General features: G+C 72.0%; 45 protein-coding genes and 1 pseudogene (2 of these 46 cut by a window edge). 10 read left to right on the top strand and 36 right to left on the bottom strand.

Features of this window, described 5'->3' with window-relative positions; all coding sequences use genetic code 11:
• Positions 1-93: pseudogene (locus AB0G74_RS09505) on the top strand (NAD(P)-dependent oxidoreductase); it begins 790 nt to the left of the window's first position.
• Positions 94-142: 49 nt separating this feature from the next.
• On the opposite strand, the gene AB0G74_RS09500 reads toward AB0G74_RS09505, so the two are convergent.
• Together AB0G74_RS09500 and AB0G74_RS09495 are read right to left on the bottom strand one after the other, a co-directional pair.
• A complete protein-coding gene (locus AB0G74_RS09500) occupies positions 143-727 on the bottom strand; it encodes a GNAT family N-acetyltransferase (RefSeq protein ID WP_361142507.1) in 585 nt (194 codons plus the stop codon).
• Between the two features lie 238 nt (positions 728-965).
• Entirely contained in the window at positions 966-1,415 is a 450-nt protein-coding gene (locus AB0G74_RS09495; RefSeq protein ID WP_361142504.1) for a hypothetical protein, read from the bottom strand.
• Positions 1,416-1,599: 184 nt separating this feature from the next.
• Here AB0G74_RS09495 and AB0G74_RS09490 point away from each other — a divergent pair, with 184 nt between their 5' ends.
• Both AB0G74_RS09490 and AB0G74_RS09485 read left to right on the top strand, forming a co-directional pair.
• Positions 1,600-2,124, top strand: coding sequence for an SRPBCC family protein (locus AB0G74_RS09490; RefSeq protein WP_361142502.1), 525 nt, complete (start codon positions 1,600-1,602; stop codon positions 2,122-2,124).
• Positions 2,125-2,218: 94 nt separating this feature from the next.
• Positions 2,219-2,533 (top strand): metalloregulator ArsR/SmtB family transcription factor, encoded by a 315-nt coding sequence (locus AB0G74_RS09485; RefSeq protein WP_361142579.1) that lies wholly within the window; start codon positions 2,219-2,221, stop codon positions 2,531-2,533.
• Between the two features lie 151 nt (positions 2,534-2,684).
• Here AB0G74_RS09485 and pruA read toward each other — a convergent pair whose 3' ends face one another.
• A complete protein-coding gene (pruA, locus tag AB0G74_RS09480) occupies positions 2,685-4,325 on the bottom strand; it encodes an L-glutamate gamma-semialdehyde dehydrogenase (RefSeq protein WP_361142499.1) in 1,641 nt (546 codons plus the stop codon).
• A gap of 48 nt (positions 4,326-4,373) precedes the next feature.
• On the bottom strand, positions 4,374-5,300 hold the full coding sequence (locus tag AB0G74_RS09475) for a proline dehydrogenase family protein (protein ID WP_361142496.1): 927 nt from the start codon (positions 5,298-5,300) through the stop codon (positions 4,374-4,376).
• Positions 5,301-5,490: 190 nt separating this feature from the next.
• On the opposite strand from AB0G74_RS09475, the gene AB0G74_RS09470 reads away from it, so the two are divergent.
• Positions 5,491-6,798 (top strand): helix-turn-helix domain-containing protein, encoded by a 1,308-nt coding sequence (locus tag AB0G74_RS09470; protein ID WP_361142493.1) that lies wholly within the window; start codon positions 5,491-5,493, stop codon positions 6,796-6,798.
• 316 nt (positions 6,799-7,114) lie between these two features.
• Here the strand turns inward: AB0G74_RS09470 and AB0G74_RS09465 are convergent, their stop codons facing one another.
• Positions 7,115-7,687 carry a TetR/AcrR family transcriptional regulator gene (locus tag AB0G74_RS09465; RefSeq protein ID WP_361142490.1) on the bottom strand — a complete coding sequence of 191 codons (573 nt, stop codon included), beginning with the start codon at positions 7,685-7,687 and terminating at the stop codon, positions 7,115-7,117.
• A 138-nt stretch (positions 7,688-7,825) separates the two neighbouring features.
• Between AB0G74_RS09465 and AB0G74_RS09460 the strand changes: the two genes are divergently transcribed.
• On the top strand, positions 7,826-9,403 hold the full coding sequence (locus AB0G74_RS09460) for an MFS transporter (protein WP_361142487.1): 1,578 nt from the start codon (positions 7,826-7,828) through the stop codon (positions 9,401-9,403).
• A gap of 123 nt (positions 9,404-9,526) precedes the next feature.
• Here AB0G74_RS09460 and serA read toward each other — a convergent pair whose 3' ends face one another.
• From serA to AB0G74_RS09430, 6 genes are all read right to left on the bottom strand, one after another.
• Complete coding sequence (gene serA / locus AB0G74_RS09455) at positions 9,527-11,131, bottom strand: phosphoglycerate dehydrogenase (protein ID WP_361142484.1); 1,605 nt, start codon at positions 11,129-11,131, stop codon at positions 9,527-9,529.
• Positions 11,132-11,417: 286 nt separating this feature from the next.
• Positions 11,418-12,419: a ketol-acid reductoisomerase gene (gene ilvC / locus AB0G74_RS09450; protein ID WP_361142481.1), complete on the bottom strand. Its 1,002-nt coding sequence runs from the start codon at positions 12,417-12,419 to the stop codon at positions 11,418-11,420.
• Between the two features lie 131 nt (positions 12,420-12,550).
• Positions 12,551-13,078 (bottom strand): acetolactate synthase small subunit, encoded by a 528-nt coding sequence (ilvN, locus tag AB0G74_RS09445; protein ID WP_358825067.1) that lies wholly within the window; start codon positions 13,076-13,078, stop codon positions 12,551-12,553.
• 29 nt (positions 13,079-13,107) lie between these two features.
• The gene (locus tag AB0G74_RS09440; protein ID WP_361142477.1) at positions 13,108-14,967 is read right to left on the bottom strand and encodes an acetolactate synthase large subunit; all 1,860 of its coding nucleotides are present in this window, start codon (positions 14,965-14,967) and stop codon (positions 13,108-13,110) included.
• Positions 14,968-15,255: 288 nt separating this feature from the next.
• On the bottom strand, positions 15,256-18,189 hold the full coding sequence (locus AB0G74_RS09435; protein WP_361142474.1) for an EAL domain-containing protein: 2,934 nt from the start codon (positions 18,187-18,189) through the stop codon (positions 15,256-15,258).
• A 318-nt stretch (positions 18,190-18,507) separates the two neighbouring features.
• On the bottom strand, positions 18,508-19,455 hold the full coding sequence (locus AB0G74_RS09430) for a 2-hydroxyacid dehydrogenase (protein WP_361142471.1): 948 nt from the start codon (positions 19,453-19,455) through the stop codon (positions 18,508-18,510).
• Between the two features lie 132 nt (positions 19,456-19,587).
• Between AB0G74_RS09430 and AB0G74_RS09425 the strand changes: the two genes are divergently transcribed.
• Positions 19,588-20,616 (top strand): aldo/keto reductase, encoded by a 1,029-nt coding sequence (locus tag AB0G74_RS09425; protein WP_361142468.1) that lies wholly within the window; start codon positions 19,588-19,590, stop codon positions 20,614-20,616.
• A 210-nt stretch (positions 20,617-20,826) separates the two neighbouring features.
• Entirely contained in the window at positions 20,827-21,987 is a 1,161-nt protein-coding gene (locus tag AB0G74_RS09420) for a PQQ-dependent sugar dehydrogenase (RefSeq protein WP_361142465.1), read from the top strand.
• A 234-nt stretch (positions 21,988-22,221) separates the two neighbouring features.
• On the opposite strand, the gene AB0G74_RS09415 is transcribed toward AB0G74_RS09420, so the two are convergent.
• From AB0G74_RS09415 to AB0G74_RS09395, 5 genes are all read right to left on the bottom strand, one after another.
• Positions 22,222-25,284: an AAA family ATPase gene (locus AB0G74_RS09415; protein ID WP_361142463.1), complete on the bottom strand. Its 3,063-nt coding sequence runs from the start codon at positions 25,282-25,284 to the stop codon at positions 22,222-22,224.
• Positions 25,285-25,376: 92 nt separating this feature from the next.
• The gene (locus AB0G74_RS09410) at positions 25,377-25,559 is read right to left on the bottom strand and encodes a hypothetical protein (RefSeq protein ID WP_361142460.1); all 183 of its coding nucleotides are present in this window, start codon (positions 25,557-25,559) and stop codon (positions 25,377-25,379) included.
• 299 nt (positions 25,560-25,858) lie between these two features.
• Complete coding sequence (locus AB0G74_RS09405) at positions 25,859-26,653, bottom strand: GNAT family N-acetyltransferase (protein WP_361142458.1); 795 nt, start codon at positions 26,651-26,653, stop codon at positions 25,859-25,861.
• Positions 26,654-26,754: 101 nt separating this feature from the next.
• Positions 26,755-27,363 (bottom strand): GNAT family protein, encoded by a 609-nt coding sequence (locus AB0G74_RS09400; RefSeq protein WP_361142456.1) that lies wholly within the window; start codon positions 27,361-27,363, stop codon positions 26,755-26,757.
• Between the two features lie 2 nt (positions 27,364-27,365).
• Positions 27,366-29,675 (bottom strand): MMPL family transporter, encoded by a 2,310-nt coding sequence (locus tag AB0G74_RS09395; protein WP_361142452.1) that lies wholly within the window; start codon positions 29,673-29,675, stop codon positions 27,366-27,368.
• 388 nt (positions 29,676-30,063) lie between these two features.
• Here AB0G74_RS09395 and AB0G74_RS09390 point away from each other — a divergent pair, with 388 nt between their 5' ends.
• Positions 30,064-30,963, top strand: a complete 900-nt coding sequence (locus AB0G74_RS09390; protein ID WP_361142449.1) for a hypothetical protein — start codon at positions 30,064-30,066, stop codon at positions 30,961-30,963.
• Between the two features lie 247 nt (positions 30,964-31,210).
• Here AB0G74_RS09390 and gatB read toward each other — a convergent pair whose 3' ends face one another.
• From gatB to AB0G74_RS09345, 9 genes are all read right to left on the bottom strand, one after another.
• On the bottom strand, positions 31,211-32,722 hold the full coding sequence (gene gatB / locus AB0G74_RS09385) for an Asp-tRNA(Asn)/Glu-tRNA(Gln) amidotransferase subunit GatB (protein WP_361142446.1): 1,512 nt from the start codon (positions 32,720-32,722) through the stop codon (positions 31,211-31,213).
• 16 nt (positions 32,723-32,738) lie between these two features.
• The gene (locus AB0G74_RS09380; protein WP_361142443.1) at positions 32,739-32,978 is read right to left on the bottom strand and encodes a hypothetical protein; all 240 of its coding nucleotides are present in this window, start codon (positions 32,976-32,978) and stop codon (positions 32,739-32,741) included.
• A complete protein-coding gene (gene gatA / locus AB0G74_RS09375; protein WP_361142440.1) occupies positions 32,975-34,468 on the bottom strand; it encodes an Asp-tRNA(Asn)/Glu-tRNA(Gln) amidotransferase subunit GatA in 1,494 nt (497 codons plus the stop codon). The genes AB0G74_RS09380 and gatA overlap by 4 nt, the downstream gene beginning before the upstream one ends.
• A gap of 8 nt (positions 34,469-34,476) precedes the next feature.
• Positions 34,477-34,773, bottom strand: a complete 297-nt coding sequence (gene gatC, locus AB0G74_RS09370; protein WP_361142437.1) for an Asp-tRNA(Asn)/Glu-tRNA(Gln) amidotransferase subunit GatC — start codon at positions 34,771-34,773, stop codon at positions 34,477-34,479.
• Positions 34,774-34,977: 204 nt separating this feature from the next.
• Complete coding sequence (locus AB0G74_RS09365) at positions 34,978-37,218, bottom strand: bifunctional diguanylate cyclase/phosphodiesterase (RefSeq protein WP_361142434.1); 2,241 nt, start codon at positions 37,216-37,218, stop codon at positions 34,978-34,980.
• A 343-nt stretch (positions 37,219-37,561) separates the two neighbouring features.
• On the bottom strand, positions 37,562-39,745 hold the full coding sequence (ligA, locus tag AB0G74_RS09360; protein ID WP_361142576.1) for an NAD-dependent DNA ligase LigA: 2,184 nt from the start codon (positions 39,743-39,745) through the stop codon (positions 37,562-37,564).
• A gap of 173 nt (positions 39,746-39,918) precedes the next feature.
• Positions 39,919-40,917: a methionine synthase gene (locus AB0G74_RS09355; protein ID WP_361142431.1), complete on the bottom strand. Its 999-nt coding sequence runs from the start codon at positions 40,915-40,917 to the stop codon at positions 39,919-39,921.
• 72 nt (positions 40,918-40,989) lie between these two features.
• Positions 40,990-41,679 carry an SDR family oxidoreductase gene (locus tag AB0G74_RS09350; RefSeq protein WP_361142428.1) on the bottom strand — a complete coding sequence of 230 codons (690 nt, stop codon included), beginning with the start codon at positions 41,677-41,679 and terminating at the stop codon, positions 40,990-40,992.
• Positions 41,680-41,759: 80 nt separating this feature from the next.
• Positions 41,760-42,296: a TIGR00730 family Rossman fold protein gene (locus AB0G74_RS09345; RefSeq protein ID WP_361142426.1), complete on the bottom strand. Its 537-nt coding sequence runs from the start codon at positions 42,294-42,296 to the stop codon at positions 41,760-41,762.
• Positions 42,297-42,430: 134 nt separating this feature from the next.
• Here AB0G74_RS09345 and AB0G74_RS09340 point away from each other — a divergent pair, with 134 nt between their 5' ends.
• Positions 42,431-43,228 carry an alpha/beta fold hydrolase gene (locus AB0G74_RS09340; RefSeq protein ID WP_361142424.1) on the top strand — a complete coding sequence of 266 codons (798 nt, stop codon included), beginning with the start codon at positions 42,431-42,433 and terminating at the stop codon, positions 43,226-43,228.
• Positions 43,229-43,371: 143 nt separating this feature from the next.
• On the opposite strand, the gene mnmA is transcribed toward AB0G74_RS09340, so the two are convergent.
• Entirely contained in the window at positions 43,372-44,496 is a 1,125-nt protein-coding gene (mnmA, locus tag AB0G74_RS09335) for a tRNA 2-thiouridine(34) synthase MnmA (protein ID WP_361142421.1), read from the bottom strand.
• 186 nt (positions 44,497-44,682) lie between these two features.
• On the opposite strand from mnmA, the gene AB0G74_RS09330 reads away from it, so the two are divergent.
• Positions 44,683-45,366, top strand: coding sequence for an N-acetylmuramoyl-L-alanine amidase (locus tag AB0G74_RS09330; protein WP_361142418.1), 684 nt, complete (start codon positions 44,683-44,685; stop codon positions 45,364-45,366).
• A 115-nt stretch (positions 45,367-45,481) separates the two neighbouring features.
• Here the strand turns inward: AB0G74_RS09330 and AB0G74_RS09325 are convergent, their stop codons facing one another.
• The 10 genes from AB0G74_RS09325 to AB0G74_RS09280 form a co-directional block, all read right to left on the bottom strand.
• Positions 45,482-46,645, bottom strand: a complete 1,164-nt coding sequence (locus AB0G74_RS09325) for a cysteine desulfurase family protein (protein ID WP_361142416.1) — start codon at positions 46,643-46,645, stop codon at positions 45,482-45,484.
• A gap of 414 nt (positions 46,646-47,059) precedes the next feature.
• Positions 47,060-47,905: a thioesterase family protein gene (locus tag AB0G74_RS09320; RefSeq protein WP_361142413.1), complete on the bottom strand. Its 846-nt coding sequence runs from the start codon at positions 47,903-47,905 to the stop codon at positions 47,060-47,062.
• Positions 47,906-48,026: 121 nt separating this feature from the next.
• Entirely contained in the window at positions 48,027-48,686 is a 660-nt protein-coding gene (locus AB0G74_RS09315; RefSeq protein WP_361142410.1) for a trimeric intracellular cation channel family protein, read from the bottom strand.
• 50 nt (positions 48,687-48,736) lie between these two features.
• On the bottom strand, positions 48,737-49,969 hold the full coding sequence (locus AB0G74_RS09310; protein ID WP_361142408.1) for a dipeptide ABC transporter ATP-binding protein: 1,233 nt from the start codon (positions 49,967-49,969) through the stop codon (positions 48,737-48,739).
• Positions 49,966-51,081, bottom strand: a complete 1,116-nt coding sequence (locus AB0G74_RS09305) for an ABC transporter ATP-binding protein (RefSeq protein ID WP_361142405.1) — start codon at positions 51,079-51,081, stop codon at positions 49,966-49,968. The genes AB0G74_RS09310 and AB0G74_RS09305 overlap by 4 nt, the downstream gene beginning before the upstream one ends.
• Positions 51,078-52,076, bottom strand: coding sequence for an ABC transporter permease (locus AB0G74_RS09300; RefSeq protein ID WP_358826244.1), 999 nt, complete (start codon positions 52,074-52,076; stop codon positions 51,078-51,080). Before AB0G74_RS09300 ends, AB0G74_RS09305 begins: the two co-directional genes overlap by 4 nt.
• A 169-nt stretch (positions 52,077-52,245) precedes the next feature.
• The gene (locus tag AB0G74_RS09295; RefSeq protein ID WP_361142401.1) at positions 52,246-54,015 is read right to left on the bottom strand and encodes an ABC transporter substrate-binding protein; all 1,770 of its coding nucleotides are present in this window, start codon (positions 54,013-54,015) and stop codon (positions 52,246-52,248) included.
• Between the two features lie 125 nt (positions 54,016-54,140).
• Positions 54,141-55,145 (bottom strand): ABC transporter permease, encoded by a 1,005-nt coding sequence (locus AB0G74_RS09290; protein ID WP_361142398.1) that lies wholly within the window; start codon positions 55,143-55,145, stop codon positions 54,141-54,143.
• Positions 55,146-55,706: 561 nt separating this feature from the next.
• Positions 55,707-56,498: an enhanced serine sensitivity protein SseB C-terminal domain-containing protein gene (locus tag AB0G74_RS09285; RefSeq protein WP_361142396.1), complete on the bottom strand. Its 792-nt coding sequence runs from the start codon at positions 56,496-56,498 to the stop codon at positions 55,707-55,709.
• A 436-nt stretch (positions 56,499-56,934) separates the two neighbouring features.
• Positions 56,935-57,671, bottom strand: partial view of an enhanced serine sensitivity protein SseB gene (locus tag AB0G74_RS09280; protein WP_361142393.1) — the 3' portion only. 103 nt of this gene lie beyond the right edge of the window; 737 of the gene's 840 nt are visible here — the last part of the coding sequence; its start codon lies beyond the right edge, outside the window; the stop codon is at positions 56,935-56,937.

Here is a 57,671-nt window from a genome sequence, read left to right as displayed (position 1 = left end):
GGGGTGGTGTCGACCGCCCGGATCCGTGACGAGCTGGGCTTCCGGCCGATCTATCCGTCGGTGTGGACGGCGCTGGACGCGGGGGCGCTCTGAGGGACGGCCGGCCGGAGACCGGAGGGGCGGCCGGGCCGGGCGGGACGGTTCACAGCACGTCGCCGTCCCGCCAGTCGAAGGCGAGGGCGTCCTCGGGGGCCGGGACGCCGCCCCAGACGTAGGTGGTGCCCTCCTCGTCGGCGAGCCGGACGAGCCCGTCGGGCGAGACGCCCTCGATCCGGCCGGTCCACGGCCACCAGCCGCGGGCGCGGTAGAGCGCGGCCCCCTCCTCGGAGGCCGAGAGGGCGCCGAAGTCGTAGGCGCGGGCCACGATCTGTTCGAGGGCGGCCATCACCCGGCCGCCCAGTCCCTGCCGGCGCCGGTCGGCCCGGACGGCGAGGGCCTCCACATAGCCGATCCGGAGCCAGCGGCCGCCGTGCAGTACCCGGCGCATGATCACGGAACCGTGGGCGATCAGCCGTCCGTCGGCGTCGTGGATGACGGCGTGCATCCCGCCGAGGCCGTGTTCGAGGTCCTCGTCGGAGAAGTCCCCCTCGAACGCCTCGTCCATCAGGGCGCGGATCGCGGCCAGTTCGGCGGGGGTGAGCTGGAAGGTGTGGAGCACGGAGAGCGGCTCGGCAAGGGCGGGCGCCGCCGGGTCGGCGGCGGACAGGGCGTCAGGCGTGATCGGCATGGCAGCAGCCTGACAAGAAACCCGCGGTCCGGCCGCGATTTTCCGCTCCGGCCGCGCGCCGTCCGGCTCGATCCCGCCCCTCCGGAGCGGCCCGGCGCCCCGGGTACGCCCCGGAGCGCCCTGGCCTCGCGGGGCGCGTCCGTCGCCCGGGAAGTACCGGACCAGCGGGCCCGTGGCCGGGACGGGCCAGGCCCTCATGCCCGTGGCCGGGACGAACCGGATCCTCGGGCCGTACGGCTCAGCCGACGACCGGGACGCACCAGCCGGGGCAGCGGAGCCCGATGGCCTGGACATAGCCGCCGGAGCGTCCCAGACCGTGGTCCACCCGGGCCGCGCCCGGCAGATACGGCACCACCTCGGCCCTCGGCCGTCCGAAGAGGTCGACGCCCTGATGCACCACCGGGACCAGGGCGGGCCCGGTGGGCTCCCCGCCCGTCGCGTCCGTGCCCCGGGCGAGCTGGACATAGCCGACTCCCCCGGCGCGCGGCCCGTCCGCCGCGCCCCAGACGCTGAGGGTCAGCCCCAGATACTCGCCGGTGAAGGCCCACGCGGTCCCGGCGACGGCGCCGATCCGGACTTCGCAGAGCATCGAGACGGCCCACTGCGCCGCGTAGCCGCTCATGCCGAACCGCAGGGTGCCCGCGTGATGCGGGAGCACCAGTCCGGTTCCGGGCAGGAGGACGAACACCCTCCAAGTCAACCACCGCCCCCCGCCCGGTTCCTGGGATTACGGCACGTTGTCCGGTACTCCACAGCCGGGCCGGATCGCGGCACCGCATCCCGACACGCGCAATCGATTGGTTGCGCCACTCTCTAGAAAGTGCAACCATGAGGTAGCACGTCAGTGAGACTGTTCGACAGGAGGCATCGCCATGACCGAGACGTCCGCCACCGGCCCCGAGCGGGACCGGATCGAGAAGGAGATCGTGATCGACGCGTCGCCGGAGCGCGTCTGGACGGTGCTCACCGAGCCCGTGCACGTAGGGAAGTGGTTCGGGCAGGGCGATCCGGCGCCGGTGGATCTGCGGCCGGGCGGGACGATGCTCCTGGACCACGGGGAGTACGGGCGGTTCCCGACCACCATCGTGACCGTCGAGCCGCCGCGCCGGTTCGCCTACCGCTGGGCCTCGGCCTATCCGGACGAGCCCGCCACCGAGAAGAACTCGACCCTGGTGGAGTTCACCCTCGCCCCGGCCGGGGACGGCACACTGCTCCGGGTCGTGGAGACCGGGTTCGCGGGTCTCTCGATCCCGGCGGAGCGGCTGGAAACGGCGTCGTACGAGAGCCATGACGGCGGCTGGGCGGGCCAGGTCGTCAACATCAAGAATTACGCGGAGACCGGGAGCACCGAGGGTGTGACCGGGGGCGAGTGCCCGGACGCCGGGACGGACGGGTGAGAATCACCGTATGACTGGAGGCAGCGGCAGCCCGGCCGGTCCCGGATCCCGCCCGGCCGGGACCACGACCGGGACCACGGAGACGGCGGACGCCATGTCCGAGGTGCTGTCGGCGCTGGCGGACCCCACCCGCCGCCGGATCCTCGACGGTCTGGCCGACCACGGCAGCGCCACGGCCACCGTCCTGGCGGCCGAACTCCCGGTCAGCAGGCAGGCGATCGTCAAGCATCTGGGGATCCTGTCCCGGGCCGGTCTGGTCGGCGGGCGGCGGGCCGGGCGGGAGACCCGGTACACGGTGCTGCCCGCCCGGCTGGAGGAGGCGGCCCGCTGGATGGCCCGGGTCGCCTCGGACTGGGACTCCCGGCTGACCACGATCAAGCGCCTCGCGGAGTCCCCCCGTACGGACTGACCGGCCCGGCCCCGCGCGTACGACTCCGTACGCCCGGGGCCGCCCGGGGCCGTACGCCCCGGGAATGGAAACCGCCCCCGTTCCGGCGTGGGGGCCGGAGCGGGGGCGGTGTCTGCGGGGCTTCCCGGGGCCCGGTCGGGCCCGTACGGGATCAGCCCATGTGCGGGTAGCCGTACTCGGTCGGCGGTACCAGCGTCTCCTTGATGGCGCGGGTCAGCGTCCAGCGCATCAGGTTCTGCGGGGCGCCCGCCTTGTCGTTGGTGCCGGAGGCGCGCCCGCCGCCGAAGGGCTGCTGGCCGACGACGGCACCGGTCGACTTGTCGTTGATGTAGAAGTTGCCCGCGGCGTACCGCAGCTTCTCCATCGTGTGCGCGGCGGCGGCGCGGTCGTTGGCGATGACCGAGCCCGTCAGGGCGTACGCGGACACCGACTCCATCTGGTCCAGCATGGCGTCGTAGCCCTCGGCCGACTCGTCGTCGTAGACGTAGACCGCGAGGATCGGGCCGAAGTACTCGTCCGTGAAGACCTCGTTGCCCGGGTCGGTGCAGCGGATGACCGTCGGGCGGACGAAGTAGCCGACCGAGTCGTCGTAAGTACCACCGGCGATGATCTCGCAGGTCGGGTCGGCGGCGGCGCGGTCGATCGCGGCCTTGTTCTTGGCGAAGGCGCGGTCGTCGATCACGGCGCCGATGAAGTGCGACAGCTCGGTGACGTCGCCCATGGCGATCCCGTCGACCTCGGCCGCGAACTCCTCCTTGAAGCCGGAGTCCCAGATCGAGGCGGGGATGTACGCCCGGGAGGTGGCCGAGCACTTCTGGCCCTGGAACTCGAAGGAACCGCGGGTCAGCGCCGTCTTCAGGATCGCGCGGTCGGCGCTCGGGTGGGCGACGACGAAGTCCTTGCCGCCGGTCTCGCCGACGATCCGCGGGTAGGAGCGGTACTTCTCGATGTTGTTGCCGACCGTCTTCCACAGGTGCTGGAAGGTGCGGGTCGAGCCGGTGAAGTGGATCCCGGCGAGGTCGGGGTGGTTCAGCGCGACCTCGGAGACGGCGATGCCGTCACCGGTGACCAGGTTGATGACGCCCTTGGGCAGCCCGGCCTCCTCCAGCAGCCGCATCAGCAGCACGGCGGCGTGGGTCTGGGTCGGGGACGGCTTCCAGACCACCACATTGCCCATCAGGGCGGGGGCGGTGGGCAGGTTGCCCGCGATGGCGGTGAAGTTGAAGGGCGTGATCGCGTAGACGAAGCCCTCCAGCGGCCGGTGGTCCAGCCGGTTCCAGACGCCCGGCGAGTTCGCCGGGGGCTGCTCGGCCAGCAGGTCGCGGGCGTAGGCGACATTGAACCGCCAGAAGTCGACCAGCTCGCACGGCGTGTCGATCTCGGCCTGCTGGGCGGTCTTGGACTGGCCCAGCATGGTGGAGGCGGCCAGCGTCTCGCGCCACGGTCCGGCCAGCAGCTCGGCGGCCCGCAGGATGATCGCGGCACGGTCGTCGAAGGACATCGCGCGCCAGGCCGGGGCGGCGGCCAGGGCCGCGTCGACGGCGTCCCGGGCGTCCTGCTCGGTGGCCCCGGCGAAGGTGCCGATGACGGCCCGGTGGTTGTGCGGCTGGACGACGTCGACCCGCTCGCCGCCGCCCATCCGGCGCTCGCCGCCGATAGTCATCGGCAGCTCGATCGGGTTCTCGGCCAGCTCCTTGAGCTTCGCCTCCAGGCGGGCGCGCTCGGGGCTGCCGGGCGCGTAGGAGTGGACCGGCTCGTTGACCGGCGCGGGGACCTGGGTGACAGCGTCCATGGGTGCCGACTCTCCTTCGTTCGTGGCGTGCGTGGTTCGGGGGCTCGGTCAGCCGCGGGTGGCGAGGGAGCGGAGGAAGAACGCCAGGTTGGCGGGGCGCTCGGCGAGCCGGCGCATGAAGTAGCCGTACCAGTCGGTGCCGTAGGCGATGTACACCCGCATCCGGTGGCCCTCGGCGGCCAGTCGCGCCTGCTCGGCCTCGCGGATGCCGTACAGCATCTGGAACTCGTAGTCGTCGAGCTTGCGGCCCGCCCGGCGGGCCAGCTCCTGGGTGATGGAGATGATGCGCGGGTCGTGGGACCCGATCATCGGGTACCCCTCGCCCTCCATCAGGATCCGCAGGCAGCGGATGTACGCCTTGTCGACCTCGGCCTTGTCCTGGTAGGCGACGGTCGCGGGCTCCTTGTAGGCGCCCTTGACCAGCCGGACCCGGGAACCGGCCTCGGCGAGCATCCGGCAGTCGTCCTCGGTGCGGAAGAGGTACGACTGGACGACGGCGCCGGTCCGGGGGAAGCGCTCGCGCAGATCGGCGTGGATCGCCAGGGTGGAGTCGACCGTGGTGTGGTCCTCCATGTCCAGGGTGACCGTGGTGCCGATCTCGGTGGCCGCCTCGACGACCGGGGTGACGTTCCGCAGGGCCAGGTCGTGGCCGCCGGGCAGCGCCTGGCCGAAGGACGACAGCTTCACCGACATCTCGGCGCGCTCGCCGAGGCCGAGCGGCTTCAGCGCCTCGATCAGTTCCAGATAGGCGTCCCGGGCGCGCAGCGCCTCCGCCGGGTCGGTGATGTCCTCACCGAGGACGTCGAGGGTGACCTCCAGGCCCCTGGCGGCCGTTTCGACGACGACGGGGACCGTCTCGTCGACGTTCTCGCCTGCGATGAAGCGATTGACCACCGGCTTGGTGACCGGAGCGGCCGAGATGACACGGCGCATCTTGTCGCTGCGCGACGCGGCGAGAATCACGGGACCCAGCACGGGGACCTCCACGGATGATGTACGAGCAGGCCGCCCGGATCGCGGGGAAGTCGATCCGGAACGGCACGAGGAACCACCGTGAAATCTAAGGATCGCTCCGATCCTCGGCCATCGACAGCTGTCACGCATCCGTGGCCGGGATCTCAGACATTTGTCTGAAGGCCGGGCCGCGGCGTGCCAGAATGTCCGGGTGAAGGGCGATTACCAGGACCTCGTCGACGAGATCTCGGCACTGCTGGCGGCCCCGGCGACGCTGGAGAACCGCGACTTCGGCCTGATCGCCTTCGGCGCCCAGGACGACGACAGCGCCTTCGACGAGACCCAGCTCGACCCGGTCCGTACCCGCTCGATCCTGACCCGCCGCTCCACCCCCGCGGTCCGGGCCTGGTTCGAGGGGTTCGGGATCACCCGGGCGACCGGACCGGTCCGGATCCCGGCCGCCCCGGACGCGGGGGTCTACCGGGACCGGATCTGCCTGCCCGTACGCCATCGGGGTGTGGTCCTCGGCTACGTCTGGCTGCTGGACAGCACCCCCGGCCCGACCGACGAGCAGCTGGCGGCGGCGATGGAGGTGGCCGCCCGGATCGGCACCCTGCTGGCGGACGAGGAGCGGGCCGATACGGATGTGGCCCGGGAGCTGCGGGCGGCGCTGACGGCGGAACGCGGCTGGCAGTACGACATGGCGGTGGCGGCGCTCCGGACGGCCCTGGGCGGAGTGGGCCGGTCCGCGGACGGGCCGCACGCGGTGGTCTGTGTGGCGCCCTGGCCGTCGCCGGACGCGCCGTCGGCCCGGTCGCTGCCGTCGGTCGCCGCCCTCTGCACCCTGACCGTGCCGTGGGCCCCGTCGCCGGTGTCCCGTACGGCCCCCGGCGACGGCGACGAGACCGGCGAGGGGCCGTCGTCCCGGGTCCTCGCGGCGCTGGTACGGCTCCGCTCCGGCGATGCCACGGGACCGGCGCTGGCCGTCGCGGAGCAGCTGACGGGCGGCGCGGGTACGGGCCCGGGTACGGACCCGGCCCGGGGCCCGGGGCCCTCCGGGGCGCCCGGCGGCTCCCGCGGGCGTACTCCCCCGGCCGCCGCGCCCGCCCCGGCGGCAGGGGTCGCGGCCCCGCGCAGCGGGCTGACCGGGCTGGGCGCCGCCTGGTACGAGGCGACCTCGGCGGCCCGCGCGGCCCTCGCCCGGCCCGGGGCCCCGAAGATCACCGAGTGGCGGGAGATCGGCCCGTACCGGATGCTCACGGCGCTCGCGGACGGCCCGGCGGCCGACGACCCGGCGGTCCGGCCGCTGCTCGCCCCGGCCCACCGGGAGCTGGCCAGGACCGCCGAGGTCTTCCTCGACCACGCGGGCCAGGCGAGCCGGACGGCCGCCGCGCTCGGGATCCACCGGCAGACCCTCTACTACCGGCTGTCCCGGGTGGAGCAGCTCACCGGTCTCGACCTGGCGGACGGCGAGGACCGGCTGCTGCTGCACATGGCGCTGAAGACGGCCCGGCTGTAGCCGCGGCGGCCGGTGAGCCCGTAGGGCGTGTTTCGAAAGTAGCGCCGTCCGCCCGAAGGGCGGGGCCCGCGGCGTCCGGTGCGTGCAATCGCGATGGCGGTGGGGGTCCCCCCGGCGAAGCCAGGGGGCGGTCGCCCTCGTACTGGACGTACTTGGGCGATCCCGGCAACGCTGGGGGCACCCCCGTGCCCGAAGGGCTACGGGGGAGAGTGTGCGTGCCGGGCGTCGCGGGCCAGGCGGGACTTTCGCAACACGCCCTAGGCGTACGTCCGCCGGTACGTCTCCGAGCGGGGCCGTACGCCGCCGGGCGCGGCGGCTACGTCCCGATACCCGCCAGCGCCTTCAGGCCCTCCGCCAGATCGTCCGCCGTGGGGGCCGTGTCCGGGTCCACCAGCCACTGGGTCATCACACCCGCCACCAGCGCCTGGGCGAGGAGTCCGGCGCCCCGGGCGCGGTCGGGGTCGCCCTTGGCGTCGATCCCGCCGAAGAGCTGGGCCAGCTCGTCCCGGCCGCGTACCTGCCAGCCGCGTACCGCCTCGGCCAGCTTCTCGTCCTCGTCGAGCCGGGCCACCACCTCGATCTGGAGCTTCCACAGCGCGCGATGGGCGGGGAACCCGGCGACGACCCGCTCCCAGACCGCTTCGAACCGCTCGGGTCCGGTCCCGGGCAGTCCGGCCGCGTCGGCGGGCCGGTCCACCGAGTCGCCCCAGGCTTCCATCAGTGCGAGGAACGCGGCCTGCAACAGCGCTTCCTTGGAGCCGTAGTGGTAGCCGATGGAGGCGAGATTCGTCCCGGACGCGGCGACGACGTCGCGTGCGGTGGTCCGCGCGTACCCCTTCTCCAGCAGGCAGCGCTTGGCACCTTCGAGCAGATCCTCACGATGTCCCATGCCCGGCAGGGTACCGCCGCCCGAACGGCCCGCAGGACCCCGCTGGGACAACCGTCCCAGACGTTCGTCCCATACGGACGTACAGAATCTATACGAGCGTCATAGACATATGTTTAAGACGCTTGTATGGTCCCCTCCATGCCGAACTCACCCGCCGCCGCGGGGGAGCCACGGGCTGGCCGACGCGAATGGACCGCCTTCGTCGTCCTGCTCCTCCCCCTGCTCCTGGTCTCGATGGACGTCTCCGTCCTCTACTTCGCGATCCCCGCGATCAACCGCGAACTGGACCCCGACGGCGCCCAGCAGCTGTGGATCCTGGACAGCTACGCCTTCGCCCTCGCCGGACTGCTGCTCACCATGGGGTCGCTCGGCGACCGGATCGGCCGCCGCAGACTGCTGATGGCCGGGGCCGCCGCGTTCGGCGCCGCCTCCGTACTGGCCGCCTACGCCGACACCGCCGAGACCCTGATCGCGGCCCGGGTCCTGCTCGGCATCGGCGGCGCCACCCTGATGCCGAGCACCATGGCCCTGGTCCGCACCCTCTTCCGGGACGCCCGGCAGCGGACCCTCGCGATCGGTATCTGGTCCAGCACCCTGGCCACCGGCGTGGCGCTCGGCTCCGTCCTGGGCGGGGTGCTGCTGGAGCGCTTCTGGTGGGGCTCCGTCTTCCTGGTGAACGTCCCGGCGATGGCGCTGCTGCTGGTCCTCGCGCCCGTACTCGTACCGGAGTCGAAGGACCCCGCGCCCGGCCCCTTCGATCTGCCGAGCGTGCTGCTGTCGGCGGGCTCGGTCCTCCCGGCCGTCTACGGGCTCAAGGAGATCGCCGCCGAAGGACCCGAACCGGCCGCCGTGCTCTGCCTGTTCGCCGGTACGGCCGTCGGCGCGCTCTTCGTCCACCGGCAGCGCACCCGCCGGGACGCCATGATCAGCCGGGACCTCTTCGTAGACCGGATCTTCGGACGGAGCGCCGCCCTGCTGCTGACCGGGGTCTTCGCCCTGATGGGAACGGCCTACTTCACCACCCAGTATCTGCAGTCGGTGCTCGGCCTGGGCCCTTTGGAGGCGGCGCTGTGGAGCGTCGTACCGGCGGTGCCCGTCGGCGCCGCCGCCCCTGCCGCCGGGGCGCTCGCCCGGCACCTCCCCCGGCGGGCCGTCGTCTGCGGCGCCTTCCTGCTCGCGGCGTCCGGCTTCGCCGCCCTCTCCCTCGCCGGTACGGACCAACTGGCCCTGGTCCTGGTCAGTACCTCGGTCACCGGGTCCGGCCTGGTCTCCGTACTGGCGCTGATGAACGACCGGGCGCTGTCGGCCGCGCCGCCGGACAAGGCGGGGGCCGCGGCGTCGCTGCTGGAGACCGCGACCGAGTTCGGCGGCGCCCTCGGGATGGCCGTTCTCGGTTCGATCGGTACGGCGGCCTATCGCGCCGGTGTCGAGGGGACCGCCCCTGACGGGCTGCCCCCGGGAGCGGCGGAGACCGCCCGGGAGACCCTCGGCGGCGCGGTGGCCGTCGCCGGGCGGCTCCCCGCCGAACTGGGCGGACCGCTGCTGACCGCCGCCCGGGACGCCTTCGTGGACGGGATGCGGCTGGCGGCCCTGAGCACGGCCGGGCTGATGGTCTGCGCCGCCGTACTCGCCGTGGTGCTGCTGGGCCGGGAGCGGACTCCCCGGCACGAGAGCCCGGGCCCGGACGCCGTACCCGAACCGGCCGCCCGCCCCTGAACCCCGATCGTGAGAACGCGTCCGGGCCCGGCTCGTTTCAGGCGAGCCGGGCCCGGAGGTGGAAAGACCGCTGCCGACCTGACCGGGTCGAGGGGATCGACCCGGCCGGCGGGATCAGCCGGATCAGTCGGACAGGTCGACCGAACGGGCCGAGGCCGCGCCGATCTCCTCCGCGATCTCGGTGACCACGGGCTGCGGCACCGAACCGTCGACGGTGAGTACGACCAGCGCCTCGCCGCCCTCCTCGGCCCGCGAGACCTGCATCCCGGCGATGTTCAGCCCGGCCTCGCCCAGGATCCGGCCGACCGTACCGACCACACCGGGCCGGTCCTCGTACCGCAGGACCAGCATGTGGTCGGCGAGGGCCAGATCCACGTCGTGGTCGCCGATACCGACGATCTTCTGGACGTTCTTCGGACCGGCCAGCGTGCCGGAGACCGCGATCTCCTCGCCGCCGCCGAGCGTGCCGCGCACGGTGACCACATTGCGGTGGTCCGGCGACTCCGAGCTGGTCGTCAGCCGGACCTCGACCCCCCGCTCCTGGGCGAACAGCGGGGCGTTGACATACGACACGGTCTCGTCGACGACGTCCTCGAAGACACCCTTGAGCGCGGAGAGTTCCAGCACCTTGACATCGTGCTGGGTGATCTCGCCGTACACCTCGACATCGAGCCGGACCGCGACCTCGCCCGCCAGGGCGGTGAAGATCCGGCCGAGCCGCTCGGCCAGCGGCAGCCCCGGCTTGACGTCCTCGGCGATCACGCCGCCCTGGACGTTGACCGCGTCCGGCACCAGCTCACCGGCGAGCGCCAGCCGGACCGAACGGGCCACCGCGATCCCGGCCTTCTCCTGCGCCTCGTCCGTGGAGGCGCCCAGATGCGGGGTACAGACCACCTGGTCGAACTGGAACAGCGGGGAGTCCGTGCACGGCTCCTTGGCGTAGACGTCGAGGCCCGCGCCCGCGACCCGGCCCTCCTTGAGCGCCGAGGCCAGCGCCTCCTCGTCGACGATCCCGCCACGCGCGGCGTTGACGATCCGGACGGTCGGCTTCACCTTGTGCAGCGCCTCGTCGCCGATGAGCCCCAGGGTCTCCGGGGTCTTCGGCAGATGGACGGTGATGAAGTCGGCGACCTCCAGCAGCTCGTCCAGGGAGAGCAGCTTCACCCCCATCTGCGCGGCACGGGCCGGCTGCACATAGGGGTCGTACGCCACGATCTTCATCCCGAACGCGGACATCCGCTGGGCGACCAGGACACCGATCCGGCCGAGGCCGACGACGCCCAGGGTCTTCTCGGCCAGCTCGACACCGGTGTACTTGGAGCGCTTCCACTCGCCGTTCTTCAGCGCCGTGTTGGCCTGCGGGATATTGCGGGCGGTGGCGATCAGCAGACCGCAGGCCAGCTCGGCGGCGGTGACGATGTTCGAGGTGGGCGCGTTGACCACCATCACACCGGCCTTGGTGGCGGCGGAGACGTCGACATTGTCCAGACCGACCCCGGCGCGGGCGACCACCCTCAGCTTCTTCGCGGCGGCGATGGCCTCGGCGTCCACCTTGGTCGCCGAACGGACCAGGATCGCGTCCACATCGGCGATCGCGGGCAGCAGGGCCGCGCGGTCCGCGCCGTTGCAGTGCCGGATCTCGAAGTCCGGACCGAGCGCGTCCACGGTGGCGGGAGACAGCTCTTCGGCGATGAGTACGACAGGTTTACGGGCAAGCTCAGCGCTCACGTGAGTCCTCACAAGTCCAAGGGGTCCCGGCGGTGCCCGAAGGGCCCCGCGGGAGTCGGCCGTCCCGACGGCCGCAGGCGGTGGAGGGGCTAGCCGCGTGGAAGACGCACGACGTTGTGGGCCTGACGCGTGTTGTTGAGAAGTGTAGTGCCGCCCCGGGGGGAGTCATGCGCCTTCGCGGCAGGATCACCCGTCCGAGGCCGCCGAACCGGCGGGTACCGGTGACGACGGAGGGCCGGAGCCCCCGGGATGTCCTCCCGGGCGCCTCCGGCCCTCCGCCCGCGGCTCACGCCTCGTCGTTGTCGACCCAGCTCATGAGCTTCCGCAGCTCCTTGCCCGTGGTCTCCAGCAGGTGGTTCTCGTCCTGCGTCTTGTACTCCTGGTACTTCTTCAGACCGCCGTGGTACTCGTCCATCCAGTTCTTGGCGAAGGTGCCGTCCTGGATCTCGGTGAGGACCTTCTTCATCTCCGCCTTGGTCTGGTCGGTGATGATCCGCGGGCCGGTGACGTAGTCGCCCCACTCGGCGGTCTCGGAGACCGACCAGCGCATCTTCTCCAGGCCGCCCTCGTACATCAGGTCGACGATCAGCTTCAGCTCGTGGAGGCACTCGAAGTAGGCGATCTCCGGCTGGTAACCGGCCTCGACCAGGGTCTCGAAGCCCGCCTTGACCAGGGCCGCCGTACCGCCGCAGAGCACCGCCTGCTCACCGAAGAGGTCGGTCTCGGTCTCCTCGGTGAAGGTGGTCTTGATGACCCCGGCCCGGGTGCCGCCGATGCCCTTGGCGTACGAGAGCGCCAGCTCGAACGCCTTGCCGGAGGCGTCCTGCTCGACCGCGGCGATACACGGGACGCCGCGGCCCTCCTCGTACTGGCGGCGGACCAGGTGGCCCGGGCCCTTCGGGGCGACCATGGCGACGTCGACCCCGGCCGGGGGCTTGATGAAGCCGAAGCGGATGTTCAGGCCGTGGCCGAAGAAGAGGGCGTCGCCGTCCTTCAGGTTCGAGGCGATGGACTCCTCGTAGACCTGGGCCTGGATCGGGTCCGGCACCAGGATCATGATGACGTCGGCCTCGGCGGCGGCCTCGGCGGGCGTCACCACGCGCAGGCCCTGCTCCTCGGCCTTGGCCTTGGACTTGGAGCCCTCGTGCAGACCGACACGGACGTCGACACCGGAGTCCCGGAGCGACAGCGCGTGGGCGTGGCCCTGGCTGCCGTAGCCGATGACCGCGACCTTGCGGTTCTGGATGATGGAGAGGTCGGCATCGTCGTCGTAGAACAGCTCGGCCACTGGGATATCTCCTTGAGTGCTGATGGTGCGTCCCACCGTACGGCGGGGAGGGGAAGGGCTGACGGGGGGTCTCGCGATACGGGCGCGGAACCGGGGTGGTACGGGCCGGGGGCGGGGCCCCCGGCCGGGGATCAGGCCGAGCGGTCCAGGGCCCGCAGGGACCGGTCCGTGATGGACCGGGCGCCGCGCCCTATGGCGATCGTGCCGGACTGGACCAGCTCCTTGATGCCGAAGGGCTCCAGCATCCGGAGCATCGCCTCCAGCTTGTCGCTGGACCCGGTGGCCTCGATGGTCACGGCCTCGGGTGCGACGTCCACGGTCTTGGCGCGGAAGAGCTGGACGATCTCGACGATCTGGGACCGGGTCTCGTTGTCCGCCCGGACCTTCACCAGGACCAGTTCGCGCTGGATCGCGGCGCTGGGTTCCAGCTCGACGATCTTCAGCACATTGACCAGCTTGTTGAGCTGCTTGGTGACCTGCTCCAGCGGAAGCTCGTCGACATTGACCACGATGGTGATCCGGGAGATGTCGGGGTGCTCGGTGACACCGACGGCGAGCGAGTCGATGTTGAAGCCGCGGCGGGAGAACAGGGCGGCGATCCGGGCGAGGATGCCCGGGGTGTTCTCCACCAGGACGGAGAGCGTGTGCTTGGTTGACATGGGTGGGTCTTCCGTCTCTCTCTGCTCGCTCAGTCGTCTTCGCCGTCGCCGAAGTCGGGGCGGACCCCGCGGGCGGCCATGACTTCGTCGTTGGAGGTGCCGGCCGCGACCATCGGCCAGACCATGGCGTCCTCGTGGACGATGAAGTCGACCACGACCGGCCGGTCGTTGATGGAGTTGGCCTCGGCGATCACCCGGTCCAGGTCCTCGGGGGACTCGCAGCGCAGGGCGTAACAGCCCATGGCCTCGGAGAGCTTGACGAAGTCCGGGACGCGGGTACCGGCGCTCGGCGCGTCACCGGCGGCGTCGGGGCCGGAGTGCAGCACGGTGTTGGAGTAGCGCTGGTTGTAGAAGAGGGTCTGCCACTGCCGGACCATGCCGAGGGCGCCGTTGTTGATGATGGCGACCTTGATCGGGATGTTGTTCAGGGCGCAGGTGGTCAGTTCCTGATTGGTCATCTGGAAGCAGCCGTCGCCGTCGATGGCCCAGACCGTACGGTCGGGGGCCCCGGCCTTGGCGCCCATGGCGGCCGGGACGGCGTAGCCCATGGTTCCGGCGCCGCCGGAGTTGAGCCAGGTCGCGGGCTGCTCGTACTGGATGAAGTGGGCGGCCCACATCTGGTGCTGGCCGACTCCGGCCGCGTAGATGGTGTCCGCCGGGGCCAGCCGGCCGATCCGCTCGATCACCTGCTGCGGGGCGAGGCTGCCGTTACCGGGCTGCTCGTAGCCCAGGGGGTAGGTGTCCCGCCAGCGGTTGAGGTCCTTCCACCAGGCGGAGTAGTCGCCGCGGCGGCCCTCGCTGTGCTCGGCCTGCACCGCCTGGACCAGATCGGCGATGACCTCGCGGGCGTCGCCGACGATCGGGACGTCGGCGGTCCGGTTCTTGCCGATCTCGGCCGGGTCGATGTCCGCGTGGACGATCTTGGCGTACGGGGCGAAGCTGTCCAGCTTGCCGGTGACCCGGTCGTCGAAGCGGGCGCCGAGGGCGACGATCAGATCCGCCTTCTGGAGCGCGGTGACGGCGGTGACCGAGCCGTGCATGCCCGGCATGCCGACATGGAGCTGATGGCTGTCGGGGAAGGAGCCGAGGGCCATCAGGGTGGTCGTGACCGGCGCCCCGGTCAGCTCGGCGAGGACCTTCAGCTCGGCGGTGGCACGGGCCTTGATGACCCCGCCGCCGACATAGAGCACCGGCCGCTTGGCCTCGGTGATCAGCCGGGCGGCCTCCCGGATCTGCTTGGCGTGCGGCTTGGTCACCGGGCGGTAGCCGGGCAGGTCCTGGGTGGGCGGCCAGCTGAAGGTGGTCCGGGCCTGGAGGGCGTCCTTGGCGATGTCGACCAGGACGGGTCCCGGGCGGCCGGTGGCGGCGATGTGGAACGCCTCGGCGATCGTCCGCGGGATGTCCTCGGCCTTGGTGACCAGGAAGTTGTGCTTGGTGATCGGCATGGTGATGCCGACGATGTCCGCCTCCTGGAAGGCGTCCGTACCGATGGCGTGGGAGGCCACCTGACCGGTGATCGCGACCAGCGGCACCGAGTCCATATGCGCGTCCGCGATCGGGGTGACCAGATTGGTCGCCCCCGGGCCCGAGGTGGCCATGCAGACCCCGACCTTGCCGGTGGCCTGGGCGTATCCGGTGGCCGCGTGGCCAGCGCCCTGCTCGTGGCGGACCAGGACGTGGCGCACCTTGGTGGAGTCCATCATCGGGTCGTAGGCCGGGAGGATGGCCCCGCCGGGGATGCCGAACACGGTGTCGGCGCCGACTTCCTCGAGCGAGCGGATGAGGGACTGCGCACCTGTGACGTGCTCGACCGCGACGGTCGGCGCTCCGCCCGTACGGGCGCGCGGCTGGGGATGATGGGCCCCGGTGGCCTGCTCGGTCATCGGCATTCTCTTCTCGAAGCAGAGGGTTCGCGGAGGGGGACTGCGGGTGCTGCTGATACTGCGGAAGGCTAGGGAGTCTTCCAGGGAGTTCGAGCGGTTTTCTGCCGCTTGGCTCCGGTTCGCCGCCCGGTGCCGGTGCAACAAAAAACCCCTCGTGCCGTGAGGCAAGCGAGGGGAGCGCGTCGGGAGGAGTCTGCGGGATCCTGGTGGGAAACCCGCTCAGCCGACGCGCTGTCCAAGTACGAGAATTCGGGTGCGCATGGCATTGACCCTCCCCCCGACGCGCTGTCACTGTCAAGCCGGTGGGACGCGCGTCTCATTATGTGAGCCGTTGCGCAGCCGGAACGAGCCACCGGCCGCGCCCCCCGTCAGGGCGGGCAGAGCGATCTCCCCCGTCACCGGATAGTCGTCCCTGACCAGGGCGCGGCGCAGCCGGTACTCGTCCAGGGCGCCCGCGAAGGCGGCCCCCTGGCCATGGGTGCAGCCCATCGCCCGCAGGGCGAGCACCTGCTCGGGCAGGTCCACCCCCTCGGCTACGGACTCCATACCGAGGTCGCCCGCGATCGCCAGCAGCCCGCTGGTGATCTTGTACTGCCGGGAGGACTCCACGATCCCGTCGACCAGCCCCCGGTCCAGCTTCAGTACGTCCAGCGGAAGCCGCCGGAGCGCGCCCATGGCGGCATAGCCGCCGCCGAAGCCGTCCAGGGCGATCCGGACGCCGATTCTGCGCAGCGCCATCAGCCGCTGCTCCAGCTCGTCCAGGGACGCCCGGGTGTCCTGATGGATCCGGGGGTCGTGGTCGGACAGCTCGATGGTGAGCGCCCCCGAGGACAGTCCGTGCCGGGCCAGCAGCCGCTCGACGCTGCCGGGTGGCAGGGACCGGTCCAGCAGCCTGCGGGTGGAGACCCGTACCGTCACCGGGACGTGGTGGCCGCGTCTGCCGCGCTCGGCGGCCTGCGCCACGGCCTCGTCCAGCAGCCAGCGGCCCAGTTCGTCCGCCCGGTCGCCGTCGCCGGAGACCCGCAGGAACTCGGCGGGGGTGAAGAGGATGCCATGGGCGGAGCGCCAGCGGGCCTGGGCGGAGACCGCGTCGATCCGGCCGCTGGCGAGATTGACCACGGGCTGGTGGAGCAGGGCGAACTCGCCCTCGTGGAGCGCCGTACGCAGCCGGGCGGCGAGTTCCGTCCGGCGGACCACCTCGGCCTGCATCTGAGGGGCGTACAGCTCGACCCGGTCCTTGCCCGCGGCCTTGGCCCGGTACATGGCGAGGTCGGCGTTGCGCATCAGCCCGGAGGGACTGATCCCGGGCTCGGCGAAGGCGACGCCGATGGAGGCGGCGACCCGGACGTCCTGGCCGTCGATCCGGTACGGCTGGGAGAGGGTGAGCCGCAGCCGGTCGGCGATCTCCACCACCTGGGCCTCGCGGGACGCCCGGTCGCGGGTGCCGTCGCCGAGGATGAGGGCGGCGAACTCGTCGCCCCCCAGCCGGGCCGCGGTGTCGCCGGACCGGACGGACTCGGCGAGCCGTCCGGCCGCGGCGATCAGCAGTTCGTCACCCGCCTGGTGGCCGAGCCGGTCGTTGACGCCCTTGAAGCCGTCGAGATCGATGAAGAGCACGGCCGTACCGATGTCGGGGGCCCGCCGACCGCCGATGGCCCGGTGGACCCGCTCGGTGAAGAGGGCCCGGTTGGGCAGATCGGTCAGCGGATCGTGTTCGGCGCTGTGCTGGAGCTGGGCCTGGAGTCTGACCCGTTCGGTGACGTCCCGGCTGTTGAAGATCAGCCCGCCCTGATGGCGGTTGACGACGGACTCCACATTGAGCCACTCGCCGTCGCCGGAGCGGAACCGGCACTCGATCCGGGTGGTGGGCTCGTCCGCCGGGGAGGCGGCCAGGAATCGCCGCACCTCGTGGACGACCCGCCCCAGGTCCTGCGGATGGACGAGACAGGCCAGTTCGGAGCCGGTCAGCTCCTCGGCGTCCCGGCCGTAGACACCGGACGCGGCGGGACTGACGTACCGCAGTATCCCGGACGGCGCGGCGATCATGATCACATCGCTGGACCCCTGGACGAGGGAGCGGAAGTGGTTCTCCTTCTCCGCCAGTTCGTCGGTGAGAGCCATGTTGTCCTGGAGCATGATCCCCTGCCGGACGACCAGGGCCAGGACGACCGTACAGGCGGTGAGGACCACGAACAGGTCGACCCGGCGGCCCTCCACCACGTGGAAGAGGATCCCCAGCGTGCAGACGGCGGCGGCCAGATAGGGCGTGAGCGCCGGGAGGGAGCCCGCGACCGGCCGTCCGGGCTGTCGCGGCGGGCGGACGGGCTCGGGGGGTCTGCGGGCGCCCCAGGGGGCGTAGGCCAGCAGCAGCGAACCGGCGAACCAGCCCGCGTCCAGCAGCTGGCCCGAGCTGTAGTTCTCCCGCAGCAGCGGGGAGGTGAAGAGCGCGTCCGAGACCACCGTGAGCGCGAGCGCCGCGACGGCCGTGTTCACCGCGGAGCGATGCCCGCCGAACCGTCGCAGGTGCAGCGCCAGCACCATGCTGACCAGCACGATGTCCAGCATCGGATAGGCCAGTGAGAGCGCCGCGGGCGCCACGCTGCGGCCCTGGGCGTTGGCCGTGTGGGCGAGCGCCAGACTCCAGGAGAGGGTCAGCAGGGAGCCGCCGATCAGCCAGGAGTCGAGGGCCAGACAGACCCACCCGGCCCGGCTCACCGGCCGCTTCGCCAGCACCAGGAGCCCGACGATCGCGGGCGGCGCGAAGCAGAGGAAGAACACATCGGCGACGGACGGGCTCGGCACGGGCTCGTCCAGCACCACCTCGTACCAGCCCCAGACGGCATTGCCGATCGCCGCCATCAGGGACGAGAGCGCGAACAGCAGCCAGGCCGGACGGAGCCGGGCCGGCATCCGGCGCGCGTAGCAGAGACAGGAGACCGCGGCGATCAGCGCCGCCGCGCTCAGTCCGAAGTCGCCCATGATCAGGGCGAGTTCGCGCGAACCCCAGCCGAGCGTGGCGCCGACGGCATAACCCGAGCAGACGACGGCCAGCAGCAGCGGGGTGAGGATTCCACCACCCGGCGACGGCGCGGTCCGGCGCGCCTTGACGGCGGTCACCGGACCGCTCCCCTGATGATTGATCCCGGAGGGTGCGAACAACGCGCCCGGACATTCCACCCGGGCCGTCGGTGGCGCCCCCGCCGCGCAGGATCCGTGGTCCGTAGCCATTGGCCGTACATCGCCCGTCGCCCCCCTCGAAATCCGATCGGCAGTCGGGCCGTCACACTGCACCACCCCATGCGGGTGCGGCCCCCAAGTCGGGACTTTACACCAGCACCGTCACTCAGGGACATAGCACCTCTACACACAGTGACGGCATGAGGGCGTCGCGGCGCGCCCGGCGATCGGATGACTTCGCAGCGTTTCCGGCTGTGACGTCAAGCGCGGTGGGTACGGAAGGGGTGTGGGTGGCGGGTTCTCACCGGTCGGGGCGTTCCGGGCACCGGGGGCGTACCGAAGTGTCCGGGGTGGTGAACGGGGAGTGCGTCAGGTGGTGAGGATGACGTTGGCAAGGGGTTCGCCCGCCGCGAACCGGGTCAGCTGGGCCGCCAGCAGCCGCCGGGCCCGGGGCAGATACGCCGAGGTGGAGCCGCCGACATGGGGGCTGATCAGCACCCCGGGGGCCCGCCACAGCGGATGTCCGGGCGGCAGCGGCTCGGGATCGGTGACATCGAGCGCCGCCGTCAGCCGTCCGCTCGTCAGTTCGGCGAGCAGCGCGCCGGTGTCGACCACCGGGCCCCGGGCGACGTTCACCAGCAGCGCCCCGTCCTTCATCCGGGCCAGGAACGCCGCGTCCACCAGCCCCTTCGTCGTTTCGGTCAACGGCGTCGCCAGGACCACCACATCGGCTTCGGGGAGCAGTTCGGGGACTTCGGTGAATGGACGCACCGGACCGCGCGCGGTGGCGCGGGGGGAGCGCGCGATGCGCAGTACCCGCGCACACTCAAAGGGGGCGAGCCGGTCCTCGATCGCCGCGCCGATCGATCCGTAGCCGATGATCAGCACGGTCTTGTCGGCGAGCGCCGGATAGAAGCCCGCGTGCCACTCCTCGGTGTCCTGGCCCCGGACGAAGCGGGGGATCCCGCGCAGGGAGGCGAGGATCAGCGCCAGTGTCAGCTCGGCGGTCGACGCCTCGTGGACCCCCTTGGCGTTGCAGAGGCGTACACCGGAGGGCAGGGTTCCGAGCCCGGGTTCGACATGGTCGGTGCCTGCGGTGAGTGTTTGTACGACCCGTACGGAGATCATCGCGGGCAACGGACGGACCGCGATCTCCGTCCCCTTGAGGTAGGGCACGGTGTAGAAGACGCAGTCGGCCGGGTCGGCCGGGAAGTCCGGCCCGCCGTCCCAGTAGCGGTAGACGAGGCCCGACTCGGCGGCCGGGGGCAGCCCGTCGATCTCGTCGGCCGGTATGGGCAGCCACACATCAGCAGTCATGGTCACGAGGTTAGAACGTGCCGGTGGCGGGCGCGCGCGGCCGGGTGGCACGGCGGGCGGGGACGACGCCGCGGAGTTGGTTAGTTTGGTGGCGTCCGGCGGCGGACGCGGGGAAGCGGAGGGCAGGGGCGGGTGGAGCGCAGGACGATCGGCGCGGCGGCGTTGCGGGTGGGCGCGGTGGGGCTGGGGTGTATGCCGATGAGCTGGGGTTACACCGCGTCGCAGCGGCGCGGGGACCGGTCGCAGCGGACGGTGCACACGGCACTGGACGCGGGCACCACCCTGCTGGACACCGCTGATATGTACGGGCCCTTCACCAATGAGCTGCTGATCGGCCGGGTGCTGCGGGAGCGGCGCGCGGACGCCTTCGTATCGACCAAGGTCGGACTGCTGGTGGGCGACGGGCATGTGGTGGCCAACGGCCGCCCCGGCTATGTCCGCCGGGCCTGTGACGCGTCGCTGCGGCGGCTCCAGACCGATGTGATCGACCTCTACCAGCTGCACCGGGCCGACCCCGAGGTGCCGGTGGAGGAGACCTGGGGCGCGATGGCCGACCTGGTCACGGCGGGAAAGGTACGGGCGCTCGGGGTGTGCGCGGTGGGGGCGGCCACGGGCGTCCGGGCGTTCCGGCGCGGCGGGGCCGCGCCCGGGGATCCGTATGACGGAACGATCCGGCGGCTGGAGGGGCTCCAGCAGGTCTTCCCGGTCAGCGCCGTCCAGGCGGAACTCTCGGTCTGGTCGCCGCAGGCGCTGGTCCGGCTGGTGCCCTGGTGCGAGGCGCGCGGGGTGGGCTTTCTGGCCGCGATGCCGCTGGGCAGCGGCTTTCTCACCGGCACTTTGACACCGGGCGGGGGGTTCGAGCCGGACGATCCGCGGGCCCGCCACCCCCGGTTCACGGCGGAGATGATGGCGGCGAACCAGCCGCTGGTGGCGGGGCTGCGCCGGATCGCGGCCCGGCACGGCCCGGCGACGACCCCGGCGCAGGTGGCGCTGGCGTGGGTACTGGCCCAGGGCCGCCATGTGGTCCCCGTACCCGGTGCGAAGCGGGAGGAGTGGGCGCTGGAGAACGCGGCGGCGGCGGAGATACGGCTCACCGCGCGCGACGAGTCGGAGATCGAGGCGCTGCCCCCGGCCCGGGACTCCTGGGACGCCTGGGACTGACGGACGCCGGGGCTGCGGGTTCGGGTCCGGGTTCGGGTTCGGGCATACGAGCGGCGGGCGGGCGGCCCGGCGGACGGATCGGGCAGGGCGGGGCGCGCTCCGGCCGTCCGCCGGTGAACTCCGGCCCGGCGAGCGGGAACCCGAACGGCCCGGGCGGTGTATGAAAGGTAGTCACGCGCTCCTCGGGAGCCGGTCGAAGGGATGAGAATCGTGCGACGAGCTGGTGTGAGGGCCCTGCTGGCCGCGGCCGTGCTGACGGCGGGCACCGCGTGCTCGTCGTCCGGTGGCGGAATGGGTCTCGGGGACCGCACGGCGTCCCCGGGCGCCTCCGCCTCGGCGGGCTCCGGCGCGAGCCCGTCCCCGACGGGCCCCCCGGCCAAGGGGTCGGCGACCGTGACCGCGACGGTCGCGAAGGGGCTCAAGTCGCCCTGGGGCGCGGTCGCCCTGCCGGACGGCGATCTGCTGGTCGGTTCGCGCGACGAGGGGACGGTCTCCCGGGTCGACACGGAGACGGGGAAGGTCACGGAGATCGGCTCGGTGCCGGGGGTCGCCCCCAGCGGCGAGGGCGGACTGCTGGGCCTCGCGCTCTCGCCGTCCTTCGCCTCGGACCGCCAGGTGTACGCGTACTTCACCACCGAGTCCGACAATCGCGTGGCCCGGCTGCGGTACGACGAACGCCGCCCGGCAGGCCAGCAGCTGGGCGCCCCGGACACCGTCCTGCGGGACATCCCCAAGGGCGTCGTCCACAACGGCGGACGGATCGCCTTCGGCCCCGACAAGATGCTCTACGCGGGCACGGGCGAGGTCGGCGAGGTCGGGCTCTCCCAGGACCCGGAGTCCCTGGGCGGCAAGATCCTCCGGATGACCCCCGACGGACGGCCCGCGCCGGACAACCCGACCCCCGGGTCGCTGGTGTACTCCCTGGGCCACCGCAATGTGCAGGGCCTCGCCTGGGACGACGACAAGCGGCTGTGGGCCGCCGAGTTCGGGCAGAACACATGGGACGAGCTGAACCTCGTCCAGCCCGGGAAGAACTACGGCTGGCCGAAGGCCGAGGGCAAGAAGGGCGATCCGGCGTTCGTGGACCCGGTGGCCCAGTGGAAGACGGAGGAGGCGTCCCCCAGCGGGATCGCCTTCGCCGAGGGTTCCATCTGGATGGCGGGCCTGCGGGGCGAACGACTCTGGCGGATCCCGCTCGCCGGACCGGCCCCCTCCGCGGAGCCCCAGGCATTCCTGGAAGGCGAACACGGCCGGCTGCGCACCGTACTGGCGGCGGGCGGCTCCCAACTCCTCCTGATCACCAGCGAGACCGACGGCCGCGGGGCTCCCGCCCTGGACGACGACAAGATCCTCCGCCTCTCGATCCGCTGACCATCCCCGGGCCCGTCCGGCGCCCCTGAACCTCCATGCGTCCCGTATCCGAGAAGGGCGTGACGGCAGGGGCTCAGGGGCGCGAGGAACTGCGCGAGCGACCACGGGCGGCGCGGGCGCCGAATCACACCCTGCCCGGCAGGGCGGGGCGTGGCATTGCGCGGAGTATCGGCAGCTCCCCGCCCGGCAGGGCGCGGCGCACGGGCGCTTGAGGACTTGAGCGCCGACACGGCGTCATGCCGCCGGGGGGACCGGTTCCGGCGGGAAGAGACGGAAGCGATGGGCGACCGCCGCCGCCTCCCCCCGCCCGGAGACGCCCAGCTTCGCCAGGATGTTGGAGACATGGACGCTCGCCGTCTTGGGCGAGATGTACAGCGCCTCGGCGATCTGGCGGTTGCTGCGGCCCACGGCGACCAGCCGGAGGACGTCCTCCTCGCGGGGTGTCAGCCCGAGGACGGAGCCGGGGCCCTGTTCCAGGGGGACGGGCGGCTCGGGCTCGTCGGCGGCGAGGCTGATCCGGGCGCGCTGGGCGAGGACGGTGATGTCCTCCGCGAGGGGCCGTGCTCCCAGCTCCGCCGCGGTTTCGGCGGCGGCGCGGAGCAGTTCGGCGGCCCGCGCCCGGTCCGTGGTCAGCAGGCTCTCCGCCCAGCGGCGGCGGACCACGGCCAGTCCGTAGGGGAAGTCGGCCCGCTCGAACGCCTCGGCGGCCTCGGCCCAGGCCGCGGCGGTGTCCGCGCCCCGGGCCCGGAGCAGTTCGGCCCGGACCCACCGATCGTGTCCCTGCCAGAGGGGGACGGTCGCGGCGAGGCCCTTCGCCAGCCGCTCGATCCGGTCGAGGATCTCCGTCCGGCCCTCTGCGGCGGCGGGCAGTCCGCGGGTGTCGGCCTCGGCGGTGGCGGCGATTCTCAGCAGCGGCCAGGCATAGCGGTAGGCACCGGGCGGGAAGCCGTCGGGGCCGGTCCGCAGCAGCGCCGCGCGGGCGTCGGCGGTCCGGGCCTCCGCCGCGGCCAGGCCGATCTCGATGGTGTCGACGTAGAGGGTGCTCTGCGGGCTGGGGCTTTCGGTACCGAAGTGGCCCCGGGCCTCCCGCTGGTGGCGCGCGGCGGCCTCGTACTCGCCCCGGCCCAGCTCCAGTGTGCCGAGGACGGCGACGGCCCAGCCCCGGGGCTGGGGCCCGTAACCGACTTCTCTGGCCCGTTCGGCGGCGGTCCGGGCCTCGTCCCACCGGCCGAGGGTGTAGCGGGACTCGGCGAGATTGCCGAGCATCCATGCCTCGGAGCCCGCGAGTCCGTGCCGGGCGGCGGTCTCCAGTCCTTCTTCGAGGAGCGCGGCGGCCTCCCCCGAGCGCCCGACGCTCTCCAGGCTGAAGGGCAGATTGACCAGGGCGGAGGCGATGAGATGGGGGATGCCCAGCTCCAGGGCGCGCGCCTTGACCGCGTACATCTCGGCGAGCCCGTCATCGATGTGCCCGGCGTCGGCCATCAGTCCGCCGAGACAGAATTTGGCGGTGAGTTCGGTCTCCTCGTCACCGACCATCCGGGCGTACTCCACGGCGCGTTCGGCGGTGGCCAGGCTCTCGGGCCCCGGGGAGTGGACGCGGTACCAGTGGGCGATCTCGGAGAGGACCTGGGCGTGCACCACGGACGGCGGCAGCCCGCGGACCAGCTCCTGGGCCTCCGCGAGTTCGGCCCAGCCATCGCCCCGGCCGAGGGCGCAGACCAGTTTGGACCGCTGGACGCCGAACCACGCGGCGCGCAGCGCGTCCCCCTCGCCGACGGCCAGCCGCTGCCCCCGCTTGGCGATCTTCAGGGCCCGCTCGCGGTCCCGGCTGTACCGGCCCGCCACGGTGGCCTCGGCTATCAGGTCGAGAAAGCGCATCGGGGTGGTCTCGGGATCGCAGCCGCATGGCGGGAACGCCTCCGCGTAGTCCACGGGCCGCAGTTCGGTCCGTACGCCTTCGGGGGCCGCGTCCCAGAGCTTCATGGCCCGTTCCAGCAGTCTGAGCTGCTCCGAGTAGGCATGGCGGCGTCGGGCCTCCACGGCGGCGCCGAGCACGGCGGGCAGCGCCTTGGCGGCGTCGTTGGCGTGGTACCAGTAGCTGGCGAGCCGCATGGCCCGCTCCTCGTCGGGCACGAGCCCCGGGTCGGCCTCCACGGCCGCCGCGTAGGCGCGGTTGAGCCGGGAGCGCTCGGGCGGCAGCAGATCGTCGCTGACGGCCTCCCGGGCCAGGGCGTGGCGGAAGCGGTAGCCCCCGCCGTCGGCCGTGGGCTGGACGATATGCGCCTCGACGCCCGCTCGCAGCGCCTCGATCAGATCGTCCTCGGGGAGCCCGGCGACGGCGAGCAGCAGTCCGTGTTCGACCGTGGAGCCGCCTTCGGCGAGGATCCGTACTACCCGCTGGGCGCTCTCCGGCAGAGCCTCGACCCGGACCAGGAGTATGTCCCGCAGGGAGTCCGAGAGTCCGCAGGTATTGCCCTCGGCGAGGCTGCGGGCGAGTTCCTCGACGAAGAAGGCGTTGCCGTCGGAGCGGTCGAAGACCCGGTCCAGCAGGTCGGAGTCGGGTTCGGCGGCGAGGATGCCGGTGAGCTGGCGCCGGACCTCGCCCCGGTTGAACCGGCCCAGTTCGATCCGGTGGACGGCTCGGGTGCGCTCCAGCTCGGCGAGGAAGGGCCGGAGCGGATGGCGGCGGTGCACATCGTCGGAGCGGTAGGTGGCCAGGAAGAGGAGTCTGCCCCGGCGCAGGGCGCGGGTGAGATAGGTGATCAGATGCCGGGTGGACGCGTCGGCCCAGTGCAGGTCTTCGAGGACGAGGACGACCGGGCGGTCCGCCGAGATCCGTTCCAGCAGCCGGGCGGTCAGTTCGAAGAGGCGGGCCAGCTCCTCGTCGTCGTGGGCGCCGGACTCGCCGCGCGGCTGTTCGGCCAGTTCGGGCAGGAGGCGGGACAGCTCGCGTTCATGTCCGGCGACGGCGGCGGCCATCTCGTCGGGCATCAGCTGCCGCAGGGTGCGCAGCGCGGCGGAGAAGGGCGCGAACGGCAGTCCGTCGACACCGATTTCGACACAGCCGCCGACGGCGAACGCGGCGCCCCGGCGGCATGCCTGCTCCCACAGTTCTTCGACGAGCCGGGTCTTGCCCACCCCGGCCTCGCCGCCGATGAGCACGGCCTGGGGTTCGCCCGCCGGATGGGCGGCGCCCTCCCCCGCGGCACGGCTCAGCGCGCCGGTGAGTACGGACAACTCACCGGCGCGTCCCACGAACACCGGACTGACGGACCTGGTCTCCACATCGCCGAGCATCGCACAGTCGTCCGACGGCCCGGCAACCCCGCCGGACCGTCCTGTGGACAACTCCACCGCCGCGGTCCCGCCGCCGGTCGTCCGGAGCACGGTCAGGCGGCCGGGACGTATCGGTCGGCCGGTGTCACCCGGCCCTCCCCGGTCTTCGCGGCCCGTTGCGCCGCGCGGCGGGCCCGCCGGGCGAGCCGGTGCTGTTCGGCCCGGCGGATCAGCTCCGCCCGGTGCAGCTCGGACGCCTGAAGGGCCTGGTGGGTGTGGAAGAACTGCTCGGACACGGGGTACTCCTCGAAGGGTTCGGACGGTGGTGTCTCCACGGCGACTGCCGTGCCACCAATCTCCGCTCCCAGGAGGCCCGGTCGCATCGGGCGTCTGCGGTATCCCCCGCCGCCCGACTGCCTTAGGCGGCCCTGTCCGGCCCCGGCCGGAGGGGCCGGATGTCCTAAGGCACCCTCCTCAGACGACGCCTCGCCCGCACCCGGAGCCGTACACCGCCGGGCCGGAAGGCCCCTCACCAGACCGGACCACACCGCACCGGAGCGCGCCCTCGGTCCGAAGCCCCCGGCCCGGCACCGGCTCAGTCGCGCCGCGCACCCGGGCGGACGTACGGCGTCGTCGTGGCGAGGGCCCGGAAGCCGAGCCGTTCCAGTACGGGGCGGCTCTGGGCGCCCGCGTCGACCTGGAGCCATTGGAAGCCGCGGGCCGCCGCGAGCCGGGCCCGGTGGGCGACCAGGGCCCGGTAGACGCCCCGCCCGCGCCACTCGGGGACCGTGCCGCCGCCCCACAGACCGGCGAAGCCCGTACCGGGGTGGAATTCGAGCCGGGCGGCCGAGACGGGTACGTCCCCGGCCATCGCCAGGGTCAGCGCGGCCGTGTCCTGGCCGAGACAGCGCAGCAGCAGCTCGCGGGTATCGGCGGAGCCGGGTCCGAAGGCGGCCCGGTGCGCCTCGTCCATCAGGGCCACGCCCTCGGCGTCGGTGACGTCGACGATCCGTACCCCCTCCGGAAGGACCGGTTCCACGGCGAGCGGGGTGACGGCGCCGACCATCAGGGTCTCCTCGTCCTCCGGTACGAACCCGGCCGCGACCAGCCGATCCGCGAGGTCGGCGGGCCGGTCGTGGGAGTAGAGCTTCCATTCGGCGGCGACCCCGAGCGCGTCGAAGTGGGCGGCCTCGGCGGCGATGGCCGCGTCGGCGGTGGTCTCGTCGAGGCCGGACCACAGGACGCCGTTCCAGTCGGGTCCGGTGAACCGTACGACGTCGCCGACGCGTTCGACCAGATTCCCCGGGGTGTGGTCGACGGCGTCCCGGCGGATCCGCCGGTCGTAGAGGGCGAGCACGGCCGCGGGGTCCGTCACGGTGGTATAGGTCATGGGCTCATGGGAGCACCGGGGACCCCGGGCCCACCACCGGTTTCCCTGCCGCCGGAGCGGGCCGAACCCCCACCCGCACCCGGCTGAACGGGGCGGAAGGGTCAGCCCTCCGCCCGCGCCCCGGCTCCCCCGGCCTCCGCCTTCGCGGTCTCCCGCAGCTCACGCCACTCGGGGGCGAGTACGGACCAGACCTCCATGTCGTACCGCTCGCCCCGGTGCGGGAACGACTCCCGCAGTACGCCGTCCCGCCGCAGCCCGAGCCGCCGGGCCACATTGACGCTGGCCGTGTTGGCGGAGGCGGCGACCCACTCGACCCGGTGGACGCCCCGGGCGTCGACGGCCCAGTCGATGAGAATGCGTACGGACTGGGTCACCAGCCCCCGGCCGACCGCGGCGGGCTCCAGCCAGCAGCCGACCTCGCAGGTGCCCGCCTTGTCGTCGAGGGAGACGAAGAGGACTCCGCCGACGAGGGTGCCGTCCAGCCAGATGCCGTAGATCCGGCCGCCGCCCGCGGCCTGCCGGTCCGCGTACCGCTGGAGCAGTGTCCGGGCGCCCGCCGGGTCCGCGGCGGCATCGGCGAAGCCGATGTACCGGCCGATGAACTCCCGGCCGCGTTCGACATGGGCGTAGAACTCCTCGGACTGCCACGGCTCCAGCGGCCGCAGCTCCGCCCGCTCGCCGTCCCGGGTCCGCAGGGGTATCGCAAACATCGTCATCCGTCCTTCGTCGTACCGAGGCGCCGGCTGTCGCGCGGGGCGTCACGATCCGGTCCGGGTACCGGGGTGGCCGGTCCGCCACCGGCTCCGACGTGCGCGTACCGCTGTTCGGGGATCTTCGCACGGCGGCAGTCGGGACGCTCCACGGATATCCGGGGCAGCCGCCGCTCCAGCCAGCCGGGCAGCCACCAGTTCGCGCCGCCGAGCAGATGCATCAGGGCCGGTACCAGCAGGGTCCGCAGGACGAAGGCGTCGAGGGCGACGGCCGCCGCCAGCGCGATCCCGAACATGGCGATCACCCGGTCGCCGCTGAGGACGAAGGCGAGGAAGACCGCGATCATGATCACCGCGGCGGAGTTGATCACCCGGCTGGTCTCGGCCAGGCCGACCCGGACCGCCCGCCGGTTGTCGCCGGTCTCCAGCCACTCCTCGTACATCCGGCTGACCAGGAAGACCTGGTAGTCCATGGAGAGCCCGAAGAGCACCGAGACCATGATCACCGGCAGGAAGGGCTCGATCGGGCCCGCCCGGCCGAGCCCCAGCAGCTCGCTCCCCCAGCCCCACTGGAAGATCGCCACGACCACCCCGAAGGACGAGGCGACGGCGGCGATGTTCATCACCGCGGCCTTCAGCGGAATGCCCACGGAGCGGAAGGCCAGCAGCAGCAGTACGCAGCCGAAGGCGACGACCGCGCCCACGAAGAGCGGCAGCTTGCCGACTATCACCTCGGCGAAGTCGTCGTACCCCGCGGTCACCCCGCCGACCAGCACGGTCAGGGACGTACCCGCGGTCGCCCGGGGGAGCAGCTCGCCGCGGAGCCGGTCGACCAGTTCGCTGGTCGCCTTCGACTGCGGCGCCGAATCGGGGACGACGGTGATCAGCGCCGTATCCCCGTTCCCGCTGTACGTCACCGGTCCCGCCGAGGCCACCCCGCGCGCGTCCCGCAGCGCCTCCGGGAGCCGGTCGGCGGCGACCCGGTCGGCGGCGCTGTCGATCCGGGCGACCAGGGTCAGCGGTCCGTTGACCCCGGGGCCGAATCCGCCGCCGGAACCCTCGCCCTGCCCGGGGCCGCCGTGCGCCAGCAGGTCGTACGCCTTGCGGGTGGTCGAGGACGCCGGATTGTTGCCCTGGTCGGAGGTGCCGAGGTGGAGGGAGAACGCGGGCAGCGCCAGGACCGCCATCACGACCACGGCGATGGCCCCCAGCAGCACCGGGCGGCGCTCCACCAGGGCCGCCCAGCGGGCCGCGAACCCGGTCGGCACCTCGGGCCGGGGCCCGTGCTCGGCCAGCCTTCTGCGTTCCCGGCCGCCCAGGGCCCGGGGTCCTATGTACGACAGCAGGGCCGGGAGCAGGGTCACGGAAGCGGCCACCGTCAGCACGACGGTCAGCGCGGCGGCCACGGCAACGCCGTTGAGGAAGTCCAGCCGCAGGATCAGCATGCCGAGGAGGGCGATACAGACGGTCGCCCCGGCGAAGACGACGGCCCGGCCGGTGGTGGCGACGGCGTTCCGCGCGGCCTCGGCGACCGGGAGACCGGCCCGCAGCCCCTTGCGGTGGCGGGTGACGATGAAGAGGGCGTAGTCGATCCCGACCCCGAGGCCGATCAGCATGCCCAGCATGGGGGCGAAGTCGGCCACCGTCATCACCCGGCCGAGGAGCACGATGCCCGCGTAGGCGGTACCGACCGAGACCAGGGCGGTGGCGATCGGCAGCAGGCTGGCGGCGAGGGAGCCGAAGGCGAGGAAGAGCACCACGGCCGCGACGGCGACCCCGACGGCCTCCGCCGTATGACCCGGCGACGATGCGGCGGCCCCGGCGGCCGGGCCGCCCAGCTCCACCCGCAGCCCGTCGTCGCGCGCGCCCTCCGCCACGGCCGTGACCTCGGCGATCCGGGATTCGGGCAGCTCCGCGACGGGCCGGTCGAAGACGAGTTCGGCATAGGCGGTACGGCCGTCCGGGCTGATCCGGCCCGCCCCGTCGGCGCCGTAGGGGCCGGAGACGGCGGCCACCCCGGGCACGGCCGCGATCTCGTCGAGCGCGGCGGTCATCCGTTCCTGGACGGCCGGGGCGCTCACGGTGCCGCGTTCAGTGTGCCAGACGACGGTGTCGCCCTCACCGGCGAGTTCGGGGAAGCCCTCGGCGACGAGGGCGGCGGCCCGGCTCGACTCGGTGCCCGGGACGTCGTAGTCGGTGGAGTAGGCGGTTCCGGCGACCATCGCGGCCGTACCCGTACCCACCAGGGCGGCCAGCCAGATGAGGACGGTGGCGAGTCGGTGCGCGATGCACCACCGGGCGATGGCTGCCAACGACGTGCTCCCTGGTGGTTCGTGGATCTTTGACTGGGGAGTCGGGACAGCCCGCAAAGAACGCGAAGAAACTCACAGAAGTACGAGGCGGGGAGAGCCCCTGCCTCTGTGGGCACTCTGCCAGCCAATCGTGATCGTTTGCCCCTTTGAGGGTATTTCGTGGGCTTCCTCACAGTCGGCGGGGAGCCCCCGGCGGCCCGGCACACGGGACGAGCGCCGGGGGCGCTCCGGCGATCACGGTCGGCTGCTCTGCGCCGGAGGGCGCCCTTCTGGAAGGCTCGCCCCACCCCGGCCGCCCAACCCCCTTTCCGCTACGGCCTGTTCCGGTTGCCGGGGCGCAATCGGGCGGGCCACCCGATTGTCAGTGGCGGCTGGCACGATGGGTGACATGGAGACCACGGGGACCAACCGGCCGATCCTCGATCCGGACGCCGCCGCCGACCTCGCCCGGGCGCTTTTCGACACACCCGGGGAGTTCATCGGCCGCGCCCCGGTGCCCGTGCTCTCCTTCGAGCCGGGCTCCCCGCTGAGACGGCGGCGGGAGTGCTTCGGCGAGGTCTACGGGGCGATCGTGGCCAGACTCGGCGAGCCGACGCTCTACGGGGGCTCGGCCTGCGGCCCCGATGTCCGCTGGCGGGACGGCGGGCGTACGGTCCTGCTCAACGGCACGGGCCACTGGGCCCTGCTCTCCGTCCACGACACGGCCCTGCTGGAGGCCGCCGAGCGGCGCTCGTTCAGCTGGGGCGGCGCCTGGACGATCACCGAACCGCACGACGTCGATCTGCTGCCCTACCTCTGGCGGCTGGACCGGGGCGGCCCCGGCGAGCGCCCCGCCGAACACCCCTCGGCCCGCCCGATGCCCGGCCTGGACCATTTCGAGAGCGCCCTGGCCCTGCTGCTCGGCGCCTGGATAGAGCAGCTCCCGGTGCAGGTCGGCGACGACTGGGCGCATTTCACCCTGACCAGCGCGGCCGACCGGGGCCGTCGCCTCCAGGTGTCGTACGGGATCGAGGACGGTCTGGTCGTCTCCGTGGACGACCGCGACGGGCCGTGCTCCCCGGAGCACGAGCGGCTGATGCGCTCCCGGGGCTGGCACAGCCACGACCGGGGCTGGTGGCAGGCGGAGTTCCCGGACCCGGACCTCGCGGACGCCGCCGAGGGCGCCCGGATCGTCCTCACCGAGCTGCGCGCCCGGGGCACGGTCTCCCCCGACCAGCTGCGGGCCCGCGACATCACCTGCCGCGACCGCGGCGAACTCCTCCTCCCGGGCCTGGGCATCCGCGCCTGACCCCCGCGCCCCCGTTGCCGCAGGCACCAGCGGCGCCCGGGGGTCCCCCACCATGGCCGCAGGCAATGGTGGCGCGGGGAACTGCGCGAGCAACCGCGAACGACCCGCGGCCGATCACACGGGCACAGGGCGCATCGCGCCGCACGAGCCTCGCAGCCGGCGCACGAGGCCCTTCCCCGCGCAAAGAAGAGAAGGGCGGTCACCGGGTGACCGCCCTCCCCCACTACCGCGCCGTCACGGCGCGCCGTCAGCCTTCCGAGACGCCGAGGCGCTCCAGGATCAGCTCCTTGACCCGGGCCGCGTCGGCCTGGCCGCGGGTGGCCTTCATGACCGCGCCGACCAGCGCGCCCACCGCCGCCACCTTGCCGCCGCGGATCTTCTCCGCGATCGCCGCGTTCCCGGCGATCGCGTCGTCCACGGCGGTGCCGAGCGCGCCCTCGTCGGAGACGACCTTCAGGCCGCGCTTCTCGACGACGGTGTCCGGGTCGCCCTCGCCCGCGAGCACGCCCTCGATGACCTGGCGGGCCAGCTTGTCGTTGAGGTCGCCCGCGGCGACCAGCGCGGCCACCCGGGCGACCTGCGCCGGGGTGATCGGCAGCTCGTCCAGGGACCGGCCGGACTCGTTGGCGTTACGGGCCAGCTCGCCCATCCACCACTTGCGCGCCTGGTCGGCCGGGGCGCCCTCGTCCGTCGTGGCCACGATCAGATCGACCGCGCCCGCGTTCAGGATGGACTGCATGTCGTGCTCGGAGACGCCCCAGTCCTCGCGGAGCCGGTTGCGCCGCACCCTCGGCAGCTCGGGCAGGCCCGCCCGCAGCTCCTCGACCCACTCCCGGGCCGGGGCGACGGGCACGAGGTCGGGCTCCGGGAAGTACCGGTAGTCCTCGGCCTCCTCCTTGACCCGGCCGGACGTGGTGGAGCCGTCGTCCTCGTGGAAGTGCCGGGTCTCCTGAATGATCTTCCCGCCGGATTCCAGTACGGCGGCGTGCCGCTGGATCTCGAACCGCGCGGCCCGCTCGACGGAGCGCAGGGAGTTGACGTTCTTGGTCTCCGAACGGGTGCCGAAGACCTCCGCGCCCTTGGGCATCAGGGACAGATTGACGTCGCAGCGCATCTGGCCCATCTCCATCCGGGCCTCGGAGACCCCGAGGGCCCGGATCAGCTCGCGCAGCTCGGCGACGTACGCCCGGGCGACCTCGGGGGCCCGCTCGCCCGCTCCGGTGATCGGCTTGGTGACGATCTCGATGAGCGGGATACCGGCCCGGTTGTAGTCGAGCAGGGAGTGCGAGGCGCCGTGGATCCGACCGGTGGCACCGCCGACGTGCGTCGACTTGCCGGTGTCCTCCTCCATGTGGGCGCGCTCGATCTCCACCCGGAAGACCTCGCCGTCCTCCAGCTGGACGTCGAGATAGCCGTTGAAGGCGATCGGCTCGTCGTACTGGGAGGTCTGGAAGTTCTTCGGCATATCCGGATAGAAGTAGTTCTTCCGGGCGAAGCGGCACCATTCGGCGATCTCGCAGTTGAGCGCGAGGCCGATCTTGACGGCGGACTCGATTCCGATCGCGTTGACGACCGGGAGGGAGCCGGGCAGACCGAGACAGGTCGGACAGGTCTGCGTATTGGGCTCGGCGCCCAGCTCGGTGGAGCAGCCGCAGAACATCTTGGTCTTCGTACCGAGTTCGACATGGACCTCCAGGCCCATGACGGGGTCGAACGCGGCGAGCGCCGCCTCGTACGACACCAGTTCAGTGATGGTCACAGCAGAACTTTCCCTCTCAGCCCAGCAGGACGTCGTCGTCGCCGAGGCGCTTCAGTTCGCGCAGCAGCAGGGCGATACCGGTGACGATGGCGGCGCCGGTGACGACGGCGTCGACCAGCCGCAGCGTGTCGTGCTCGTCACGGGCCGTCCGCACCTGCTTGGCGACGGCGAGCGCGCCGAACGCGGTCGTACCGATGGACAGGTACGTGCCCGCCTTCGACTTCTTGAAGCCCTTGGCCTTACTGAATGCGCTCACAGCGACGGTGCCTCCTCCAGCAGTGGGTGTCCCCACCTTTCCACGAACGCGGCCTCGACGGCGGCGCCGACCTTGTAAAGTCGCTCGTCCTTCATCGCCGGGGCGATGATCTGGAGTCCGACGGGCAGGTTGTCCTCGGGGGCCAGTCCGCAGGGCAGGGACATCGCGGCGTTCCCGGCCAGGTTGGTCGGAATAGTGCAGAGGTCCGCCAGGTACATGGCCATCGGGTCGTCCGCGCGCTCCCCGATCGGGAACGCGGTCGTCGGCGTGGTCGGCGAGACGATCACGTCGACCTGCTCGAACGCCTTCTCGAAGTCCCGGGTGATCAGGGTCCGGACCTTCTGGGCGCTGCCGTAGTAGGCGTCGTAGTAGCCCGAGCTGAGGGCGTACGTACCGAGCATGATCCGGCGCTTGACCTCGTCGCCGAAGCCCGCCTCACGGGTGAGGGCAGTGACGTCCTCGGCCGACTTGGTGCCGTCGTCGCCGACCCGCAGCCCGTAGCGCATGGCGTCGAAGCGGGCCAGGTTGGACGAGCACTCGGACGGCGCGATCAGGTAGTACGCGGAGAGCGCCAGGTCGAAGGAGGGGCAGTCCAGCTCGACGATCTCGGCACCCAGCTCCTTGAGCAGGGCGACGGACTCGTCGAAGCGCTGGAGCACCCCGGCCTGGTAGCCGTCGCCGCGGAACTGCGCGACGACACCGACCCGCATCCCGGCCACGCTGCCGTTGCGGGCCGCCTCGACGACCGGCGGGACCGGGGCGTCGATGGAGGTGGAGTCCAGCGGGTCGTGCCCGGCGATGACCTCGTGCAGCAGGGCCGCGTCCAGCACCGTACGGGCGCAGGGGCCGCCCTGGTCGAGCGAGGAGGAGAAGGCGACCATGCCGTAGCGGGAGACCCCGCCGTAGGTGGGCTTGACGCCGACGGTGCCGGTGACGGCGGCGGGCTGGCGGATCGAGCCGCCGGTGTCCGTACCGATCGCCAGCGGCGCCTGGTAGGCGGCGAGCGCGGCGCTGGAGCCGCCGCCGGAGCCGCCGGGGATCCGGGTCAGGTCCCAGGGGTTGCCGGTGGGGCCGTAGGCGCTGTTCTCGGTGGACGAGCCCATGGCGAACTCGTCCATGTTCGTCTTGCCGAGGATGACGACGTCCGCCTCCTTCAGCTTGCGCGTGACGGTGGCGTCGTACGGCGGGATCCAGCCTTCGAGGATCTTGGAGCCGACGGTGGTCGGGACGCCCTCGGTGGTGAAGATGTCCTTGAGCGCCAGCGGGACGCCCGCGAGGGGGCCGAGCTTCTCGCCCGCCGCCCGCTTGGCGTCGACCGCGCGGGCCTGGGCGAGCGCGCCCTCCCGGTCCACGTGGAGGAAGGCATGGACCTTCTCGTCGATGGCGTCGATCCGGGCCAGATGGGCCTCGGTGACCTCGACGGCGGTCAGTTCGCCGGCGGCGATCTTCGCCGCGATCTCGGCGGCGGTGAGCTTGATGATGTCCGTCATCACGACTTTCAGTCCTCCCCCAGGATCTGCGGGACCTTGAAACGCTGCTGCTCCTGGGCCGGGGCTCCGGAGAGCGCCTGCGCGGGGGTGAGCGACGGACGGACCTCGTCCGCGCGGATGACGTTGGTCAGCGGCAGCGGGTGGGAGGTCGGGGGTACGTCCTGGTCGGCGACCTCGGCGACACGGGCGACCGCGCCGATGATGTCGTCGAGCTGACCTGCGAAGTGATCGAGTTCTTCGCCGGACAACTCCAGACGTGCCAGCCGGGCGAGGTGGGCGACCTCCTCGCGCGTGATGCCAGGCATGCGGAGATCCTCATCAGGGTGAGTGTGGGTGTTTGGCCCAATCCTATGGGGCGGCGGCGGGTGATGACGCAACGGTTTGCCGGGAGCGCGGCCCCGGGACGTCGCGCGCTCCCGATCCGGACCGGTCCGGCCGGTCCGCCACGGCTCCGGAACCGGCCGCGGGCGCGGCGGCCCGCCGGGTCCGGCGACGGGCCGGGCGCGGTGTTACGTACCCAGCTCGCCGGGGCCGAGCGAGCCGGCGTTCGCGGCGGCGGCCGGGGGCGCCGCGGGCTCGGCGGCGGGCGGCTGGACGGCCGGCGCCGGCGGCACGGCGGCGGCCGGATCGGGCGCGGGGGCGGGGGGTGTCACCGGCGCGGGGGCGGCCGGGGTGTCGGTCTGGCGGTGCCAGCCGCGCTCGCCCCGGGCCCGCAGCCAGGCCGTGGTCTCCTGCGGCGGCATCGCGGCGGCCACCAGCCAGCCCTGGACGGCGTCGCACCCCAGATCGCGCAGCCGCTCCCAGGTCTCGTCGTCCTCGACGCCCTCCGCTACGACCAGCAGCCCGAGGGAGTGGGCGAGGTCGACGGTACAGCGGACGATCTCCGCGTCCTGGGTGTCGACGGCCAGCCGGGCCACGAAGGAGCGGTCGATCTTCAGCTCGCTCACCGGCAGCCGGCGCAAATGGACCAGGGACGAGTAGCCGGTGCCGAAGTCGTCGAGGGACATCCGGACCCCGTGGTCGGTGAGCCCGGCCAGGGTGTCCGCCGCGCGCTGCGGGTCCTCCAGCAGTACGTGCTCCGTTATCTCCAGCTGGAGCGCCCCGGCGGGCACCCCGTACCGGGCGAGGCGGGCGGCGACGGAACCCGCGAACCCGGGGGTGTGGACATCGCGCGGCGATACGTTGACGGCCACCGGCACGTACAGCCCCTGGGCGCGCCATTTGGCGACCTGGCCGAGGGCGGTGTCGAGGACGTACTCGGTCAGCAGCGGCATCAGCCCGGAGGACTCGGCGATCGCGATGAACTCGTCCGGCGGGACCCGGCCCCGGTCCGGATGGACCCAGCGGACCAGCGCCTCCAGACCGGCGACATGGCCGTCGAAGCGGACCTTGGGCTGGTAGTGCAGCTCGACCTCGCGGGCGTCCAGGGCGCGGCGCAGATCGCCCAGGAGGCCCAGCCGGTCGGGGGTGTTGCTGTCGCGTTTGGACTCGTAGACCTCGACCCCCGTACGGTCCCGTTTCGCCTGGTACATGGCGACGTCGGCGCGGCGCAGCAGTCCTTCGGCGTCGCGGGCGTGTTCGGGGAAGACGGCGACCCCGGCGCTGGCCTCCAGGACGAGGGTCAGGCCGTCGAGGTCGAGCGGCGAGGAGAGTTCGGCGGCGAGGCGGCGGGCGACCCGCTGGGCGCTGGTGATGGAGTCCGTGGCCGGGAGCAGGACGGCGAACTCGTCGCCGCCGAGCCGGGCGGCCTCGGCGCCGCGCGGCAGGGCGTGCCGCAGTCGCTGCGCTATCTGGAGCAGCAGCCGGTCACCGGCGAGATGGCCGAGGGTGTCGTTGACGGAGCGGAACCGGTCGAGGTCGATCAGGACGAGGGCGGCCCGGGAGCCGCCGCCCTCGGCGTCCTCCAGGGCCGTCCAGGTGCGTTCCAGCAGCCATTGGCGGTTCGGCAGCCCGGTCAGCGGGTCCCGCAACTGCTCCTCGGCGCGGGCCCGGGCGATCCACAGGGTGGAGTCGAGGGCGATCAGCGGCACCGCGAACAGCGGCAGCAGCAGCGGCCTGGCGACGGCGACCACACAGATCAGGGGGGCGATCCCGAGCAGGGCGACGGCGACGAGGCCCTGCCGGAGCAGGGCCGTTCTGGCGACGGTGGGCAGTCCGCCGCCCTGGGGCGCCTGGACGTACCACAACAGCAGTCGGCTGACCGCGAGATAGGCGGAGGCCGCGATGAGGACTTCCATCGCGGCCCCGATCCCCCAGTCGAGTGGCGACCAGGGGTTCTCGACGCTCGGTGTCCGGTCGAAGAGGGCGAGGACGAGAGCGGCGGCGCCGATACCGAGGACGTCGACGGCGCCGTGCAGCAGGCCGTGCCGCCTGCGCTGACGGCGGGCGGAGCCGACCAGGGTGACGACGGCCAGGCTGACCAGGACCGCGGGGATCCAGCCGTACAGCAGCAGGACCGCCAGGGTGAGCGCCGCGCCGGAGCCCGTACCGCCGGACCAGCGGTCCCGGCCCAGGGCGACGAGATGGCCTACGACGACCCCGGTGAGCACGGCCAGGGACCAGCCGGTGGTGGAGCCGGGGAAGAGGGCCCGGCCGTCGTGGACGGCGGCGGCGACTCCGGTGACGACGACGAGTCCGGCACCCGCCACCGCGGCGACGGGCAGTCCGGACGGCACACCCGCGGCTCCACCGGTCAGGGCGGCGATCCCCCGCGCCCTCGGGACCGGGGCGGCGCTCTCGGTCGGTTCCATTCCCGTCCCTCTCACAGCCGGCGGTGCCGATCGTCTCGCGATGGTTCCGGTGATTCCCGCGATCCCCATGGTCATCCCAGTCATGCCATCACGACTGAAATCCCATCACGCAGCCGTGCACGACAGGCGCACGTCTCAACAGTAGGCCGGGACGGGCTCCGACGGGCAGCGCTCTACAGCTCTTGCCCGAATGCGACCCGGCCACCCTTATCCATCTGCTATGCGCTGAACGGGTGACTGTTACCGGCCGTTCCCGGCCCGCGCCGGACGTCTTGTTCCCACCCCGCGCGCCCTGTTCGTCCGGGGGCGGGCGCCGGTCCCGCGCCCCGGACGCGCCCCCGTTTCACGCCTCTGCGGGCACAGCCGCCTCACGAGCCGCGTCCGGTCCCTGCTCCAGAAGGACGGCGAAGCCCTCCTCGTTCAGAACCGGCACCTTCAACTGCATCGCCTTGTCGTACTTGGACCCGGGGTTCTCCCCGACCACGACGAAGCCGGTTTTCTTCGATACGGATCCGGTCACTTTCGCCCCGAGGCTCTGCAGGGCTTCTTTTGCGCCATCCCTGGTGTGGGTGGCCAGGGTCCCGGTGACGACGACGGTCAGGCCCTCCAGCGGTCTCGGACCGCTCTCCTCGGCTCCGCCCTCCTCCTCCATCCGTACCCCCGCGGCCCGCCACTTGCGCAGGATCTCCTGGTGCCACTCCTCGGCGAACCACTGCTTCAGGGACGCGGCGATGATCGCCCCGACGCCCTCGGTGGCCGCCAGTTCCTCCTCGGTGGCCTGCTCGATCCGCTCCACCGACCGGAACTCCCGGGCCAGCGCCTCGGCCGCGACCGGACCCACGTGCCGGATGGAGAGCCCGGTCAGGATCCGGGCCAGCGGACGGCTCTTCACCGCCTCGATGCTCTCCAGCAGGGCCAGGGTGTTCTTCCTCGCCTCGCCCTGCTTGTTGGCGAAGACGGTGGCCTTCTTCTCCTCGCCGGTCTCCGGGTCCCGCTTCGGCAGTCCGCTGTCCTGGTCCAGGACGTACGCCACGATCGGCAGCAGTTGCTCCACGGTGAGCCCGAAGAGGTCGCCCTCGTCCTTCAGCGGCGGCTCCGACGGCTCCAGCGGTCTGGTGAGCGCGGCGGCGGTCACATAGCCGAAGTGGTCGATGTCGAACGCCTTGCGGCCCGCGAGATAGAACAGCCGCTCCCGCAGCTGGGCGGGGCAGGACCGGGCATTGGGACAGCGGAGGTCGATATCGCCCTCCTTCATCGGGCGCAGCGCCGTGCCGCACTCGGGGCATTCGGCGGGCATCACGAACTCCCGCTCCGTGCCGTCCCGCAGATCCGCAACCGGCCCGAGGATCTCGGGAATCACGTCACCGGCCTTGCGGAGGACCACGGTGTCGCCGATCAGCACGCCCTTGGCCTTCACCACGTCCTGGTTGTGCAGGGTGGCGAACTCAACCTCGGACCCGGCCACCTTCACCGGCTCGACCTGAGCGTAGGGCGTGACCCGGCCGGTCCGTCCGACCCCGACCCGGATATTGACCAGCTTGGTGTTGACCTCTTCCGGGGGGTACTTCCAGGCGATGGCCCAGCGGGGCGCGCGGGAGGTGGAGCCGAGCCGCCCCTGGAGCGGGATCTCGTCGAGCTTGACGACGACGCCGTCGATCTCGTGCTCCACGGAGTGCCGGTTCTTGCCGTAGTAGGCGATGAACTCCCGTACGCCGTCGAGGGAGTCCACCACCCGGTTGTACCGGGCGGTGGGCAGACCCCATTCGCGCAGCAGCTCGTAGGCGTGGGAGAGGCAGTCGATGTCGAAGCCGTCCCGGGCGCCGATGCCGTGGACCACCATGTGCAGCGGGAGGGTGGCCGTGACCCTGGGGTCCTTCTGGCGGAGCGATCCGGAGGCGGAGTTGCGGGGGTTGGCGTACGGCTGCTCCCCGGCGGCGACCCGGCGGGCGTTCAGCTCCTGGAACGCCTCCATCGGGAAGTAGACCTCGCCGCGGATCTCCACGAGGTCGGGGATCCGGTCGCCGCTCAGTCTGTTGGGGATGTCGCCGATGGTGCGGATGTTGGGCGTGATGTCCTCGCCGACCCGGCCGTCGCCGCGGGTGGCGGCGCGGACCAGCCGCCCCTTCTCGTAGGTCAGATTGACCGCGAGGCCGTCGACCTTCAGCTCGCACAGGAAGTGGTAGTCGGGGGTGCCGACGTCCCGGGCGATGCGCTCGGCCCAGGCCGTCAGCTCCTCCTCGTCGAAGGCGTTGTCGAGGGAGAGCATCCGCTCGCGGTGCTCGACCTTCGCGAGGTCCGTCTCGTAGTCCCCGGCGGGCATCTGGGTCGGCGAGTCCGGTGTACGCAGCGCCGGATACCGCTCCTCCAGCGCCTCCAGGGACCGCATCAGGGTGTCGAACTGGTGGTCGCTGACGACCGGCTGGTCCTTCACGTAGTACCGGAAGCGGTGCTCGTCGATCTCACCGGCCAGCCTGGCGTGCTCCTCCCGGGCCTCCGGGGGCAGGTCGGGGTCGTCCTGCGCGGGCAGGCCCCCGCCCCGCACGGCCGTCGGGGCCGTACCGTCCCGCGGGGCGGTCTCCTCGCCGCCGTCCGCGGGCTGTTCCGTCCGCTCTTCGCCCGTCACCGTCGTGTCCTCCCGTCGTCGCCGGAACTTTCCCGGCACCCGTCACTGCTCATCGCCCGCCCGGCACCCCGAAAAAGTCACTCAGGGTGTTCCGCGAGCGATCGCGCGGCCCGGACGCAGTGGGCGAGCGCGGCCCGGGCGTAAGCCGGTGAGGCGCCCGCCAGACCACAGGTCGGGGTAATGACCACGGAACGGCTCAGCGTCCCCGGATCCAGCCCCAGCCTGCGCCACAGCGTCCTGACACCCATGACGCTACCCGCCGGGTCTGACAATTCGGTGTCGGTGGACGGCACGACGCCCGCGAAGAGTGTCGTACCGGCTTCGACGGCTTCCCCGATCGCCTCCTCGTCACGCTCGGTGAGCAGCCCGAAGTCGAGGGAGACGGCCGCGGCCCCGGCCCGGCGGAGCAGGGCCACCGGGACGTCGGGGGCGCAGGAGTGGACGACGGCGGTCTCGTCGCCGATCACGTCGCGCAGGGCGGCCTCGACCAGCTGCCGGTCCACGGCGCGGTAGGTGCGGTAGCCGCTGGCGGTACGGACCCGGCCGCGCAGGACCGCGGTGAGGGAGGGCTCGTCGAACTGGAGCGCGATCCGGGCGCCGGGGATCCGGCGGCGTACCTCCGCCAGATGCGTACGGAGCCCTTCCGCGAGGGATCCGGCGAGATCGCGGCAGGCGCCCGGGTCGCGGAGCACCGACTCGCCGTTGCGCAGCTCCAGGGCCGCGGCGAGCGTCCAGGGGCCGACGGCCTGCACCTTCAGCGGCCCCCGGTAGTCCTGGGTGAACTCCTCCAGGGCGTCGAGGTCCTCGCGGAGGAAGGCCCGGGCCCGCCGGGTGTCGCGGCCGGGCCGGTCGCTGATCCGCCAGCCGCTGGGTTCGACATGGGCGTACATCTCGACGAGCAGACCGAGGCCGCGTCCGATCATGTCGGCGCCGGGGCCGCGCGCGGGCAGCTCGAACAGGTGGGGGAAGTCCTCGAAGGACCCCGTGACGGTCTTGGCCGCCTCACGGGCGTCGCCGCCGGGCAGGGAGCCCACTCCGGTGGCGGCACCCCAGCTGAACTTGGTCTTCTCAGTCACCCCGGCAGGGTACGTGCCCGCCCGCCCCGGTCCCGACCGGGCCGCCGGGCGACCGCCCGGCCGGGACCCGGGTCAGCGGCCGGGCCGTACCGTCACGTCGTTCATCGCGGCGTCGCGCGGCAGATCGATCGCGGTCAGGATCGCGGTGGCGACCGACTCGGGGTCGATCCAGCGCCCGGGGTCGTATTCCCGGCCCTCCTGGGCGTGCACCTTGGCCTGCATCGGGCTGGCCGTCCGCCCCGGGTAGACGGTCGTCACCCGGATCCCGTTGCCCTGCTCCTCGGCGCGGAGCGAGTCGGCGAGGGCCTTGAGGCCGTGCTTGGAGGCGGCGTACGCGCTCCACTCGGGACTGGCGCTGAGTCCGGCGCCGGAGTTGACGAAGAGGACCTGGCCCTGGGTGATCCGCAGCTGGGGCAGGAGCAGCCGGGTCAGTTCGGCCGGGGCGATCAGATTGGTGTTCAGCTGGTGGTGCCACGCCTTGGGCGTGAGCTCGCCGACGGGGCCGAGGTCGACGACGCCCGCGATGTGCAGCAGGGTGTCGATCCGGTCGGGCACCGGCTGGTGCGAGAGTGCCCAGGAGATCTTGTCGGGGTCGGCCAGATCGGCCACCAGGGTACGGGCGCCCGGATAGCGCGCCGCGACCTCTTTTGCCCGGCCCGCGTCGCGGGCCAGGACGACGAGGTCGTCGCCGCGCTCGTGGAGGCGGCGGGCGACGGCGGCGCCGATGCCGGAACCGGCCCCGGTGATCAGATGCGTGGTCATGGGGGTCATGCTCGCATCCGGCCGGAGCGCGCGGCCAGCGGGATCGTCGGCGGGTCCGGGGCCGGGGGGCCGGGGCCGGGTCAGCCGGCGAGCGCGTCCTCCAGATACGCGAGGGCGGAGACCGGCTCCTCGGCGAAGAAGACCAGCTCGGCCAGCGGCACCGGAAGGAAGCCTTCCGCCTCCATCCGCCGGAACTGGGTCTTCAGTCCGTCGTAGAAGCCCGCCGTGTTCAGCAGGACCACCGGTTTGCTCTGCCGTCCGTGCTTCTTCAGCTCCAGAATCTCCGTCGCCTCGTCCAGCGTTCCGGTTCCGCCCACCATCACCACCACGGCGTCGGCCTTCGCCAGCAACAGGGCCTTCCGCTCGGCGAGATCCCGAGCGATCACCATCTCGTCGGCGCCGACCCGGGCGGACGCGGCCAGGAAGCCGACCGAGACGCCCACGAGACGCCCGCCGGTCTCCGCCACCCCGTCCGCGACGACCTTCATCAGACCGCTCTCCGAACCGCCCCACACCAGGGTGTGGCCGCCCTTGCCGAGCAGTTCGGCGAACTCGCGGGCCGGGCCCGTGTACCGCTCGTCGAGATCGGCAGCGGAGAGGAAGACGCAGATTCTCATGGCGTCACCGTACGGGACCCGGACACGGCCGCCGGACCCCGTACGGAACCGGTTCCGTACCCGGGCGGAGACCGGATCCGAGAAATCTCGGCCGGGAGCGATGAGTCGGGCGCCGCCGCCCGGTCAGCACCCACATGGACAAGACGATCCGCACGCTGGACCGGACGCGGTCGGCGGACGGGACACCTCTCGCGTACGAGCGGCGGGGCGACGGGCCCCCGGTAGTACTGGTGGGCGGCGCGCTGGGCACGGCGGCGAGCGACGGACCGCTCGCCGATCTGCTCGCGGCCCGGTTCACCGTCCTCACCTACGACCGGCGGGGCCGGGGCGGCAGCGGGGACCCCGGCGGCTACGCGGTGGAGCGGGAGATCGAGGATCTGGCGGCCGTGATCGAGGAGGCGGGCGGCGGCGCCCGGGTCCACGGCACGTCGTCGGGGGGCGTCTTGGCGCTGCGCGCCGCGGCGGCCGGGCTGCCCGTCACCCATCTGTCGGTGTACGAGCCCCCGTTCGACCCGGTGGTACGGCCCGGTCGCCCGCCGGGCGACCATGTGGCCCGCACCCGCGCGCTGCTGGCCGAGGGGCGGACCGGGGACGCGCTGGCACTCTTCCTCGGGCTGACCGGGACGTCGGACGAGCTGGTGGCCCGGATGCGGGAGGCGCCGGTGTGGGCGGAGCTGGCGGCCGTCGCGCACACCCTGCCGTACGACTACGCGGTCCTCGGCGACGGCTCCGTACCGCTGTGTCTGCTGCACGAGGTGCCGGTACGGGTGATGGTCACGGACGGCGGGGCCAGTCCCCCGGCGGTACGGGAGACGGCGCGGCTGGTGGCCGAGGCGCTGCCGCGCGGCAGGCACCGGACCCTGACGGGCCAGACCCACGACGCCTCGCCTTATGTACTGGCGCCCGTCCTGGAGACGTTCTTCGCCGTCTGAGCCACCGTCCGAGCCCGGTGGTTCCGGCCGGTGAAGACCGGAACCGGGACCGCGCGGTGCGGCACGGCACCGCGCGGTCCGGGGTTCGGGCGGGCGTACGGCCCCGGAATCCGGCCGGGGTCGTACGGGACCGGGCGTACGGGTCAGACGGTGGCGGCGGCCCGCCGGGTGGCGGAGATCGTCGCCGAGCCGACCACCCGGGTGCCGTCGTACAGCACGATCGCCTGGCCGGGCGCGACACCCCGGACCGGCCGGTCGAAGACGACCCGCAGTTCGTCGCCGTCGGGGACGGCCGTCACCGGGGTCTCGCCGCCGTGGGCCCGCAGCTGGGCCGTGTACGTCCCCGGGCCCTGCGGCGCGGCTCCGCACCAGCGGGGCCGGATCGCGGTCAGCCCGGTGACGTCCAGGGCCTCGGCGGGTCCGACGGTGACGGTGTTGTTCACCGGGGAGATGTCGAGGACGTACCGCGGCTTGCCGTCGGGCGCCGGATGGCCGATCCGCAGGCCCTTGCGCTGCCCGATGGTGAAGCCGTAGGCGCCGTCGTGCGAACCGATCGTCGTACCGGCCTCGTCCACGATGTCGCCCTCCGCCCGGCCCAGCCGGGAGGCGAGGAAGCCCTGGGTGTCGCCGTCCGCGATGAAACAGATGTCATGGCTGTCGGGCTTCTTCGCCACGGCGAGGCCCCGGCGCTCGGCCTCGGCCCGGATCTCGTCCTTGGTGGTGAGGGTGTCGCCGAGGGGGAAGAGCGCATGGGCGAGCTGGCGCTCGTCGAGGACGCCGAGGACGTACGACTGGTCCTTGGCCTCGTCGCTGGCGCGGTGCAGTTCGCGGCGGCCGTCCCCGGTGTGGACGACGGTCGCGTAGTGGCCGGTGCACACGGCGTCGAAGCCGAGGGCGAGCGCCTTGTCCAGCAGTGCCGCGAACTTGATCTTCTCGTTGCAGCGCAGGCAGGGGTTGGGGGTGCGTCCGGCCTCGTACTCCGCGATGAAGTCCTCGACCACGTCTTCGCGGAAGCGTTCGGCGAGGTCCCAGACGTAGAACGGGATACCGATCACATCGGCGGCACGGCGGGCGTCGCGCGAGTCCTCGATGGTGCAGCAGCCGCGGGCCCCGGTACGGAAGGACTGCGGATTCGCGGAGAGCGCGAGGTGCACACCGGTGACGTCGTGGCCCGCCTCGACGGCCCGGGCGGCGGCGACGGCGGAGTCCACGCCCCCGGACATGGCGGCGAGCACGCGGAGCGGGCGCTGGGGAGTCGTCTGAGTCATAGCCCTACCAGAGTACGGTCCTCGTGAAACGAGAGCTCGCGAGTATGCGTCGTAGGGGATATGGGACACGAATCGGAGCCGGTGAAGGCAGGCCCGGACGGCGGGGCCGGGGCACGGCCCGGGCCGGGCGCCGCGGGCGGGGACACAGGTGGGGAAACGGGTGAGGACGCCGTGGGCGAAGGCGCTGTGAGCGGGGGCGGGGGCGGCCGTTCCCGGCCGCGGATCGGCCGCCGGGGTCTGCTGATCGGCGGCGCGGCCGCGCTGGTGGGCGGCGGGCTGCTGGCCCGCGACGAGCTGAGCGACATGTGGTGGCGGCTGCCCGGGGTGTCGAAGCCGCGCAAGGAGGGTGAGCTGGATCACGCGGGCGCGCAGTGGACCGCGGCGTCCCGGGCGAACTGGCGGCTGGCCGACCGCCCCGCCGACTACCGGATCGACCGGGTGATCATCCATGTGGTGCAGGGGAGCTTCCCGACGGCGCTCCGGGTGTTCAAGGACCCGGGGCACGGGGCGGCCACGCACTACGTGGTGCGCAAGGACGGTCATGTGGCGCAGATGATCCGTGAGCTGGATGTGGCCTTCCACGCGGGGAATCGTTCTTTCAATGAACGCAGCGTGGGGATCGAGCACGAGGGCTTCGTGCACCGGCCGCAGGACTTCACGGACGCGATGTACGCGGGGTCGGCCCGGCTGACGGCCGGGATCTGCGTACGGTACGGGCTGCCCGCCGACCGGGAACACATCATCGGGCATGTGGAGGTGCCGGGGACGGACCACACCGACCCCGGGCCGCACTGGGACTGGGACCGCTACCTGCGGCTGGTACGGGAGGCGCTGCCCGAGGCGCGGCAGGCGGTGACGGCCCGGTCCTGACCCCGGCCGCGTTCCGGCGCCCGCGGGCTCCGGAACGGGCGGTACCGGGGGTTCCTGTTCCTCTTGTGGCGTGGTGTCGCCAGAGGGCTGTGAGCGGCCGCCGGGCGGGGCAGACTCAGCTCAGACCCGCTGTCCGGGCCCGGTCGACCGCCGGCCCGATCGCCTTCGCGACCGCTTCCACGTCCGCCGTGGTGGAGGTGTGACCGAGGGTGAAGCGGAGGGTCCCTCGCGCCAGGTCCGGGTCGGTGCCGGTGGCGAGGAGGACATGGCTGGGCTGGGCGACCCCGGCGGTGCAGGCCGACCCCGTGGAGCACTCGATGCCCTGTGCGTCCAGGAGCAGGAGCAGCGAGTCGCCCTCGCAGCCGGGAAAGGAGAAATGCGCGTTGGCCGGGAGCCGGTCCTCGGGATCGCCGCCGAGGACCGCGTCCGGCACCGTGTCGAGTACGGCGCGGACGAGTTGGTCCCGGAGGGAGCCGATCTCCCGGGCGAACCGCGGGCGGTGTTCGGCGGCCAGCCGTCCGGCTACGGCGAAGGAGGCGATAGCGGGTACGTCCAGGGTGCCGGAGCGCACATGCCGCTCCTGGCCACCACCGTGCAGGACCGGAACCGGGGAGTAGTCCCGGCCCAGGAGGAGCGCGCCGATACCGTACGGCCCGCCGATCTTGTGACCGGAGACCGTCATGGCCGCGAGCCCGGACGCGGCGAAGTCCACATCGAGCTGACCGAATGCCTGTACGGCGTCGGCGTGCATCGGGATGCCGTACTCCCGGGCGACGGCGGCGAGTGCGGCGACCGGCATCACGGTACCGATCTCGTTGTTGGCCCACATGACGGTGACGAGGGCGATGTCGTCGGGGTCGCGTTCCACGGCCTCGCGCAGGGCCTCGGGGTGGACCCGCCCGTAGGCGTCGACGGGCAGGTACTCCACGGTGGCGCCCTCGTGCTCGCCCAGCCACTCCACGGCGTCGAGCACGGCATGGTGTTCGACGGGGCTGGCCAGGACCCTGGTCCGCCGGGGGTCGGCGTCGCGGCGCTGCCAGTAGAGGCCCTTCACGGCGAGGTTGTCCGCCTCGGTGCCGCCCGAGGTGAACACCACCTCACTGGGGCGGCCGCCGAGGGCGTCGGCGAGGGTCTCGCGCGCCTCCTCGACGGTACGGCGGGCCCGGCGCCCGGCGGCGTGGAGCGCCGAAGCGTTGCCGAACGCGGTGAGCTGGGCGGTCATCGCCTCGACCGCCTCCGGAAGCATCGGAGTGGTCGCGGCGTGGTCGAGGTAGGCCATGGTGGCCTCGATTCTACGAGGCGGAGAGGGGGTGCATCTGCGGCGCGTAGAAGTACACGGGGCGGCACGGCTCCCGGTTCGGCCGGCCGGGCGGTGAACGGTGGCCGGACCGGCGGGCGGCGGCGCTCACCCGGCCCTGTGGCGCCCGCTCACGGCGGCGGCGGTACGCGGCGATTCGGCCCGGGGCCCCGGGCCGAACCGTGGCGGGCCGGTACACGGTGGCCGGGCCCGCACCCGGGGCCGGGGAACAGGTCACTGTGCCGCCGGGCCGGGGTCCGGGCCAGGGCCGGGCAGCAGCAACAGGCCCCGGGCCGGAGGCACGGCACGGCGGACGGCACGGCACGGCACGGCACGGCACGGCACGGCACGGCACGGCACGGCGAAGAGATACCGCGAGGAGGAGGTGATCGACTGTCAGAGGGGCACCTTGGCGAGCTGGCGGGACTGGGCGACCAGCCGGTCCCGGCTGTCCCAGATCTCGGCGTCCTCCTCCAGGAAGCCGCCCGCGAGATTGCGGGTGGCGATCGCGACCCGCAGCGGTCCGGGGGCCGGGCGGCAGCGGATATGGGCGGTGAGTTCGACGGTCGGGGTCCAGCCCTTGAGTCCCAGGTCGAAGGAGGTGGGCGGGAAGCAGTCCACGGTCATCAGCAGGGAGAGGGGGTCGGCGTCCCGGCCGTCGGCGAGGGTGAACCAGCCCCGGACCTCGCCCTTGCCGGAGGGGGCGCCGAGCGCCCAGCCGACGGTGTCGGGGTCCAGCCTGATGTTCAGCCGGCCGAGGATCGCCCAGGTCCTGGCGAGATCGAGGCCGGGGGCGTCGGCGGGGCCCACGCACCGCTCGTAGGGCGGCACGGCGGGCGGGGTGGCGGAGGTACGGACCTCGTCCGTGAGGGCGTCCAGTTCGCCGTAGGTAGCGAGCACCCGGATGCGTTCGACCTCCCGGCCGTCCTCGCCGGTCTGGTACAGCGACGCCTGTCCGGTGGAGAGGGTGCGGCCGGTGCGGACGGTCTGGGTACGGATCACCGCCGGGCCGGGGGTGCAGGCGCTCACGAAGTGGCCGGAGAGCGTGAAGGGGTCGGGGTGCGGCAGCGCGTCCCCGAGGGCACGGCCGACCACGCCCAGCAGATAGCCGCCGTTGACGGCGTGCAGGATGGTCCAGCCGGGCGAGAGGTGGGTGTCGTAGACACCGGAGCCCCGGGGGACGACGGCGGTATCGCGGTCGAACTCGCTGTTGCCTATAGATGCCTGAGCTGCCATTGCCATGGACGCACGGTACCCCAGCCTCATACTAAGCGGTAGCTTTTCAGGTCGCGAGGGCTGTCGCGGGCACGCGCGCGGGCGAAACGGGGCGGAACGGGGGCAGATCAGGGAGACCGGGGGCGGTTCAGGCGCCTTCCGTCGCCGTGGAGCGGCGGTTCCAGGCGCGCGGGGCGCGCCAGTGGAAGCGCATCGCCAGGAGCCGCAGGGTGAAGGCGGTCACGGCGGCGAGTCCGCTGGTGAAGGCGTTGAGGGTGTCGAAGCGGATGAAGAGCGCGATCATCGTCGCCCCCACGATGGCGGGGACGGCGTAGAGGTCCCGGTCCCAGCGGAGCAGCGACGGCACCTCGTTCGCCAGGACGTCGCGCAGTACGCCGCCGCCCGCCGCAGTGGCCACCCCGAGTACCGCCGACGAGGTCAGGCCGAGCCCGTACTCGTACGCCTTGGTGGTGCCGGTGACACAGAACAGGCCCAGACCGGCCGCGTCGAAGACATTGACACCGTTCTGGATCCGTTCGACCACGGGGTGGAGGAAGAAGACCAGGGCCGTGGCGACCAGGGGCATCAGGAAGTAGCCGAGGTCGGTGAAGGCCGCCGGGGGGACGGCTCCGATGATCAGATCACGCAGCAGCCCTCCGCCCAGCGCCGTGACCTCGGCGAGTACCGCCATACCGAAGACGTCGAAGTTCTTCCGGACGGCGAGCAGTGCGCCGGAGATCGCGAAGACGAAGATTCCGGCGAGGTCGAGCGCATGCTGGACGGAGGGCGTGAACAGTTCTTGGAGCACCGGACGATTGTGCCGTCCGTCCGGCGGTGCCGCCGTCGCACCGCCGGGGACTACTTCCCGGTGTCCTCCGGCTCGGGGTCGGGCTTCGGGTCCGGGTCCGGCCCGGATCCGACCGGGTCACCGGCCGTGTTCCGCGCCGGGTCACCGGCCGGCTCCTCGGGGGTCTCCGCCGCCTTCGGTGTGGCGGACACCACCTCCACCGCCTGCCGCGCCGAGGCGAGCACGGTCTCGCCAGGCGCCTGGTCCGCCGCGTTCTCCGGGTGGTGGCAGGCCACCTGCTGGCCCGGCCGCAGCTCGATCAGCGGCGGCTCCTGGGTCTTGCAGAGTTCCGTCGCCTTCCAGCACCGGGTGTGGAACCGGCAGCCCGCCGGGGGCGAGATCGGCGAGGGGACATCGCCCTTGAGCAGGATCCGCTCGCTCTTGGTGCCCCGCCGCCGGGGGTCCGGCACGGGGACGGCCGACATCAGCGCCTTGGTGTAGGGGTGCATCGGCGACTCGTAGAGCGACTTGCGGTCGGCCAGCTCGACGATCTTGCCGAGGTACATCACCGCGATCCGGTCCGAGACATGGCGGATCACCGACAGGTCGTGGGCGATGATCACATAGGTCAGTCCCAGCTCGTCCTGGAGGTCGTCCAGCAGATTGACCACCTGGGCCTGGATCGACACGTCCAGCGCCGAGACCGGCTCGTCCGCGACGACCAGCTTCGGCTTGAGCGCCAGCGCCCGGGCGATCCCGATCCGCTGCCGCTGGCCGCCGGAGAACTCGTGCGGATAGCGGTTGTAGTGCTCGGGATTGAGACCCACCAGGCCCAGCAGCCGCTGGACCTCCTTCTTCACCCCGCCCTCCGGCTCGATGCCCTGGAGCTTGAAGGGCGCCGAGACGATGGTGCCGATGGTGTGCCGGGGGTTCAGCGACGAGTAAGGGTCCTGGAAGATCATCTGGATGTCGCGGCGGAGCGGTCGCATCCCGCCGACGCCCAGGTGGGTGATGTCATGGCCCCCGAACTCGATCCGCCCGCCGGTCGGCTCCAGCAGCCGGGTGATCAGCCGTCCCATGGTCGACTTGCCGCACCCCGACTCGCCGACCACGCCCAGCGTCTCGCCCGGACGGACGTCGAAGCTGAGCCCGTCGACGGCCTGGACGGCCCCGGTCTGGCGGCGCAGCAGCCCCTTGCGGATCGGGAAGTGCTTGACCAGGCCCTCGACCTTGAGCAGCGGCTCGGGCCCGGTGTCCGTACCGGACCCCTCGGCCTGCCGGGGAATCTTCACGTTGTCACTCACAGCTTGGGCGCAATCTCTTCGGTCCAGATCCGCGTCCGCTCGTCCTTCGCCATATGGCAGGCGGAGAAGTGCCGGCCGCCCACCTGCTGGAGGTCGGGGCGGACGGTGCGCGTCACATTGTCCTTGGGCACATCGGCGTACGGGCACCGCGGATGGAAGGCGCAGCCGTCGGGGATGTTGATCAGGCTGGGCGGGGAGCCCTTGACCGGGATGAGCCGTTCGGTCTGGTCGCGGTCGATCCTCGGCATCGAGCCGAGCAGCCCCCAGGTGTAGGGGTGCTGGGGCTCGTAGAAGACCTCTTCGGCCGGGCCGCGCTCGACGCACCGGCCGCCGTACATCACCAGGATGTCGTCGGCGAGTTCGGCGACGACGCCCAGGTCGTGGGTGATGATGATGACGGCGGAGCCGAACTCCTTCTGGAGGTCCCGCATCAGATCGAGGATCTGGGCCTGGACGGTGACGTCGAGGGCCGTGGTGGGCTCGTCGGCGATCAGCAGTTCGGGGTTGTTGACCAGCGACATCGCGATCATCGCGCGCTGGCGCATCCCGCCGGAGAACTCGTGCGGATAGCTGTCGACCCGCTTGTCGGGCTGGGGGATGCCGACCCGGTCGAGCATTTCGATCGCCCGGGTGCGGGCGGTCTTCTTGTCGACGTCGTGGTGGACCCGGTACGCCTCCACGATCTGCTTGCCGATCGTGTAGTACGGGTGCAGCGCGGAGAGCGGATCCTGGAAGATCATCGCCATCCGGCGGCCGCGGAGCTTCCGTACCTCGTCGGGGTCGGCGCCGAGGAGTTCCTGGCCGTCCAGCCAGATCTCGCCGGATATCCGGGCCCGGCCGCGGCCGTGCTGCCCCGCGGTGTGCAGGCCCATGATGCCCAGGGACGTCACGGACTTCCCGGAGCCGGACTCGCCGACGATGCCGAGGGTCTTGCCCTTCTCCAGCTGGAAGCTGAGCCCGTCCACGGACTTGACCAGGCCGTCGTCGGTGGGGAAGTGCACTTTGAGGTCGCGGACCTCCAGGAATGCCTCGGGCGCGGGGGCCCCGGCCCGGGCGACCTCACCGGGGGCGAGGGCCGGGGAGTTCGCCCCGGACTTCTTCGACTCGGTCATCCGATCCTCACACGCGGGTCGACGACGGCATACAGCATGTCCACGACGAGGTTCGCGACACAGATGAACAGGGCGGCGAAGAGGGTCACACCGAGGATCAGCGGAAGGTCCTTGGAGTTGATCGACTCGATGGCGAGCTTGCCGAGGCCCGGAAGGTTGTAGGTGGACTCGGTGAGTACGGCTCCGCCGAGCAGCGCGCCGAGGTCGAGTCCGAGCAGGGTGAGGACGGGAGTCCAGGTGGAACGCATGGCGTGCCGTCCGATGACGACCCGCTCGGTGAGCCCCTTGGCCCGGGCGGTGCGGATGTAGTCCTCGCCCATGATCTCCAGCATGGTGGCGCGGGTGAGCCGGGCGTACATCGCGGCGTAGAGGAAGGCCAGGGTGATCCAGGGCAGGATCAGGCTCTGGAACCACTGGGCCGGGTCGTCGCCGAGGGCCGCGAACTCGCCGCTGACCCAGTCGAGCTGCCAGCTGAAGACCGCGAGGGAGATCAGACCGGTGAAGTAGATGGGGAGGGAGACACCCGCCAGGGCGACGGTCATCGCGGCCCGGTCCCACAGGGTGCCCCGGCGCAGGGCCGAGACGACTCCGGCGGAGACTCCGCCGACGACCCAGAGCAGACAGGCGCCGCCCGCGAGCGCGAGGGTGACCGGGATGGCCTCGGTGAGCTGCGGCCAGACCGCCTGCTCGGTTCGGAAGGAGTAGCCGAAGCAGGGGGCAGGGCACTTGGTGACATCGGTGCCGTTGGCGTACTCCCGGCCGGCGAAGATGCCCTGGACGAAGTTCCAGAACTGCACCAGTACCGGATCGGCGAGACCCAGTTTCTTCCGGATGCCCTCGATGGCGACGGGGTCGGCCTGCTTCCCGGCGAAGAGGTACGCCGGATCGGAACCGGCCCACTTGGGGAGCACGAAGAAGATGACGAAGGTCGTCAGGGTGACGACCATCAGCATCATGGCGACGGCGAACAATCGCCGGATGACATAAGCAAGCACTGTGCGCGGCCCGGCGGTGGCGTCGAGCCCGGGTTACGGGTTCGGGGCCGCCGCCCGAGGCCATCACCTGCCCTTCGGGACTGGCGGGTTGGGCGTTGGTGGGGTGGTGCCGGTGGTGACCCGCGCCTGGGGCAGCGGGTCACCACCGAGATCCTCGGAGAGCGGAGGACTACTTGACGACGCCCAGGGTGACGTAGTCGTAGCGACCGCTGTACGCCGCCGTGGAGTAGGCGTTGGTCAGTCGCGAGCTGCGCCAGGTGATGTTCTTCTCGTAGACGAGCGGCATCTGGACGGCGAGGTCCGAGACGGCGTGGTTCATCTGCTTGTAGATCTCACCGGCCTTGTTGGGGTCGGTCTCCAGCAGCGCCTGGTCGAAGAGCTTGTTGATCTTCGGGTCGTTCGTCATCGACATGTTGTAGTTCGCGTTGTCCGCGATGAAACGACCGTCGATGATCGGCTGCGAGAAGCCCTGGCCGGTCGGGAAGTCGGGGCCCCAGCCGGTCATGATCAGACCCAGGTTGCGCTGCTTGACGACCGCGGGCGAGCCGGTGATGCTCGACGACTCGGCGCCGTCGATCGGGTCGACCTGGGTCTTGATGCCGACCGCGGCCAGCGACTGCTGGAGCGCCTCGGCGGCCTGGACCTCACCCGGGTTGTTGCTGCGGGCGCTGATGTTGGTGGAGAAGCCGTTCGGCTTGTTGCACGCCTTCAGCGCCGCCTTCGCCTTGGCCGCGTCCGGCTTGCCCTTGCGGGCGAGGACGCCGTACGGGTCGTAGTCGTCGGAGCCCTTGACGTCCTTGGGCAGCATGTTCGGGGCGATGTCGCCACCGGCCTGCGGGCCGCCGCGGACCTGCTGGATCGAGGCGAAGTCGGTCGCGTAGATGACCGCCTTGCGGCACTCGACGTTGTCGAACGGAGCCAGCGTCGAGACGATGTCGACATAGCGGACGAAGCTCGTCTGCATGTTGTCGACGTTCTCCTTGTGCTCCTTCAGCGCCTTGGTACGGCCCGCCTGGCCCATACCGGTGGCGTTCAGGTCGAGGTCGTACTCGCCCTTGATGAGCAGCTCGTCGATCGCCTCGATGTTGGAGTTGATGGTGACCGTGATCTTGTCCGGCAGGGCCGGGCGGATCGGGTCGGACGCCTTCTTCCACTTGTCGTTGCGGATCAGGCTGATGCTCTTCTTGGGCTCGTACTTCTCGAACTTGTACGGGCCGGAGGAGAAGGGCTTCAGCTGGTACTTGGCGCCGGTGTCCTTCTCCTTCTTCACCGGAGAACCGGCGGGCATCGCCAGCATCTGCTCGAAGTCGCCGTTGGCCTTCGGCAGGTTGAAGACGATCGTCTTGTCGTCCGGGGTCAGGATGGCCTTGAGGCCCAGCTTGTCCGGGGTGGTGTCCTTGTACGGACCCTTGTACGCGCCGGTCGGGTCGAGCACCTGGCGCAGGTACTGCGGGCCGCCCGGGAGGACGTCCGCGGCCCAGACGCGCTCGATGCCGTACTTGATGTCCTTGGACGTGATCGGGGAGCCGTCCTCCCAGGTGATCCCGTCCCGGAGCTTGTACGTGTAGGTCTTGCCGCCGTTGGTGATGGCGGCCTTCTCCTGGGCCAGGTCCGGCACCAGCTCGGCGCCCGCGGCGCCCGGCTTGGTGGCGTAGGTGACCAGCTGGCGGGAGTAGAACCGGGAGAAGTCCCAGGCCATGCCGTAGTACTGGCGCTGCGGGTCGGCCGAGTCCAGGTCCTGCTTGCCGATGAACTTCAGCGTGCCGCCCGCCTTGGTGGACGGGTTCGCGATGCCCGTGGCACCGGCGTTGAAGCCCGCGCCCTTGCCGGCCTTGTCGTCGTCGCCACCGCCACCACACGCCGCGGTGGCCGTGAGGGCTGCGACGACGAGGGCCGCCACGGCGATCCGCCCCGGCCTCGACGAACGTTGGGGAGTCATGGTTACTGCAACCTCCGGGGTAGCGCGGTCCCTGCTCGACGCCGGGAAACCATCGGGGAGCCGCCTGACAGGTCTGGCAGGGGCACGTTCAGTTGTCTGCGGCCGGTCGGGGCCGCCGGGGGTGCTCACCGGGTGCCCTTGGGGTCGAGCGCGTCCCGCACGCCGTCACCGAAGAGGTTGAAGGCGAGCACCGTGATGAAGATCGCCAGTCCGGGGATCACCATGAAGGTCGGATCGGACTCGTAGGTCTTGACCGCCGTGGAGAGCATCTGCCCCCAGGACGCGGTCGGCGGGCGGACGCCCGCCCCCAGGAAGCTGAGCGCGGCCTCGGTGAGGATGTTGGTGGGGATCATCAGGGTCGCGTAGACCGTGATCGGCGCCACCAGGTTGGGCAGCAGTTCCTTGAAGAGGACGTAGCGGCGTCCGGCGCCCAGGCTGCGGGCGGCCTCGATGTACTCCTTCTCCCGCAGGGAGAGGGTCTGGCCGCGCACGATGCGTCCGACGTACGGCCAGCCGAAGAAGCCGATCACCGAGACCAGGATCGCGATTCTGACGCTCGACCCGGTCAGTCCGAAGAGGTCGTTGGGGAGGACCGCGACCAGGGAGATGATGAAGAGCAGCTGCGGGAAGGAGAGCAGCATGTCCATCACCCGGCTGATCACCGCGTCGACCCAGCCGCCGAAGTAACCGGCGACGATGCCGAAGAGGGTGCCGAGGATGACGGCGACCACGGCGGCGAGGAAGGCCACCAGCAGGGAGATCCGGGCACCGTAGACGACCCGGCTGAAGACGTCCCGGCCGGTGTTGGGCTCGACACCCAGCAGATGCTCGGAACTGATACCGCCGAAGTCGCCCTTGGGGGTGTTGAACAGCGGGTCCAGCTTGTCCTGGTGGAACTTGTTCGGCGGGTGCCCGAAGAGGTCGACGAGGACGGGTGCGAAGACCGCGACGAGTACGAGGAGGATGACAACGATGCCGCCCGAGAGCGCCAGCTTGTCCCGCTTCAGCCGGGACCAGGCGATCTGTCGCAGCGACCGCCCTTCGACCGACTTCCTGACTACATCCGCCGCGACATCGGCGGTCGCGGTCTTCTCCGCGTTCGCGCTCGTGTCGTGCACTGGTGCCGTCATCGTGGTGGGGACCCCTCTCGGCCGGAGGTGACCGGCCCGTACCCGCCGCTGTAGCGGCTTGGTTCTCAACATCTGGTGCGCGTGGAGCAGTTGGTACGAGACGTACGTTTTGACCCGATGGCACACGGGGACGAATTTCCCCTTGGAGCCGGAGTCTTCAACGCTCCCGCGATCACCCGCCAGACCTCCAGAGCAATGGTTGCCCAAACGTGATGCGTGTAGAGGGATTCCGTTATGCGGACGTTCACCAGGGCTGAGCGGAGCCCCATCTTCCCGCGAAACGACAGGAGTTGAGCCAGTATCCGATTATCGAACAGATTCATTCCTGTGATTCCAAGGCGCGAAAGATGCAGAACTCCCGTATTCAGCGGGGCAGGGCCGAGCTGGGCCGGAATCCTTCGGAGGAATCGACAGCGCGTACGACCGGGGCGGGCGGCAACGACATTCGGCCGCCGAGAGGTGTCCGGTAGCGGGTCTCACCCTGTGGAAGGGCACATGTGGGGCGGCCGGGCCGCATGACAGCGGAGTGCCGGCCGGGGGTGAGGGCGGCGGGCCCGGGAGTCAGCGGCCGGGTGCCGGGGGGTAGCCGTAGCCGCCCGCATGGGCGCCGGGCGCGGCGTGGGCGTCGCGGTCGTAGAAGGGGCGGGCGTTGGCCCGCAGCCACATGCCGACGGGGTCGTACTCGTCGGAGAGGGCGACGGTGGAGACGGGGAGGCCGTCGGGGACGGCGGCGATGGACTGCTGCATCATCGCGCGGACCGCGTCGACGGAGGGGCGGCTGGTGTCGTACAGGTCGAGGCCGATGGCGAGATAGGGCGCGCCGAGGGCGGGCTGCACCCAGGCGCGCCGGAGGGAGCGGACGGCCGGGGTGTGGTGGGCGTTGCGGGAGAGGAGGGCGTAGAACTGGGGGATCTCGACGGCGGGTTCGGAGAGCCGCAGGGGTCCGGCGGGCATCCGGTCGAGCCCGGTGGCAATCCGCCGCAGGTCGGTCCAGGGGATGCCGACGCCGCCGCCGGGGGCGTGCGGATTGAGCCAGATGCCCCAGCGGTCGGGGTAGAGGGCGCGGGCGATGTCGAGTCCGGTGGTGGTCTCGTGGGCCCGGGTCCAGCCGGAGGCGGCCAGTTCCTGCGGGGAGGTGACGGCGGGCGCGTAGCCGAAGCCGTCGATCTCCAGGTTGCCGTACTGGGCTTCGGGGGAGCCGGGACGGCCGTGCCACAGCAGCATCCAGATCCGTCCGGCGGCGGGGTCGGCGAGGGCGGCGAGGAGTGCTTCGTAGGCGTCGTAACGCCCGGGGGTGACCTGGCGGAGCAGGTGCTCGATCTGCCCGGTCGCGGCCGTGCCTGACGCGCTCACCACTGTTCCGCCCCTCCGGTCCAAGCCGTCAACCGCCGCTGGGCCCCGCGACCCAGACCGCCCCCAGCTTACGGCGCCCCCCTCCATTTGGTGATGCCGTTCCTCCGGGGTGCCGCGGATCGCCCCGCCGCACCCTGTACGGCCCCCGGACCGGGGCACGCCCTTTCGGCCCTCGCCCCGGAGTGCGAGTACCGAGGCGGGCGAACTTTCTCGAGCCGCGTGCCCCGGGGCGCCTGGCCCTGCCCTCGCCTTGGAGATGCCTTCTCAAGCCGCGTGCCCCGGGGTGCCTCGTCTTGCCGTCGCGCCGGAGAGGCGAGTGAGCCGAAGGGGCGCGCGGATTTCAGCAGGGAGAACGCGCGGAGATCGCGAGGTACGAGCGATCGAGCACGATCGACCGATGAAAACCGCTGAAGCGCCCCGGAGGCGAACCGAGCCCTTAAAAAAACGCCCTTTGTTGGGTGAGCCATTCGGCGACGGGGTCTTGGGTGAGGTCGAGGAAGACCATGTTGACCGGCCAGCGGACGGTGTGGCGGCCGAGGGCGCGGGCGAGGGCTTCGTGTGCGGTTTCGGGGGCGGCGCCGGGGGTGAGCTGGACGCCGATGAGGAGGGTGGGGTCGTCGCCTTCTATGGAGGCGAGGGCTCGGCGGGCGTTGAGGACGGTGCCGGTGGCCCGGAATTCTTCGGACGCGGCGGCGAGGAAGTCGACGGGGTCGTCCTGCCAGTCGGGTTCGTAGAGCCGGACGCGTCCGCCGCCGGTGGGGCCGTCGAGGGGGGTGTGTCCGGCGCGGCAGAGTTCGGCGACGGCGGGGGGCGGCAGGGGGACGCCGATGGTTCCGCCGGGGTTGACGGCGATGCCGACCTGGGGTGGGAGTCCTCGGGCGAAGTCGCGGGCGGGGGCGATGGTGCAGGGGATGTGGTCGCCGACGCAGGCGAGGTATTGCTGTTCGGAGCTGAAGACGGGGACGTATGCGGCGCCGTCGAGTTCGATCATCGGCAGGTCGAGGTCGGGGCTGTCGGGTCCGCCGCCGTTGGGGAGGGGGATCCAGATCTGGCTGCGGCCGAGTACTTCGACGATCCGGGGTCCGGCGCCGGGGTGTCCGAGGGCGGCGGCGAGGGTTTCCTCGAGTTCGTTGAGGGGCCAGGCGGGGTAGGGCCCGGTGGGTCCGGGCGGGC

Source organism: Streptomyces sp. NPDC020875 (genome assembly GCF_040641415.1).
Classification (GTDB): Bacteria; Actinomycetota; Actinomycetes; order Streptomycetales; family Streptomycetaceae; genus Streptomyces.
This window is presented reverse-complemented; position numbering and strand designations above follow the sequence as displayed.

Excerpts from the sequence above, each read along its gene's own strand:
- AB0G74_RS09500 (WP_361142507.1), bottom strand. The coding sequence starts at position 727 with ATGCCGATCACGCCTGACGCCCTGTCCGCCGCCGACCCGGCGGCGCCC.
- AB0G74_RS09490 (WP_361142502.1), top strand. The coding sequence starts at position 1,600 with ATGACCGAGACGTCCGCCACCGGCCCCGAGCGGGACCGGATCGAGAAG.
- AB0G74_RS09485 (WP_361142579.1), top strand. The coding sequence starts at position 2,219 with ATGTCCGAGGTGCTGTCGGCGCTGGCGGACCCCACCCGCCGCCGGATC.
- pruA (WP_361142499.1), bottom strand. The coding sequence starts at position 4,325 with ATGGACGCTGTCACCCAGGTCCCCGCGCCGGTCAACGAGCCGGTCCAC.
- AB0G74_RS09465 (WP_361142490.1), bottom strand. The coding sequence starts at position 7,687 with ATGGGACATCGTGAGGATCTGCTCGAAGGTGCCAAGCGCTGCCTGCTG.
- AB0G74_RS09460 (WP_361142487.1), top strand. The coding sequence starts at position 7,826 with ATGCCGAACTCACCCGCCGCCGCGGGGGAGCCACGGGCTGGCCGACGC.
- ilvN (WP_358825067.1), bottom strand. The coding sequence starts at position 13,078 with ATGTCAACCAAGCACACGCTCTCCGTCCTGGTGGAGAACACCCCGGGC.
- AB0G74_RS09440 (WP_361142477.1), bottom strand. The coding sequence starts at position 14,967 with ATGCCGATGACCGAGCAGGCCACCGGGGCCCATCATCCCCAGCCGCGC.
- AB0G74_RS09435 (WP_361142474.1), bottom strand. The coding sequence starts at position 18,189 with ATGGCTACGGACCACGGATCCTGCGCGGCGGGGGCGCCACCGACGGCC.
- AB0G74_RS09430 (WP_361142471.1), bottom strand. The coding sequence starts at position 19,455 with ATGACTGCTGATGTGTGGCTGCCCATACCGGCCGACGAGATCGACGGG.
- AB0G74_RS09415 (WP_361142463.1), bottom strand. The coding sequence starts at position 25,284 with ATGCTCGGCGATGTGGAGACCAGGTCCGTCAGTCCGGTGTTCGTGGGA.
- AB0G74_RS09405 (WP_361142458.1), bottom strand. The coding sequence starts at position 26,653 with ATGACCTATACCACCGTGACGGACCCCGCGGCCGTGCTCGCCCTCTAC.
- AB0G74_RS09400 (WP_361142456.1), bottom strand. The coding sequence starts at position 27,363 with ATGTTTGCGATACCCCTGCGGACCCGGGACGGCGAGCGGGCGGAGCTG.
- AB0G74_RS09390 (WP_361142449.1), top strand. The coding sequence starts at position 30,064 with ATGGAGACCACGGGGACCAACCGGCCGATCCTCGATCCGGACGCCGCC.
- gatA (WP_361142440.1), bottom strand. The coding sequence starts at position 34,468 with ATGACGGACATCATCAAGCTCACCGCCGCCGAGATCGCGGCGAAGATC.
- gatC (WP_361142437.1), bottom strand. The coding sequence starts at position 34,773 with ATGCCTGGCATCACGCGCGAGGAGGTCGCCCACCTCGCCCGGCTGGCA.
- AB0G74_RS09365 (WP_361142434.1), bottom strand. The coding sequence starts at position 37,218 with ATGGAACCGACCGAGAGCGCCGCCCCGGTCCCGAGGGCGCGGGGGATC.
- AB0G74_RS09350 (WP_361142428.1), bottom strand. The coding sequence starts at position 41,679 with ATGACCACGCATCTGATCACCGGGGCCGGTTCCGGCATCGGCGCCGCC.
- AB0G74_RS09345 (WP_361142426.1), bottom strand. The coding sequence starts at position 42,296 with ATGAGAATCTGCGTCTTCCTCTCCGCTGCCGATCTCGACGAGCGGTAC.
- AB0G74_RS09340 (WP_361142424.1), top strand. The coding sequence starts at position 42,431 with ATGGACAAGACGATCCGCACGCTGGACCGGACGCGGTCGGCGGACGGG.
- mnmA (WP_361142421.1), bottom strand. The coding sequence starts at position 44,496 with ATGACTCAGACGACTCCCCAGCGCCCGCTCCGCGTGCTCGCCGCCATG.
- AB0G74_RS09325 (WP_361142416.1), bottom strand. The coding sequence starts at position 46,645 with ATGGCCTACCTCGACCACGCCGCGACCACTCCGATGCTTCCGGAGGCG.
- AB0G74_RS09320 (WP_361142413.1), bottom strand. The coding sequence starts at position 47,905 with ATGGCAATGGCAGCTCAGGCATCTATAGGCAACAGCGAGTTCGACCGC.
- AB0G74_RS09305 (WP_361142405.1), bottom strand. The coding sequence starts at position 51,081 with ATGACCGAGTCGAAGAAGTCCGGGGCGAACTCCCCGGCCCTCGCCCCC.
- AB0G74_RS09295 (WP_361142401.1), bottom strand. The coding sequence starts at position 54,015 with ATGACTCCCCAACGTTCGTCGAGGCCGGGGCGGATCGCCGTGGCGGCC.
- AB0G74_RS09290 (WP_361142398.1), bottom strand. The coding sequence starts at position 55,145 with ATGACGGCACCAGTGCACGACACGAGCGCGAACGCGGAGAAGACCGCG.